This window comes from Bradyrhizobium australiense (assembly GCF_013114825.1).
GTDB lineage: Bacteria > Pseudomonadota > Alphaproteobacteria > Rhizobiales > Xanthobacteraceae > Bradyrhizobium > Bradyrhizobium australiense.
In genome coordinates, this window is sequence record NZ_JAAVLX010000003.1 from 568,213 (window position 1) to 623,538 (window position 55,326).

General features: G+C 62.9%; 54 protein-coding genes and 2 pseudogenes (2 of these 56 cut by a window edge). 23 read left to right on the forward strand and 33 right to left on the reverse strand.

Annotation, left to right across the window (positions count from 1 at the left end):
* From HCN58_RS09775 to HCN58_RS09785, 3 genes are all read right to left on the reverse strand, one after another.
* Positions 1-1,672: the 5' portion of a carbohydrate porin gene (locus HCN58_RS09775; RefSeq protein ID WP_171579538.1), read on the reverse strand. 227 nt of this gene lie to the left of the window's left edge; the window shows 1,672 of its 1,899 coding nt (coding positions 1-1,672); the start codon lies at positions 1,670-1,672; its stop codon lies beyond the left edge, outside the window.
* 620 nt (positions 1,673-2,292) lie between these two features.
* Positions 2,293-2,553, reverse strand: coding sequence for a hypothetical protein (locus HCN58_RS09780; protein WP_171579140.1), 261 nt, complete (start codon positions 2,551-2,553; stop codon positions 2,293-2,295).
* Between the two features lie 153 nt (positions 2,554-2,706).
* Positions 2,707-3,516 carry a creatininase family protein gene (locus tag HCN58_RS09785; protein WP_171579141.1) on the reverse strand — a complete coding sequence of 270 codons (810 nt, stop codon included), beginning with the start codon at positions 3,514-3,516 and terminating at the stop codon, positions 2,707-2,709.
* A gap of 143 nt (positions 3,517-3,659) precedes the next feature.
* Between HCN58_RS09785 and HCN58_RS09790 the strand changes: the two genes are divergently transcribed.
* The 5 genes from HCN58_RS09790 to HCN58_RS09810 are packed head-to-tail and all read left to right on the forward strand — an operon-like array spanning position 3,660 to position 7,970.
* Positions 3,660-4,679, forward strand: coding sequence for an ABC transporter substrate-binding protein (locus HCN58_RS09790; RefSeq protein WP_171579142.1), 1,020 nt, complete (start codon positions 3,660-3,662; stop codon positions 4,677-4,679).
* Positions 4,680-4,685: 6 nt separating this feature from the next.
* On the forward strand, positions 4,686-5,495 hold the full coding sequence (locus HCN58_RS09795; RefSeq protein WP_171579143.1) for an ABC transporter ATP-binding protein: 810 nt from the start codon (positions 4,686-4,688) through the stop codon (positions 5,493-5,495).
* Positions 5,492-6,280 carry an ABC transporter permease gene (locus HCN58_RS09800; protein WP_171579144.1) on the forward strand — a complete coding sequence of 263 codons (789 nt, stop codon included), beginning with the start codon at positions 5,492-5,494 and terminating at the stop codon, positions 6,278-6,280. The genes HCN58_RS09795 and HCN58_RS09800 overlap by 4 nt, the downstream gene beginning before the upstream one ends.
* Complete coding sequence (locus tag HCN58_RS09805) at positions 6,280-7,269, forward strand: 2-hydroxyacid dehydrogenase (protein WP_171579145.1); 990 nt, start codon at positions 6,280-6,282, stop codon at positions 7,267-7,269. The genes HCN58_RS09800 and HCN58_RS09805 overlap by 1 nt, the downstream gene beginning before the upstream one ends.
* Positions 7,269-7,970 (forward strand): AprI/Inh family metalloprotease inhibitor, encoded by a 702-nt coding sequence (locus tag HCN58_RS09810; protein WP_171579146.1) that lies wholly within the window; start codon positions 7,269-7,271, stop codon positions 7,968-7,970. Before HCN58_RS09805 ends, HCN58_RS09810 begins: the two co-directional genes overlap by 1 nt.
* Positions 7,971-7,993: 23 nt before the next feature.
* On the opposite strand, the gene HCN58_RS09815 is transcribed toward HCN58_RS09810, so the two are convergent.
* Positions 7,994-8,506 (reverse strand): GDSL-type esterase/lipase family protein, encoded by a 513-nt coding sequence (locus HCN58_RS09815; protein WP_171579147.1) that lies wholly within the window; start codon positions 8,504-8,506, stop codon positions 7,994-7,996.
* A gap of 104 nt (positions 8,507-8,610) precedes the next feature.
* Between HCN58_RS09815 and HCN58_RS09820 the strand changes: the two genes are divergently transcribed.
* Positions 8,611-9,843 carry an RNA polymerase sigma factor gene (locus HCN58_RS09820; protein WP_171579148.1) on the forward strand — a complete coding sequence of 411 codons (1,233 nt, stop codon included), beginning with the start codon at positions 8,611-8,613 and terminating at the stop codon, positions 9,841-9,843.
* Positions 9,844-9,845: 2 nt separating this feature from the next.
* On the opposite strand, the gene HCN58_RS09825 is transcribed toward HCN58_RS09820, so the two are convergent.
* Entirely contained in the window at positions 9,846-10,157 is a 312-nt protein-coding gene (locus HCN58_RS09825) for a putative quinol monooxygenase (RefSeq protein ID WP_171579149.1), read from the reverse strand.
* 175 nt (positions 10,158-10,332) lie between these two features.
* On the opposite strand from HCN58_RS09825, the gene HCN58_RS09830 reads away from it, so the two are divergent.
* Positions 10,333-10,710 carry a hypothetical protein gene (locus HCN58_RS09830; protein ID WP_171579150.1) on the forward strand — a complete coding sequence of 126 codons (378 nt, stop codon included), beginning with the start codon at positions 10,333-10,335 and terminating at the stop codon, positions 10,708-10,710.
* Between the two features lie 12 nt (positions 10,711-10,722).
* Here HCN58_RS09830 and HCN58_RS09835 read toward each other — a convergent pair whose 3' ends face one another.
* Positions 10,723-11,331 (reverse strand): TetR/AcrR family transcriptional regulator, encoded by a 609-nt coding sequence (locus HCN58_RS09835; protein WP_171579151.1) that lies wholly within the window; start codon positions 11,329-11,331, stop codon positions 10,723-10,725.
* A 132-nt stretch (positions 11,332-11,463) separates the two neighbouring features.
* On the opposite strand from HCN58_RS09835, the gene HCN58_RS09840 reads away from it, so the two are divergent.
* Both HCN58_RS09840 and HCN58_RS09845 read left to right on the forward strand, forming a co-directional pair.
* Positions 11,464-12,006 carry an ester cyclase gene (locus HCN58_RS09840; RefSeq protein WP_235983514.1) on the forward strand — a complete coding sequence of 181 codons (543 nt, stop codon included), beginning with the start codon at positions 11,464-11,466 and terminating at the stop codon, positions 12,004-12,006.
* Entirely contained in the window at positions 11,999-12,442 is a 444-nt protein-coding gene (locus HCN58_RS09845; RefSeq protein ID WP_235983515.1) for a DUF3237 domain-containing protein, read from the forward strand. The genes HCN58_RS09840 and HCN58_RS09845 overlap by 8 nt, the downstream gene beginning before the upstream one ends.
* A gap of 7 nt (positions 12,443-12,449) precedes the next feature.
* Here the strand turns inward: HCN58_RS09845 and HCN58_RS09850 are convergent, their stop codons facing one another.
* The 6 genes from HCN58_RS09850 to HCN58_RS09875 form a co-directional block, all read right to left on the reverse strand.
* The gene (locus HCN58_RS09850) at positions 12,450-13,133 is read right to left on the reverse strand and encodes a DUF6064 family protein (protein ID WP_171579154.1); all 684 of its coding nucleotides are present in this window, start codon (positions 13,131-13,133) and stop codon (positions 12,450-12,452) included.
* Positions 13,133-14,050 (reverse strand): aldo/keto reductase, encoded by a 918-nt coding sequence (locus HCN58_RS09855; protein ID WP_171579155.1) that lies wholly within the window; start codon positions 14,048-14,050, stop codon positions 13,133-13,135. The genes HCN58_RS09850 and HCN58_RS09855 overlap by 1 nt, the downstream gene beginning before the upstream one ends.
* Positions 14,051-14,204: 154 nt before the next feature.
* Entirely contained in the window at positions 14,205-14,918 is a 714-nt protein-coding gene (gene radC, locus HCN58_RS09860; protein ID WP_171579156.1) for a RadC family protein, read from the reverse strand.
* A gap of 106 nt (positions 14,919-15,024) precedes the next feature.
* On the reverse strand, positions 15,025-15,579 hold the full coding sequence (locus tag HCN58_RS09865; protein ID WP_171579157.1) for a hypothetical protein: 555 nt from the start codon (positions 15,577-15,579) through the stop codon (positions 15,025-15,027).
* Between the two features lie 268 nt (positions 15,580-15,847).
* Complete coding sequence (map, locus tag HCN58_RS09870; RefSeq protein ID WP_171579158.1) at positions 15,848-16,672, reverse strand: type I methionyl aminopeptidase; 825 nt, start codon at positions 16,670-16,672, stop codon at positions 15,848-15,850.
* 115 nt (positions 16,673-16,787) lie between these two features.
* A complete protein-coding gene (locus HCN58_RS09875) occupies positions 16,788-18,098 on the reverse strand; it encodes a mechanosensitive ion channel family protein (protein WP_171579159.1) in 1,311 nt (436 codons plus the stop codon).
* 226 nt (positions 18,099-18,324) lie between these two features.
* Between HCN58_RS09875 and HCN58_RS09880 the strand changes: the two genes are divergently transcribed.
* Positions 18,325-20,118: a potassium/proton antiporter gene (locus HCN58_RS09880; RefSeq protein WP_171579160.1), complete on the forward strand. Its 1,794-nt coding sequence runs from the start codon at positions 18,325-18,327 to the stop codon at positions 20,116-20,118.
* Positions 20,119-20,361: 243 nt separating this feature from the next.
* Here HCN58_RS09880 and HCN58_RS09885 read toward each other — a convergent pair whose 3' ends face one another.
* Entirely contained in the window at positions 20,362-20,589 is a 228-nt protein-coding gene (locus HCN58_RS09885; RefSeq protein ID WP_171579161.1) for a dodecin, read from the reverse strand.
* Positions 20,590-20,792: 203 nt separating this feature from the next.
* Complete coding sequence (locus HCN58_RS09890) at positions 20,793-21,050, reverse strand: sulfur globule protein precursor (protein ID WP_171579162.1); 258 nt, start codon at positions 21,048-21,050, stop codon at positions 20,793-20,795.
* Positions 21,051-21,328: 278 nt separating this feature from the next.
* Here HCN58_RS09890 and HCN58_RS09895 point away from each other — a divergent pair, with 278 nt between their 5' ends.
* The 3 genes and pseudogenes from HCN58_RS09895 (at position 21,329) to ilvD (ending at position 25,300) form a co-directional block, all read left to right on the forward strand.
* Positions 21,329-22,258 (forward strand): glycine reductase, encoded by a 930-nt coding sequence (locus tag HCN58_RS09895; protein ID WP_171579163.1) that lies wholly within the window; start codon positions 21,329-21,331, stop codon positions 22,256-22,258.
* Between the two features lie 62 nt (positions 22,259-22,320).
* Positions 22,321-23,514, forward strand: a complete 1,194-nt coding sequence (locus tag HCN58_RS09900; RefSeq protein WP_171579164.1) for a CaiB/BaiF CoA transferase family protein — start codon at positions 22,321-22,323, stop codon at positions 23,512-23,514.
* A gap of 134 nt (positions 23,515-23,648) precedes the next feature.
* Positions 23,649-25,300: pseudogene (gene ilvD, locus HCN58_RS09905) on the forward strand (dihydroxy-acid dehydratase).
* A gap of 181 nt (positions 25,301-25,481) precedes the next feature.
* On the opposite strand, the gene modC reads toward ilvD, so the two are convergent.
* The 6 genes from modC to HCN58_RS09935 all read right to left on the reverse strand — a co-directional run bounded on the left by modC (position 25,482) and on the right by HCN58_RS09935 (position 30,483).
* Positions 25,482-26,141: a molybdenum ABC transporter ATP-binding protein gene (gene modC, locus HCN58_RS09910; RefSeq protein WP_171579165.1), complete on the reverse strand. Its 660-nt coding sequence runs from the start codon at positions 26,139-26,141 to the stop codon at positions 25,482-25,484.
* A gap of 2 nt (positions 26,142-26,143) precedes the next feature.
* On the reverse strand, positions 26,144-26,839 hold the full coding sequence (gene modB, locus HCN58_RS09915; protein WP_171579166.1) for a molybdate ABC transporter permease subunit: 696 nt from the start codon (positions 26,837-26,839) through the stop codon (positions 26,144-26,146).
* Positions 26,839-27,624: a molybdate ABC transporter substrate-binding protein gene (modA, locus tag HCN58_RS09920; protein ID WP_171579167.1), complete on the reverse strand. Its 786-nt coding sequence runs from the start codon at positions 27,622-27,624 to the stop codon at positions 26,839-26,841. Before modA ends, modB begins: the two co-directional genes overlap by 1 nt.
* A gap of 216 nt (positions 27,625-27,840) precedes the next feature.
* Complete coding sequence (locus tag HCN58_RS09925) at positions 27,841-28,365, reverse strand: Spy/CpxP family protein refolding chaperone (protein WP_235983516.1); 525 nt, start codon at positions 28,363-28,365, stop codon at positions 27,841-27,843.
* Positions 28,365-29,342 (reverse strand): penicillin-insensitive murein endopeptidase, encoded by a 978-nt coding sequence (mepA, locus tag HCN58_RS09930; protein WP_171579169.1) that lies wholly within the window; start codon positions 29,340-29,342, stop codon positions 28,365-28,367. The genes HCN58_RS09925 and mepA overlap by 1 nt, the downstream gene beginning before the upstream one ends.
* A 139-nt stretch (positions 29,343-29,481) precedes the next feature.
* Positions 29,482-30,483, reverse strand: a complete 1,002-nt coding sequence (locus tag HCN58_RS09935) for a Bug family tripartite tricarboxylate transporter substrate binding protein (RefSeq protein ID WP_171579170.1) — start codon at positions 30,481-30,483, stop codon at positions 29,482-29,484.
* 113 nt (positions 30,484-30,596) lie between these two features.
* Here HCN58_RS09935 and HCN58_RS09940 point away from each other — a divergent pair, with 113 nt between their 5' ends.
* The 3 genes from HCN58_RS09940 (at position 30,597) to HCN58_RS35665 (ending at position 33,014) form a co-directional block, all read left to right on the forward strand.
* Positions 30,597-31,781, forward strand: coding sequence for an FAD-dependent monooxygenase (locus tag HCN58_RS09940; protein ID WP_171579171.1), 1,185 nt, complete (start codon positions 30,597-30,599; stop codon positions 31,779-31,781).
* 429 nt (positions 31,782-32,210) lie between these two features.
* Positions 32,211-32,753 carry a PAS-domain containing protein gene (locus tag HCN58_RS35660; protein ID WP_376701170.1) on the forward strand — a complete coding sequence of 181 codons (543 nt, stop codon included), beginning with the start codon at positions 32,211-32,213 and terminating at the stop codon, positions 32,751-32,753.
* 27 nt (positions 32,754-32,780) lie between these two features.
* Complete coding sequence (locus HCN58_RS35665; RefSeq protein ID WP_235983518.1) at positions 32,781-33,014, forward strand: diguanylate cyclase domain-containing protein; 234 nt, start codon at positions 32,781-32,783, stop codon at positions 33,012-33,014.
* A 337-nt stretch (positions 33,015-33,351) separates the two neighbouring features.
* Here the strand turns inward: HCN58_RS35665 and HCN58_RS09950 are convergent, their stop codons facing one another.
* Entirely contained in the window at positions 33,352-33,750 is a 399-nt protein-coding gene (locus tag HCN58_RS09950; RefSeq protein ID WP_171579172.1) for a hypothetical protein, read from the reverse strand.
* Positions 33,751-33,848: 98 nt separating this feature from the next.
* Complete coding sequence (locus HCN58_RS09955) at positions 33,849-35,021, reverse strand: acyl-CoA dehydrogenase family protein (RefSeq protein WP_171579173.1); 1,173 nt, start codon at positions 35,019-35,021, stop codon at positions 33,849-33,851.
* A 177-nt stretch (positions 35,022-35,198) separates the two neighbouring features.
* Here HCN58_RS09955 and HCN58_RS09960 point away from each other — a divergent pair, with 177 nt between their 5' ends.
* Entirely contained in the window at positions 35,199-36,110 is a 912-nt protein-coding gene (locus HCN58_RS09960; RefSeq protein ID WP_171579174.1) for a lipase family protein, read from the forward strand.
* Between the two features lie 24 nt (positions 36,111-36,134).
* Here HCN58_RS09960 and HCN58_RS09965 read toward each other — a convergent pair whose 3' ends face one another.
* Positions 36,135-37,370, reverse strand: coding sequence for an MFS transporter (locus HCN58_RS09965; RefSeq protein ID WP_171579175.1), 1,236 nt, complete (start codon positions 37,368-37,370; stop codon positions 36,135-36,137).
* A 203-nt stretch (positions 37,371-37,573) separates the two neighbouring features.
* Entirely contained in the window at positions 37,574-39,385 is a 1,812-nt protein-coding gene (gene lepA, locus HCN58_RS09970) for a translation elongation factor 4 (RefSeq protein ID WP_171579176.1), read from the reverse strand.
* Between the two features lie 114 nt (positions 39,386-39,499).
* Here lepA and HCN58_RS09975 point away from each other — a divergent pair, with 114 nt between their 5' ends.
* Together HCN58_RS09975 and HCN58_RS09980 are read left to right on the forward strand one after the other, a co-directional pair.
* A complete protein-coding gene (locus HCN58_RS09975) occupies positions 39,500-41,098 on the forward strand; it encodes a glycosyltransferase family 39 protein (protein ID WP_171579177.1) in 1,599 nt (532 codons plus the stop codon).
* Positions 41,099-41,133: 35 nt separating this feature from the next.
* Positions 41,134-41,931 carry an SDR family NAD(P)-dependent oxidoreductase gene (locus HCN58_RS09980; protein ID WP_171579178.1) on the forward strand — a complete coding sequence of 266 codons (798 nt, stop codon included), beginning with the start codon at positions 41,134-41,136 and terminating at the stop codon, positions 41,929-41,931.
* A 262-nt stretch (positions 41,932-42,193) separates the two neighbouring features.
* On the opposite strand, the gene HCN58_RS09985 is transcribed toward HCN58_RS09980, so the two are convergent.
* The 5 genes from HCN58_RS09985 to HCN58_RS10005 form a co-directional block, all read right to left on the reverse strand.
* Positions 42,194-42,520: an HPr family phosphocarrier protein gene (locus HCN58_RS09985; protein ID WP_171579179.1), complete on the reverse strand. Its 327-nt coding sequence runs from the start codon at positions 42,518-42,520 to the stop codon at positions 42,194-42,196.
* Positions 42,517-42,918, reverse strand: coding sequence for a PTS sugar transporter subunit IIA (locus HCN58_RS09990; protein ID WP_024339151.1), 402 nt, complete (start codon positions 42,916-42,918; stop codon positions 42,517-42,519). The genes HCN58_RS09985 and HCN58_RS09990 overlap by 4 nt, the downstream gene beginning before the upstream one ends.
* Positions 42,919-43,049: 131 nt before the next feature.
* The gene (locus HCN58_RS09995) at positions 43,050-43,571 is read right to left on the reverse strand and encodes an HPr kinase/phosphorylase (protein WP_171579180.1); all 522 of its coding nucleotides are present in this window, start codon (positions 43,569-43,571) and stop codon (positions 43,050-43,052) included.
* On the reverse strand, positions 43,568-45,385 hold the full coding sequence (locus HCN58_RS10000) for a sensor histidine kinase (RefSeq protein WP_171579181.1): 1,818 nt from the start codon (positions 45,383-45,385) through the stop codon (positions 43,568-43,570). The genes HCN58_RS09995 and HCN58_RS10000 overlap by 4 nt, the downstream gene beginning before the upstream one ends.
* A gap of 99 nt (positions 45,386-45,484) precedes the next feature.
* On the reverse strand, positions 45,485-46,186 hold the full coding sequence (locus tag HCN58_RS10005) for a response regulator transcription factor (protein ID WP_027541437.1): 702 nt from the start codon (positions 46,184-46,186) through the stop codon (positions 45,485-45,487).
* Positions 46,187-46,401: 215 nt separating this feature from the next.
* Here HCN58_RS10005 and HCN58_RS10010 point away from each other — a divergent pair, with 215 nt between their 5' ends.
* The 3 genes and pseudogenes from HCN58_RS10010 to HCN58_RS10020 all read left to right on the forward strand — a co-directional run bounded on the left by HCN58_RS10010 (position 46,402) and on the right by HCN58_RS10020 (position 50,056).
* Complete coding sequence (locus HCN58_RS10010; RefSeq protein WP_171579182.1) at positions 46,402-47,145, forward strand: HugZ family pyridoxamine 5'-phosphate oxidase; 744 nt, start codon at positions 46,402-46,404, stop codon at positions 47,143-47,145.
* A 293-nt stretch (positions 47,146-47,438) separates the two neighbouring features.
* Positions 47,439-48,148, forward strand: a pseudogene (locus HCN58_RS10015) (CHAT domain-containing protein); the annotation flags it as partial.
* A gap of 291 nt (positions 48,149-48,439) precedes the next feature.
* Positions 48,440-50,056: a phosphoenolpyruvate carboxykinase gene (locus HCN58_RS10020; protein WP_171579183.1), complete on the forward strand. Its 1,617-nt coding sequence runs from the start codon at positions 48,440-48,442 to the stop codon at positions 50,054-50,056.
* Positions 50,057-50,092: 36 nt separating this feature from the next.
* Here the strand turns inward: HCN58_RS10020 and rocF are convergent, their stop codons facing one another.
* The 3 genes from rocF to HCN58_RS10035 form a co-directional block, all read right to left on the reverse strand.
* Positions 50,093-51,094, reverse strand: coding sequence for an arginase (gene rocF / locus HCN58_RS10025; RefSeq protein WP_171579184.1), 1,002 nt, complete (start codon positions 51,092-51,094; stop codon positions 50,093-50,095).
* 190 nt (positions 51,095-51,284) lie between these two features.
* Complete coding sequence (locus tag HCN58_RS10030) at positions 51,285-52,103, reverse strand: acyl-CoA thioesterase (protein ID WP_171579185.1); 819 nt, start codon at positions 52,101-52,103, stop codon at positions 51,285-51,287.
* Positions 52,104-52,275: 172 nt separating this feature from the next.
* Positions 52,276-54,795 carry a glycogen/starch/alpha-glucan phosphorylase gene (locus tag HCN58_RS10035; RefSeq protein ID WP_376701165.1) on the reverse strand — a complete coding sequence of 840 codons (2,520 nt, stop codon included), beginning with the start codon at positions 54,793-54,795 and terminating at the stop codon, positions 52,276-52,278.
* 247 nt (positions 54,796-55,042) lie between these two features.
* Here HCN58_RS10035 and HCN58_RS10040 point away from each other — a divergent pair, with 247 nt between their 5' ends.
* Positions 55,043-55,273: a hypothetical protein gene (locus tag HCN58_RS10040; protein ID WP_171579187.1), complete on the forward strand. Its 231-nt coding sequence runs from the start codon at positions 55,043-55,045 to the stop codon at positions 55,271-55,273.
* 20 nt (positions 55,274-55,293) lie between these two features.
* Here the strand turns inward: HCN58_RS10040 and HCN58_RS10045 are convergent, their stop codons facing one another.
* A protein-coding gene (locus tag HCN58_RS10045; RefSeq protein ID WP_171579188.1) for a hypothetical protein crosses the window boundary here: on the reverse strand, positions 55,294-55,326 show its end. It continues 198 nt past the right edge of the window; 33 of the gene's 231 nt are visible here — the last part of the coding sequence; the start codon falls outside the window, past its right edge; the stop codon is at positions 55,294-55,296.

Sequence of the window (55,326 nt, forward strand, 5' to 3'; positions counted from 1 at the left end):
GCGCGTTGATCGCGCCGGCGATGCCGATCGTGTCGTCCGGCCTGCCCCATGTCGTGCCCTTGATCGAGGCGCCGAGCGAGAGTGAGGCGTCGACGTCGGTGAACGACATGATCTCGGTCTTGCCGTTGTTCCAGCTCCAGCGGCCGAATAGGCCGAGATCGTCCGTGACCGATTGTTCGACGTTGAAGACGTAACCGTATTTGAGGCGGCCGGTGCGGGTCAGGGAAATGTCGAGATTGAGCGCCGGATCGTTCAGCGTGTCGCGATAGCTGCCGGAATTGGCGCTGCTCACCCAGCCGATGGTGCGCAGCTTGCCGGGACGGGAGAACAGCTGATAGCGCGTCTCCAGTTCGGCCACATACTGGCCGCGGCGGAAGACCTGCGTGTCGAAATTGTTGGAGTTGGAGACTGCGCCGATCATGAAATAGCCGCCGCGCAACGCCCATTGTTTCTGGTTGAGTTCGGCGGTCACGCCGTAGGTCAATCCGAGCCTGTCGGCGGCATAGTCGAAGGCGCCGGGCGCCCAGATCGACCAGTTCATGAAATCTCGGCGGGCATCCTTGGCGTAGGAATTGCCGTCAAAGACATCGCCAACCGAGAACTTGCCGGCCTGTAGTGTCAGCCTGTTGACGTCGACCTTGCCGGCAAGCTGCTGCTGCCCGCTGGCAAGCTCCTCCTGCTCGCCGCCAAATCCGAAGGTCTGGCGCACATAAAGCCGCGAGGTGTTGTAGTGGGGGTAGGGGAAGTTCGACTTCTGCGCCTCACCGCTGGGAAATCCGGCGATGCCGACAGTATCGCTCAGGCCAAAGCCCTGCAGCAGTTCGGGATTGTAGTAGACTTCGCCGCCTTCCCAGAGCCGGGCGTTCAGATAGAGGCTGTTGCTCCAGGTGGCCTGCGCCTGTCGCGCGGGCGTCAGGCTGTTGGTGCCGGTATAGGGCGCGCGGAATGCCGGGTAGCCCTGGCCCAGATAGGTGGTCTGCCCATGAATCTCCCAGCGATCGGATTCTGGATCAGTCAGGTCGGTCTTCGGCGTCCAGCTTTTCGATCCGGGCCAGTCGACCTTGCGATTGAGGCCGATGCGAACCTGCTGGAAATCGAGAGTCGAGCTATGTTCCGCACCAGAAGGGAAGCGAACATTGGCGCGATCGAACCGGCTATAGAGATATTCGAGCCTGACGCTCCAGTGCGGCGCGAAGGCGTATTCAACACCGGCGCCTGCGGCCCAGCCGGGACGGACGTTGATGTGCTTCTGGTCGGTGCCGACATCAGGCGTATTGATGAAGCGCTCGCCGGCAAAGGCAAAACCACCCGTGGCGTAAAGCAGCCAATGGCCGCTGGCATAGCCGATGCGGCTCCTCAAGGTGCCAGCATAATCCATTTTCTCGACGACCTCGGAGCGCGCGCCCGTGAGCGTCGAAACGATCGAGTTCGAAGTGATGTAGTTCGGAAAGGTCAGGTCGGCTTCGACGCCGAGCAACAGTCCGGACGGTAATTGAACGTTGTAACCGCCCTGGACGCCGCCGCTCACGCCGCTGAAGACGCTGTTGGTCGAGACAGCCAGCGGATCGGAGAGCACAGCGGTCGAAGAGCCGCGGCCGTAGCCGGTATGCCCGCCGATGTAGAAGCCGCTCCAATCAAACGCCGGGCGAAGATGGGGCGTTTTCAGGGGCATGTCGGCCGCGATCACCGGATTGCCGAGCACTAGCGCGCCGAGCGCGGCGCCGGCCAGTGCATGTTCCAGAGATCGGCGGTTGCGGTTCACAGTGCGGACTTTCCCGGTGCGACGCGTGCGGCGCTGCCCGACATCACTGCAGATTCGAATGCCTGCCGCCACCTGACAAATGAAGTCATCAACCCCGTCGCCCCGATCGGATTCCTGGGGTTCCCTCCGGTCAGCGCCAAATCGGGTCATTCCGCCACTCACGCCCCGAGCTTTATTGCAAGTAATTCGCAATAGCAAGAAGCCGGCGAACAACTCTGCTTAATGACATCGTTGCGTGACGTAGTTGCAACATTGGCCGCCGCGCCATCGGCTGCAACTCGTTCGGCCACATCACTGACGGGTGTTCGGAGACATGGCTGACAGATCGCGGGCGGCGTCGGGCGAGGGTGGTGGCTGGGCTTGCAAAAAGTTGACCCGCCCGGGGGGACAACCGGGCGGGTCGGGTGCGGCACGGGGGTGGATGAGGCGCCCGTGCCGGACGCTGATCCACGAGAAGCGCTTTCAGGGTCTGAAGTGGTTTGCTTGGAAGGAAATCGCTTCTCGAACAGCAACCAAGTCAGCCGCAGAAATCAGTAAGCGCAGGTCCGGACGCGGCCGATGTAATTGCCGAACGCATCGAACTGGCGAACCCAGCCGCAGCGGCGATAGCCGTCATAGTAGTAGCCGTCATTGCTGGCGGCGATTGCAGTGCCGACAATCGCGGCGCCGACGAGACCGGCTCCAATGCCCCAATGCAGCGGCTTGGCTTGCGCCTGGGTGGTGGATGCGATCGTGCCGGTAACGGCAAGGGCAGCAAGAGCGAGAGCGGCGAGCTTGGTCTTGATCGACATGGAAGTCTCCATCCTGTGTTGGGCGGCCATTGTGGTCCGCATGCACAGTTGGACGGATCGCTCTAGAAAGCGGTTCGAGGCGACGGCCGGAAATATGGTTTCGTCGTTTATTTCCCCGATATTTCAGATGGTTACGAAAAATAAATCGCGATTCTATGCTTTACCAAGAAACAATTCCGGATCGAATTTGTCGACGTCATCGAGCAGTTCGCAGAACGCCCGCGCGCCGTGATCCAGTAGTTGCTCGCCTTTCTCCGCGGAGGCTTTGGTGGCGTCGCCGACGGCGCCGCTTTCGTTAAGGTCCTGCGCCTGCCACGCGAAAGGGACCGGCCGGTGCGCCGAGAGCCAACGAAATTTTTTCTCCATCGCAATGCTGGCGGGGCGAAAATCCGCGATCGCCTCTATCCGCACAGTGTGCGGATAGCGCGCCAGCATGATCGAGGTCTCGACCGCGCCGCCATGAATGCCGTGACGCAGCTCTTCGGCGGAAAACAATCCATCTGGCGCGCCGAAGCGCGACCAACTCGTGGTCACCACGAGCAGCCCGTGATGCGCGCGCAGATCCTGCGCGACCAGCGACATCGCCGCGCTATTGCCGCCATGGCTCGTCACGATCACGAGCTTGCGGATGCCCGATCGCGCCACGCTCTCGCCGATCGCCGTCCATTCCTTCAGTGCGACATCGGTCGGCAGCGTCAGCGTGCCCGCAAAATCGATGTGCTCGGTGGAAATGCCGACCGGCTGCAGCGGCAGAAAGGTGACGGGCAGCGCGACGGGTAACAGCTCGCGCACCCGCGCCAGATAGGCCTCCCCGATCAGGACGTCGGTTTCCAGCGGCAAATGCGGGCCGTGCTGCTCGGTCGCCGCCAATGGCAGCACCGCGATCCAGCACGCGACGTCGGCGCTGGCGACGCCAGGCCAGTGGATATCAGTCCAGTCGCGGGGCGGAACGGTTGAGGCCATTGAGCGAAGCGTTTCTTTGGATGAATTTGCAGGGTAGTTTGTTAGATAGTCCGGGAATTGATCCAATTCCTGGATAAGCCGTGGGACGATATCCACATCTACTGCCTCCCATCATGGGCCAGAACGATCGACGGAGTCCAACCATGAACTCGGCCTTTTTGCTGCGAGCGTTAACCGCAGGTCTTCTGGCGCTGGCCGCAGGACTGATGCCTATGCGCGCCGAAACCCTCGACAAGGTGTCGTTCGGAACCAACTGGGTCGCGGAGGCGGAGCACGGCGGCTTTTTCCAGGCGGTTGCCGACGGCACCTACAAGAAATACGGCCTCGACGTCACCATCGTTCCCGGCGGGCCCAACACCAACAACCGCATCCTTTTGACCGCGGGCAAGCTCGACTTCTTCATGAGCGCGAACACGCTGCAATCGTTCGACGCCGTCGCCAACAATGTCCCGTTGATCGCGGTCGCTGCGATCTTCCAGAAGGATCCGCAGGTATTCCTCACCCATCCGGAAACCAAGATTGCAAAACTCGAAGATCTCAAGCCGCTGACGCTCTTGGTGTCCAAGGAAGGTGTCGCGAGCTATTTCCAGTGGCTGAAGTCCGAATATGGGTTCAGCGAGAGCAAGGTAAAACCCTACACTTTCAATCCGCAGCCCTTCATCGTGAACAAGCAGAGCGCGATGCAGGGCTATGTGACCTCCGAGCCTTACGCCGTCGAGAAGGCGGCGGGCTTCAAGCCGGGCGTGATCCTGCTCGCCGATCACGGCTTCAACGCCTATTCGACGCTGATCGAGACTCGCCGCGAGATCGTCGACAAAAAACCCGACCTCGTGCAGCGCTTCGTCGATGCCTCCGTGATCGGCTGGTACAATTATCTCTACGGCGACAATTCGGCCGGGAATGCGATGATCAAGACGATGAATTCGGAAATGACCGATGAACTGCTGAACTATTCCGTCGCCAAGATGAAGGAATACGGCATCGTCGATTCCGGCGACACCTTGCGCGACGGCATCGGCGCCATGAATGACGCCCGCGTTGCGAGCTTCTTTGACAAGATGGTGCGGGCCGGCGTGGTTCGCCGCGATATCGACTACCGCCAGGCCTACACGCTGCGCTTCGTCAACAAGGCCGTCGGTCTCGATCTGCGGCCGAAGAACTGACGCGAGATGGCCGAGCCCGCTTTGTCGGAGACGGATATCGATGCGGCAGGCTTTGCAGTGCGTCTGCGCGCGGTAGGCAAGACCTATGATAACGGCGTGACCGCTCTCGGGCCGCTCGATCTCGATGTCGCGAAAGGCGAGTTCGTCTCTCTGCTCGGGCCTTCCGGCTGCGGAAAGTCGACCGCGCTGCGGTTGATTGCGGCGCTCAGCACGCCGAGTGCGGGTACGGTGAACGTTTCCCATCGCGCCAAGGCGGATGGGCGGCATCCCATCGGATTTGTGTTTCAGGAGCCGACCCTGATGCCGTGGGGGAGCGTGCGCGACAACGTTCGCCTGCCGCTGAAGCTCGCGCGCGCGCCGTCGGCCGAGGCCGACCGGCGCATCGAGGAGGCGCTGGCGCAGGTCGGGCTTGCCGAATTTGCGGATGCATATCCCCGTGAACTGTCGGGCGGCATGAAGATGCGGGTTTCGCTTGCGCGTGCGCTCGTCACCGACCCGGACATTCTGCTGCTGGACGAGCCGTTCGCGGCGCTCGACGAGATCACGCGTTTTCGGCTCAACAACGACCTGCTGGCACTATGGCGGAAGCTGCACAAGACCGTCATCTTCGTCACCCATTCGGTGTTCGAGTCGGTCTATCTTTCGCAGCGGGTGATCGTGATGACCGCGCGGCCGGGCCGCATCAGCGCCGAGTTTCGCATCGCGACAGTGGAGCCGCGCGGGGAGGAGTTTCGCACCTCGGTCGACTATGCCGGCTATTGCCGCGAGGTCTCGGGCGCCCTGGCGCCTTCCTATTCGGGACAGCGCGGCGCATGAGTTCCCTGCAGAACCTCGGCCGCATGCTGCTGCCGGTCGTCGTGCTCGCGGCGGGCCTGGCGTTGTGGGAATTCGTGGTCCGCATCAACGATATTCAGCCCTATGTGCTGCCGAGCCCGACAACCGTGTTTCAGACGCTCGTCAGCGACTGGCCGGTGCTGTCGGAATCGCTCGGCGTGACCTTGCTCACGACGCTGGAAGGTTTTATCGCCGCAGCCGTCGGCGGCGTTGCGCTGGCGCTGTTGTTCAATCAATCGAAATGGCTGGAATATTCGCTGTTTCCTTATGCCGTGATCCTGCAAGTCACGCCTGTGATCGCAATCGCGCCGTTGTTGCTGATCTATCTGCCGCAGCAGACTGCGGTCATTGTCTGCGCCTGGATCGTCGGTTTCTTTCCGGTTCTGTCCAACACCACGCTCGGGCTGAATTCGGTCGATCGCAATCTGGCCGGGCTTTTTCAGCTCTATGGCGCGTCACGGCTGCAGACGCTGCGGTACCTGAAATTGCCGGCGGCGCTGCCGTTCATCCTCGGCGGTTTGCGGATCGCGGGCGGGCTGTCGTTGATCGGCGCCGTGGTCGCCGAAATCGCGGCGGGCGCGGCAGGCGCCGGCTCCGGGCTTGCTTTCCGGATCGCCGAATCCGGTTATCGCCTCAACATTCCCCGAATGTTCGCGGCGTTGTTGTTGCTGTCGGTGGCCGGGATTGTCATCTATGGGCTGCTGGCGCTAGTTTCGCATCTGGTACTACGGCGCTGGCATGAGAGCGCGCTTGGAAAGGAAAATTGATGGCTGCCGCGAATATTTCGTCCGAGAAGATCGATCTGTTGATCTACGGACCTGTCAGGCCGATCCTGGAAAACGGCTTTTCGGATCAATTCGTCCTGCATATGGCGGAGAGCCGCGCAGACCTCGAGCGGTTGACGCCAGATGCGGTAGCCAAGATCCGCGGCATGGCGGTCACCTATCACATGGTGCCGGCCGATGCGAAGGCGCTGTCGCAATTTCCCAAGCTTGAAATCGTCGCAAGCTTCGGCGTCGGCTACGACCACGTCGACTCCGCTTATGCGCGCGAGCACAACATCGTCGTCACCAACACGCCCGATGTGCTGACCGAAGAAGTCGCCGACGTCGCGATGGGGCTTCTGATCGCGACTCTGCGCGAGTTCGTCAAGGCCGACCGTTATCTGCGCTCCGGCCTGTGGCAAACCCAGAACTATCCCTTGAGTGTCGGTTCGCTCCGCGACCGCAAGGTCGGCATCGTCGGCATGGGCCGCATCGGACAGGCGATCGGACGCCGGTTAGAAGCCTCGCGCGTGCCGGTTTCCTACCATTCGCGCAATCCGTCGTCGGCCGTGTCCTACCAGCACTATCCCGACCTGATGGAAATGGCGAAGGAGGTCGACACGCTGATCGTGATCGTGCCCGGCGGCGCCTCGACCGCCAAGATGATCAATGCCGACGTGTTGCAGGCGCTCGGGCCCCGGGGCGTTTTGATCAACGTTGCGCGTGGCTCCGTCGTCGACGAGCCGGCGCTGGTCGCGGCGCTGAAATCCGGCACCATTCTCGCCGCCGGGCTCGACGTGTTCGCCAACGAACCGAGCGTGCCGGACGAATTGAAGGCCATGCAAAATGTCGTGCTGCTGCCACATATCGGCTCAGCTTCGGTGGTAACGCGGAACGCCATGGATCAGCTCGTGGTCGATAACCTGAAAAACTGGTTTGCCGGCAAGGCGCCCTTGACGCCCGTTCCGGAAACCCCGGTGAAAGGGCGCTGATGTTGCGCAGGTGTTCGGGCATTACGGCAGCAGCGCTGACGGCGCTGCTCGCGCTTGCGCCGCACGTGGTGGCGCAAGATGCTTCGACCCTGAAGAAAGACATGATCGGGCAGTGGGAACTTGCGACCACCGAGCGCAGCAAGACTTGCGTCATCACGATGAAGGGTGATGCGACGCCACAAGGGCTCAAGCTCGAGCTTGAGCCCGGCTGCGCCAAGGCATTGCCGTTCACCAAGCACATCACCGCCTGGAATATTAAGGGGCTGGATATCGTGCGGCTGCAGGATGCGGCCGGCCAGCCGGTGATCGACTTCACCGAGGTCGAGAGCGGCATTTTCGAAGGCCTGCGGACCGGCGAGGGCGTCTATATCCTGCAGAACCTCGCCGCCGCCCGCTCGCTCGCCAAGTCGATGGACCAGATGATCGGCGACTGGTCGATGGTCCGCGGCAACGGCCAGACGGTCTGCGGCCTGACGCTGACCAACACCGAAGCGACCGGCGATAATTTCCAGGTGTTCCTGAAGCCGAAATGCGATCCGGCGGTTGCGGCCTTTGCGCCAAACCAGTGGCGGCTGGAGCGCGGGCAGATGATTTTGATGTCGGCCAGGGGCGAAACCTGGCAGTTCGAGGCCGACGACAATGCGCAGTGGCGGCGGGTGCCTGATACCGCCGATCCCCTGATCATGATCCGGGGACAGTAGCTTCCAGCTGTCGGTATCGTGAACTAGCGGCCGATCACTCCGGCAATCTGGGACGCGACCTGCTCGGCGAGCATGTGATAGCCCTCCGGGGTCAGATGCTGGCCGTCAGGCTGATGCGGCAATCCCCTGAATGCGCTGTTTGGAATCATGATCACCGGGATGCCACGGCCACTCAGCCGGCTTTGAATTTCCGATGTCCGATCGGGCGAGCCCTTGCGGCGGTCGTTGCCGCCTGGCTGCAGGATGACGGCGCTGGTCCCTTTCGGTATGGCCTGGTCCAGACGTCGCAACATGCCTTCCGTGGTGTCGCCGTTTATGCCGGCGTTCACAACACGGATGTTGGCGCCCTTGGCCCGCAATATCGCCTCGAGTTGCGCGGGGTAGGCCTGAGCGCGCGCTACCCCCTTGCCATAGGTATTACTGGCGCCAAGCGCCACGATGGTGGCGGCACTGGCCGGCGCTGTTACGAAAATGAAGCTGGCCGCCGCGATTGCCAGGGACTCCAGGACGCCAAGCCGAAATGGGCCCGATTTCATACTTGCTCCCCTGCGCATCGGTCAGGACCCAACAGGGCCAGTATCCCCCCGCGCAACATATGAGCAACCATCCTGGGGAAGCCGGACGAAATTAATTCAGGGCCATGTCGATCCGGCGCCTGATCACGGGATTGTCGCGAATGCTGCGCGACGTGCCGTTAGCGGAGGATCTGACCCAGGAAGCCTTGGTCGCGGCGCTGGAGCATTGGCCCGCCAGCGGCGTGCCGGAGAAGCCCGGGGCATGGCTGATGGCGCTGGCCAAGCGCCGTGCGCTGGATCATCTGCGCCGCCGCAGCATGCTCGCGCGCAAGCATGAAATGCTGACGCGCGATCTCGAGCAGGAGCAACAGGCGATGCCGGATCCGCACGCCGCACTCGACGACGATATCGGCGACGAATTGCTGCGGCTGATATTCACCGCCTGCCATCCGAGACTCTCGCGCGAAGCCCGCGCGGCGCTGGCCCTCCGGATGATCTGCGGGCTGACCACCGAAGAGATCGCGCGCGCCTTCCTGCAGCCGGAAGCGACCATTGCCCGGCGCATCGTGCGCGCCAAGCGGACGCTGTCGGAATCCGGGCTTGCCTATGAAACCCCGCGCGGCGAGCAGCTTTCGGAACGGCTCGCCTCGGTGCTGGAGGTCGTCTATCTCATCTTCAACGAGGGCTATACGGCCGCCCGCGGCGATGAATGGCTGCGGCCTCAGCTCTGCAACGACGCGCTGCGCATGGGCCGGGTGCTGACGCTGGTCGCGCCGAAGGAAGCCGAGGCCCACGGCCTGCTCGCGCTGATGGAGCTGAATGCCTCGCGCATCGCGGCGCGCACCGACGCAGCCGGCGATCCGATCCTCTTGATGGACCAGAACCGCGCACTGTGGGACCGTCTTCAGATCCGCCGTGGCTTGCTGGCGCTGGTCCGGGCCTGCGAACTCGGCGGCGGGCGCGGCTTCTACACGCTGCAGGCGGCGATCGTCGCCTGTCACGCCAGAGCCGCTACACCTGATGAAACCGAGTGGCCGCGTATCGCAAAACTCTACGCCAAACTTGGCGCGCTGGTGCACTCGCCGATCATCGAACTCAACCGCGCTGTGGCGATCGGTATGGCCGAGGGGCCGGCGGCCGCGCTCGCGATCGTGGACGGATTGGCTGGGGAGCCCGCGCTGAAAACCTATCACCTCTTCCCAAGCGTCCGCGGCGATCTGCTGCACAAACTCGGCCGTGTTGTAGAAGCCCGCGCTGCGTTCGAGCTCGCGTCAATGCTTGCGACCAACAAGCGCGAACGCGAGTTGTTGCGGCGGCGGGCCACTGAGATGAGCAGTGGCGCGCCCGAGCCGTCCTGATGTCAGATGAACCGGAACTGCGACCGCTCGCGCTTGGCGAGTTTCGGAATCGCCTGCCCGAGAATGATGTTCTTGAAGTGCTCCGTCTGCTGATGCTCGGCGAAGGCCGTTTCGCCTGCGAAGACCTCGTAAAAGAAGAACTCCCGCGGCTTTGCGATGTTCTGGTGAATCTGGAACTCTCTGACGCCGGACTCACGCTGCGCCTGCGGCAAGAAATCTTTCAGAAGCTCCGCGACGCTAGCTTCTTCGCCCGAATTGACTTCCCAGAACGCGGTGACGACGAGGTTCTGGTTTGCGTTGTTTGTGGTGGCCATGGTGTTCTCCTGTGAAATATCCAGCACGTGCTCGTTGAGCGGCGATGCGGCTCACAATGGCCGATCTTGCGACAATAATGGTTCGATGCAGGACGAACGATGATGTCAATCTCAAAGCCGGAACCTGTTTGACCATGCGCGCGTTTCCCGGTGATCACCTGCCTGGAGCAGCCGCATGGCCAAAAAGACCGTGCTCGCCATCGGTATCGAGCCTTCCCTGGTCGACTTCAGCGCCTTTCCGGGGCTCACGGCCGAACTGGTGACGAGCTATATTGCAGCTCAGATCGAGCAGCTTCGCGCGATGGGTTATGAGGCCGATAGCTGCCTGATCGATCTCGGCGAGACCGCCGAAGCCGTCGCGGCAGCGGCGCTGGGCGCAAAGCATTATGACTGCGTCGTGATCGGCGCCGGACTGCGGGAGCCACGAGAGCGGCTGCACTTGTTCGAGCGGATCATCAATCTGGTTCATCTCGCCGCGCCGCAAACGCGCATCTGCTTCAACACCACGCCGGCCGATACCACCGAGGCGGTGCAACGATGGGTCGCGCCGTGAGCGCGCTTGCGCTCAAGTCGTGCGGAAGGCGCCGAGCAGGCTGCCGATGATCTTTTGGCCGCGGGCGCGGAGCCTCTTCGGATTCTCTGCGCCCGGCAGCAACAGCGCCACCTCGCAGATCATGGCATCGACCATCCGGCTCAAGAGCTCGATGTCCTCGAAATCCAGTTCGCCCTGTCGCTTTAGCGCGTTGAGCGTCGCAGTGAGCAGGGCCATCGGATGGGCTTCCTCGATCTCCCGGTAGCGCGTTTGGCCGAGCACGGCCGGAGCTTCCTGGATGACGATGCGCGCATAGGCCGGTTCGAGACAGACGTCGAGATAGGCTTCGATGCCCTCGGTCAGGCGGTCCCATACCTTGCGCTGCGTCTTTGCCCGCGCCTCGATCTTTGCGGCGGCCTCGATCTGCACGGCGACGACCACGGCGTCGAACAGCGCCTTTTTGTCCTCGAAGTGGTGATAGAAGGCGCCCCGCGTCACCCGCGCGGCGCGCGAGATCGCCTCGATCCCCGCCGCCTGATAGCCCTCGCTCGCAAAAATCTCCCGGCCGGCGGCCAGCAGCGCCTGCCTCGTGGTCTCCGTGTATTCCTCGCGGCGGGTTCGTTCACGTCCAGCTTCCTGCATGCTCCGAAATACCACTTGACGCTTACGATCCTATAAACATATAACATACATACGGTATGTAAAAAACCTTTGGTATGGTTTCGGCCGTGCCGCCCATTAATTCGTTGGAGGAGGGGCATGAACGGCGATCGAATGTTCGAACTCGCGCAGGCATTGGCAGTCGCAAAGAGCCGTCAGGACGTGCCGGCGGCGTTAAAGGTTCTTCACGAAGACATGCAGCTGGAAGCGCCAGCCTTCGGCACCAGCGCCCGCGGGCTTGCCGAAAACGAGAAAGTGCTGACCCGGTTCTTCGCCTCGTTCCCCGATTACAACGTCGCCCTGGAGGGCCACGCCGCCAATGACGATACACTTGTCTGCTGGGGCCGCGTCCAGATGACCATGACCGGCGATCGTTTCGGCATGGTGCCAAACGGCAGGCGCGCTGATCTTCCCGTGTTCATCCAGTTTGCGTTCAAGGACGACCGGATCGTCCGAGAGCGATTTGTCTTCGACCTCGCCGAACTCTGCGCCCAGTCCGGCGTCTCGACGGACACGGTACGCCGCAAGATCTTTGGCATGTCGGCGTCCGGCAGCTTGCCGCCGAATGACTCTTATTGCGTTGCGAACAGGACCCCAGATGACAGTAGATCCGCGGGTGAAACCCGTCGCCGCGATCAGGACGGCACCATTGTTTGACATCGTCGTCGATCTCAATCCCAGGCTGAACATTGGCGATGGCCCGCTTGGCCGCCGCATCCTGTTCGGAGCGGCCGGTGGAACCTTCGAAGGTCCCAGGCTGCGCGGCAAGGTGGTCCCCGGCGGCGGCGACTGGGCGTTGTTTCGCGCTGATGGCGCGATGTCGCTCGACGTCCGCCTGACGTTACGCACGCATGACGGCGCGCTGGTGCACATGACCTATGGCGGTCGCTGGCTTACGCCGCCCGAATTGCGGTCAGAAATGGCTGATCCCGCGAAACGATATCAGATCGACCCGTCGCGCTATTACTTCCGGACCAATCCGCTGTTCGAAACGGGGGCCGAGCAATATGCCTGGATGAACGACATCGTCTGCGTCGGATCGGGATATCTGGTCGAGGGCGGTATCGCCTATAATATTTCCCAGATCGTCTGACGCATGTTCACGCGGCTGGAAGCGATCCGCGCTGACGGATGATCGTCCAGATCCAGGCCATAGCGGTAAGCGCCACGGCGCCATAAGGAGCCCAGGCTTGCGGCTCTCCCATCGTCGCAAGGGTCATGCCGCTCATGAGGCACCAGAGAACGGGGATTGGCAGCAACCATGGCAACAGCCTGCCGCGGGCGAGGAGCACAACGCCGAGCGTCGCAATCGCCATCGGATCCGGCGCGATGCCAAAGACCTCGGACGCGGCCCAGCCGCGTCCCTGCAGCGGCGCAAGCAAGGGCTGTCCGGCGATCGCGAAGCCAAGGATGAGATACCCGATCCAACCGGCAGGCCGGCGCCGGTCGAAAGCGAGACCATCGAGCAACGATGAGGCAAGGAGCAATGCGCCCTCAACGAAAAATCCCGGCGCGATATAGGCGGCAGCCCAGTTGATGGTCGCGTAGCGGCTCCACAGGAAGGACCACCCGACGAAGATCCAGAGGATCGCCAGGATAAGTGCGATCCAGCGCGCCCAGGTTTCCGGCCGCCACGCGATCAGCAGGATGATGAGGAGGCCGGTGGCGAGCGTCACGACGTGTAGAGGCCAGAGCGTCGCATTGTGTAATTCGAACATGCGCCAGTAGACGCGTGGCGAAAACAGCAGGAAATCCTCCGCCCGATAGGTCCACCACTCCGACATCAAAGCGCCTGCACGTGAGCCGCGATGCGCTGCCGCGTGGCCGGATCAGGCATCGTTCCGGCGGCGGCCGAGAGGTTTTCACGCACATGGTCGACGCGGGTGGTCGCCGGAATTGCGACGGTGACGGCTGGGTGAGACAGGATGAACTTCAGCATTAGCTGCGCCCAGCTCGACACCCCGAGTTCGGCCGCCCATTCTGGCAGCGGCTTGTTCTTGAGGCGCTGGGTCAGTTCGCCCTGCCGGAACGGCCGGTTGACGATCACGGCGATGCCGCGCTCTGCCGCCAGTGGCAATAGCCGCGCCTCCGCCTCGCGATCAACGACATTGTAGGAGAACTGCACGAAATCGACGGGCTCGTTCCGCATGATCTGTTCGAGAAGATCATGACGGCGGCCTTCTGACGTGGTGATTCCAACGTAACGCACCGCACCGGCCGACTTCATCGGGAAAAGCATCTGCAGATGCGGCTTCCAGGCGAGGAGGTTGTGAACCTGAACGAGGTCAAACTTCGGCACACCCCAGAAGCGGCGCGATTGCTCGATCTGGGCTGAACCCGCCGTTGCCGAGAAGGTCCATACTTTTTCGGCCGAGAATAGCGCAGGAGGTCGTCCGAGTTTTTGAAGGCCGTAGCCGACCACTGGCTGCGACGAGCCATACATGGGAGAGGAGTCGATCATGCGGCCGCCCGCCTCGAAGAAGGCGGCCATGACATCAGCGCATTCGTCCCGGAGCACCGGATCGTTGCCGACGTTGAAGGTGATCCAGGTCCCCAGCCCGACCATCGGCATCTCCTCGCCGGTTGAAGGTATTTGACGCCGGCCGGGCTGGTCTTGCTGCGCATGGAGCGAGATTGGCAAGAGCGCGGCAGCGGCCGTTGCCAACGAGGTCTGCACGAAGGTTCGGCGTGTCGTCTGCATCCGGCGCTCCATCATGGCGGCGGCAAACTGGCCGCGTAGCAAATGCGCGGAGCAACGCCCCACCAGCTTCGCAACATGAAATTGCCGATCACGGCACTGGACTAAATATGCAGGCGTGCGCCGCCCTCAATCCACGATGGACAGCCAAAAATTGCTAGATCAGCTTCAGTCCCCTCAAACTTGCGTGACCGTTCTTGCCGACGATGATGTGGTCGTGCACCGAAATGCCGAGCGGGGTGGCGATCTGGACGATCGCCTTTGTCATATGGATATCGGCCTGCGACGGCGTCGGATCGCCTGAGGGGTGATTGTGCACCAGGATCAGCGCGGTCGCCGATAGTTCGAGCGCGCGCTTGATCACCTCGCGCGGATAGACCGGCGTGTGGTCGACGGTGCCGGTCTGCTGCACCTCGTCGGCGATTAGTTGATTGCGCTTGTCGAGGAACAGCAGGCGGAACTGCTCCTTGTCGGCGAATGCCATGCCGCTCCGGCAATAGTCGACCACGTCGTTCCAGGAGGAGAGCGCAACCTTGCGCTTGATCTCGCCCCTCGCGACCCGGCTCGCGGCGGCAGCGAGCAGCTTGATCTGGTTGATCGAGGCCTCGCCAATGCCATCGACCTCGCGCAGGCGCGCGACCGGGGCGTGGATGACTTCGGCGAACGAGCCGAATTTTTTCAACAGCGCTTTCGCCAGTGGCTTGGTGTCGCGCCGGGGCAGGGCCGGAAACAGTGCCATCTCCAGCAGTTCGTAATCACTCAGCGCCTCCGGCCCGGCGCCGTAAAACCGCTCACGCAGCCGCTCGCGATGGCCGTGGTAGTGCGGCTTGTCGCTGGCCGGGCTTTCTGTGGGATCGATCTTGGCGGACATCGGCACAAATGTGCCGTGGACACGAATTTTTGCAACCGGGAAAATCGCAGTGATTGATTTCGCGACCGCTTTCGCCCAGTGGTAGGCATTCAGTTAAAACGCTGGACTACGCTATCCTCGTCGCCGTCCTCGGATGCCCGCTCCTCTTGAGGTGAAATTCGCCGGTCAGCCGCCACGTCTGCCGCTCGTCCGCCGATTCGCGGCTGATCCAGTGCAGCGAATTGGCTTCGATCTCGGTGAAGCACCACTGGCAAATGGTGCCTGAGGCGTCGCGATATTCCTGCACGATGTCGTCGCCGACCTGCCGGCCGATCATCTGGTTGTATGACTGCCTCACCGGATCGACGAAAATGATCTGCCAGTTGTCCTGCCCGGGATCGTAGATCCGTAAAGTCGTGCCGTACATCCTGTCGCTCTCTCCGGCCGCACGCCCGGTTCGCGCGGGCACGATCCAGACGTCCTGGATCGCGCGGCCCTGCAGCGCCCAGCCGAAATGCACCTCGCAACTGGAATCGAAGCGCTCGCCGTTCGCGCGGTGCACCGTCACGGTGCCGTCCCATGCGCCGACGAACCGGCCATACAGCATCATCTTGTCGGCGCGATCCGGCGCTGGACCGCTGCTGCATAGTGCCTCGGTGAATGAGAGGGCTTCACTGGCCATAATGTTCTCCCGTCGAATTCGTACTCTTTGGGGAGATTTCGCAAATGAGGATGCGTACCGCTTGGAAAAAATTGCGGTTTAGTGGGCAAGCCGGATGGGGCCAAGCGTGGCCGATCTCTGATAAAAAGGCGCCGCGGAGCGCGGCGCCTTCTGTTCCAATCAACGCGCGATCAGGCCTTCACGCCGTGAGCGCATAGCCGTTGCCGTCCTTCGAGAGCGCGCCGGAAGCCGGAGTGATAACCGGCGATTATGCCTCGCGCCGGCCCAATTATGACGTCGCCAGCGGCTTCTCGCCGTTGCGCTCTGACAACGTAAAAATTTCGACGCCGGTGGCGGTCACGCCAACCGAATGCTCGAATTGCGCCGACAGCGAGCGGTCGCGCGTCACCGCGGTCCAGCCGTCGGACAGGATCTTTACATGCGGCTTGCCGAGATTGATCATCGGCTCGATGGTGAAGAACATGCCGGGCTTGAGCATCACGCCTTCGCCGGGCCGGCCGATATGGATGATGTTGGGCTCGTCGTGGAACATGCGCCCGAGGCCATGGCCGCAGAAATCGCGCACCACGCTCATGCCCTGCGGCTCGACAAAGCTCTGGATGGCATGGCCGATGTCGCCGGTGGTGGCGCCGGGCTTCACCGCGGCGATGCCGCGCATCATCGCCTCATAGGTCACCTCGATCAGCCGCTCGGCCTTGCGCGCGATTGGAGCGATAACGTACATGCGGCTGGAATCGCCGTACCAGCCGTCGACGATCAAGGTGACGTCGATGTTGACGATGTCGCCTTCCTTCAGCGCGCGGTCACCCGGCATGCCGTGGCAGACCACATGATTGATCGAGGTGCAGGTCGAGTAGCGGTAACCGCGATACATCAGCGTCGCCGGATAGGCGCCATGGCTGAAGGCGAAGTCGCGGACGAACTCGTCGATCCGCGACGTCGGGACGCCCGCCTTGATGACGTCGGTGAGCTCGTCGAGGCATTTGGCAACCAGCGCGCCCGCCTTGCGCATGCCGGCGAAGCCGCTCGCGCCATGCAGCTTGATCTGGCCGGTTTTTCGCAAGGAGGTGTCTGACGCTTCAATATAGCTCATGGGTGGCCATGCTTCGGAGGAACGGTAATGGGCTGATTTAAGTGCCTAATTTAATGATCGGAACGGTCAGTGCAAGCCGAGGTTGGGCCATGGCGCGGCGTTAAATGGCTTGCATCTAGCCGGAAACTTCCACCACGGGCTCGACCGGCAGCGCGCCGCCGCGGACGCGGATTTCGCGGACCGGATAGGGAACGCGGATCCCCTCCCGCTTGAACGCGTCCCACAGCGCCAGCATCACGTCGCTCTTGACGTTGTCGAGGCCATCAGGATCGGGCAACCAGAAGGTCAGCGAGAACTTCATCCCGGCCTCGGCGAATTCGGTCAGGATGCAGTTTGGGGGCTTGTTCTTGATGGCGCGCGGCACGGCGCCGGCAACGTCGATGGCCAGCTTGCACACGGCCCGCGGATCGGCGTCGTAATTCGTGCTGAACAGCACCTTCACCAGCGTGTTCTTGTCGGTATAGGTCCAGTTCACGACCTTCTGCGTCACCAGATCCTCGTTCGGGATCAGGAACTCGCGGCCGTCGCCGGCGGCCACCGAGATGTAGCGCGTCTTCATCGTGCTGATGCGCCCGGTGTTGTCGCCGATGGTGACGAGGTCGCCCGGCTTCACCGACTTGTCGACCAAGAGGATGATGCCGCTGATGAAGTTGGCGACGATCTTCTGCAGGCCAAGGCCGATACCGACGCCGGCCGCGCCGGTGAACACCGCAAGGGCCGCGAGGTTGATGCCGACCGCGCTCAAGGCGACCGCAATGGCAAATACCATCAGCGTGAACCGGACGATCTTGACCAGCAGCACCTGGATCGACGGGGTCAGGTCGCCGGACCGGGTGATGCGGCCTTCCACGAAATTGCTGGCGATATTGGTCAGCCACAGCGCCACGATCAGGAGCGCACCTAGCTTGATCAGCAGCAGCGGCGTCAGCCTGAGATCGCCGAGCACGATCGAGACCGAATCGAGCGCCTCGACCACCGGCTCGAGCTGGCCCAGAGTGCTCAGGGCCACGACCAGCCAGGCCGATATCGACACCAGCCGGACCACGAAGGTATTGCGGATCACCGACGTGACGAGATTGATGACCAGCCACGCGAAGGCAAGCTTGGCGGCAACTGCGAGCAGATAGGAACGGCTCGGCCAGGTCGACGCGATCATGACCCCGCGCGCCAGCGTCATCAGAAGCGCGAACACCGCCGTCGGCGTGCTGCCGACCAGCACGCGGACGAACAGTCGGAACGGCGCCGGCCAGCCCATCGCAACAGACGAAACGTCTATCCTCGAGCGCACCGCGGCGGCGCCGGCCCAGGCGATGCCTGCGGCGGTCAGGATCAGTCCCAGTTGCAGGTAGAACCAGGGCGAGGTGACCTCCGCGCCGACCGACCGCGCGGCGTTGTGCAGGATCTCGATGATCTCTTTCCAATCCATCGGCAAAATCTCGTTCGAGGCGACCCGACCTCATCAGGCAAAGTTGATTCGCAAGGCGCAGGCAGATTCCCACAAGCGGAGTGCGGACGCCATTGATACGACGGTCGCGGGAGCAAGTAAGGCCCGTAAATCGGGCGCATTGGCGCTATCGCAGAAATGGGTTGGCGATCAAGTGTGGCAACGATAAGGATGCAATTGCAAGTATTTGCGACGATATCGGAGGTTCATGGCTTCTCTCGACTCGGTCAGCATCGCCATCTTTCTGGGCGCCATTCTGGTGATGGCGGGCATCCTGTCGAGCCTGCTTGCGCTGCGCTTCGGGGCGCCGCTGCTGCTGGTGTTCCTCCTGATCGGCATGCTGGCCGGCGATGCCGGGCCTGGCCAGCTCAGCTTCGACGACGTCCGCACTACCTATCTGGTCGGCTCGGTGGCGCTGGCGCTGATCCTGTTCGACGGCGGCCTGCGAACGAAATTTCAGAGCATTCGCACGGTGCTTGCGCCCTCCATGGTGCTGGCGACCATCGGCGTGCTGGTCACGGCGCTGGTTACCGCGCCAGCGGCCAAATACGTCCTCGATCTGAACTGGACCGAGTCGCTGCTGGTGGGAGCTGTCGTGGCATCGACGGACGCAGCGGCCGTGTTTCTGCTCGTGCATACGCAGGGCCTGCGCCTCAGGCCGCGGGTCGGAGCAACGCTGGAAGCCGAATCCGGCACCAACGATCCATTCGCGATATTTCTCACCCTGATGCTGGTCGAATTCATTTCGATTGGCGAAAGCTCGCCGGCGCACGTTGCCATCGAGCTTGCCCGGGGCGGGTTGCTCGGCGCGGTAGTCGGCGTCATTGGCGGCCGGCTGATGGTGCTGACCCTCAACCGCATGGCGCTGCCGCAGGGCCTGCATGCGCCCTTCGTTACGACCGCTGCGCTGGTGATCTTCGGCGCAGCGCAGATCTTGCAGGCCTCGGGCTTTCTTGCGGTCTATCTGGCCGGCATCATCCTCGGCAACCGGCCGACGCGCGCGCATAATTCGGTGGTGACGTTTCTCGATGCAGCGACCTGGCTGGCGCAGATCGTGATGTTCGTCCTGCTCGGCCTTCTTGCGTCGCCGCAGCGCCTGCTGGATAGCGTGGCGCCGGCCGTCGTCGTGGCACTCGTGCTGATGCTCGCGGCGCGACCGCTCGCGGTGCTCCTATGCCTGGCGCCGTTCCGGTTCAACTGGCGGGAAAAGGTTTTCATCGCCTGGACCGGCCTGCGCGGCGCGGTCGCGATCTTTCTTGCTTCGATCCCGATGCTGGTCGGGTTGTCGAAAGCCTATCTCTATTTTGATGTCGCTTTTGTCGTGGTCGTCATCTCGCTCTTGCTGCAGGGCTGGACACTGGCGCCGGCGGCGAGGTGGCTGCACGTCGCCCTGCCGCGCGCCGACCGCGGTCCGCGGCGCGTCGAACTCGATCTGCCCGGCCAGCTCGAGCAGCAACTGGTCGGTTATCCCGTACGGGCGAAGAGCTTGTATTTCCGCCGTGGCCTCACGCCATCCTGGTCAAAGCCGACGCTCGTGATACGTGACGAGCGTATTCTCTCGCCTGCCGAGGCCGATCCGATCGAAGCCGGCGACTACATCTATCTGTTGGCGCCGCCGGAAAAGGCCGAGGCGCTGGATCGCTTCTTTGTCGAGATGCCGCCGAGCACGGCGCCCGACCCGCATCTGCTCGGGGATTTCATGGTGTCGGGCGAGCACACGCTGGGTGAGCTGGCGGAGGTCTATGGCGTCGCCATCGGCGATGATCAGGCGAAGATGACGCTGTCGGATTATTTCGATATCCATCTCGACCACGCGCCGAAAGAAGGCGCGGAGCTGACGCTGGATCCCATCGTATTGGTCGCGCGCAATATCAGTGGCGGCCGCGTCAACGTGGTTGGCCTGCGGCTGCCAGAAGATGAGGAGAAGGTTATTCCTGTGACACGCTGGCAAGCCTTCAAGCGCAAGCTTGCGGAGATCTGGTCGTCGGTGGCAGGCGTTTGACCGCCACAATACTCTCGCTGGCGTCATAAGTCCCTCATGGTGAGGAGCGCGAAGTGTGTCTCGAACCATGAGGTCCGTCCGCGGCCTGCATCCTTCGAGACGCCCGCTTCTCGCGGGCTCCTTCGGAATAAGCGCAAGTGCGCTTTTTCCTGAGATGAGAGGCTTGAGCAGCTATGACGCAGTACAACTAGGGTTCCTCACAGAGCGCGACGTTTGGATTTGATGAGGGGCGTTGCGCCAGAGTTACTCTTCCAGCGTAAACCCGACGCGCAAGGTGACCTGGTAGTGGCGCACAGACCCATTTTCGATATGGCCTCTGGTTTGCACGACTTCGAACCATTTCATTTCGCGAATGGTCTTTGATGCACGGGTGATGGCGTTCTGAATGGCTTCTTCGATGCTCTTTTCGGAAGATCCAACGAGATCCAGGATCTTGTACACGTGGTCCGTCGTTCCAGCGGTATCAGGCATTGCTAACCTCCGTTGCGGCGATGGGTGCCTGTTTCCTCCTGTTCAAAGTTCTGATGCGATCAGGAGCCTGTCCATTCTGAACGAGTTTTCAAGCTCTTCAGTTCCATCGAAAGCCGACGGGTATCAGGAGGCCATTCGACAGACCGAAAAGGCCTCAGCCGGTCGGCTGAGGCCTTCCCTTCCAGCGCGCTTTTCAAGCGCGCTCAGTAGAGTGGGCCGCAGATGTAGACGGTGCGCGGACCATATTTGGTGAAGATGGTCTTGTAGCAGCTTCCGCCAACATAGAACGCCGATCCAAAGTGGTGATGGCCCCAGTGGCCGCCGTGGCCATGGCCACCGTGCATGCCGTGGCCACCATGGCCGCCATGACCGCCATGCCCGCCGCCGGCGGACGCCGGTGCAACGGCTGCCGCAGTGAGGGCGAGAGCGGCAACGGCCGCGAGGGAAATCTTGCGAAGCATTTACATTCTCCAATCCAGGCGTGATTGCCTGATCTGCCTGTGAGACGCGGCCGGCGCGGAGAAAGTTCGAGGGATTTTCATGAACCAGCGCTCACGTGTGACCTACAGCACGCAACGAGCGTTCAACGCCATGCAGCCCTGAACTCCGCGGTCAGGAAGCGCGATCCCGCGCAGGTCTGATGCAATATCCGCAGTTGAGGAATGAACGGAGTATCATTAGCCTGTGGCCGAAGGTCGCTTCACAGGCCTCACGGTGGAAACGCAGGAGAGACACAACAATGTCCGGCCCCTCTGACGACCAGCTCGACTTTGCGCCCGATTATGATTCTCCCGTTCCTTATATGCAGCGGACCCGCGAGTACTACGCGGCGATCGGCTACACCACGCCCTATCGCTGGGCGCATTACGTCGATGCGCCGTTCCAGCCGCTGAAAAAGCCGCTCGCGCAATCGCGCGTTACCATCGTCACCACGGCCGCCCAGTATGATCCCACCAAGGGCGATCAGGGACCGGGCGCGGCCTACAATGGCAGCGCCAAGTTCTACAAGGTCTATGACGACGACACCTCGAAGCAGCACGATTTGCGCATCTCGCATATCGGCTACGACCGCAAGCACACCACGGCAACTGACAGCGGCACCTGGTTTCCGCTGCCGCAGCTTCTGAAAGCCAGAGCCTCGGGGCGGATTGGCGAGGTCGCGCCCCGCTTCTTCGGCGCGCCGACCAATCGCAGCCATCGCGTCACCATCGATGTCGACGCCCCGGATATCCTCGCCCGCTGCCTCGCCGACAAAGTCGATGTTGCCGTGATCGTTCCGAATTGCCCGGTCTGCCACCAGACGTCGGCGCTGGTTGCACGTCATCTCGAAGCCAACGGCATCGGCACCGTGGTGATGGGTTGCGCCAAGGATATTGTCGAATACGCCGCCGCACCGCGCTTCCTGTTTTCGGATTTCCCGCTCGGCAATTCCGCCGGCAAGCCGCACGATCTGGAGTCGCAGGCGCTCACGCTCGAGTTGGCGCTGCGGCTACTGGAGTCTGCCCCCGGCGCGCACACGACAATGCAGTCGCCGCTGCGCTGGAGCGAGGATGCGTCCTGGAAGCTCGACTACAACAACGTCTCGCAGATGAGCCCGGAAGAGCTGGCGCGGCGCCGCGCCGAGTTCGACAAGCAGAAGGAAATCGCGCGCAGCAACCGGGCGGCCTGAACCCGCGCGGGTTCAGAACCAGAAGACGCAAAACAAGAAGAGCGATTTCGGAGGACGTCCATTTGACCCGACCGTTCGAAGGCGTGAAGATTCTCGACTTCACGCAGGTGCTGGCTGGCCCCTACGCGAGCTACCAGCTCGCGCTGCTCGGGGCCGACGTCATCAAGGTGGAGCGTCGCGAAGGCGAGGACATGCGCCGCACGCCGCTCAGCCGCGAATGGGCTGAGCGCGGCCTTGCGCCGGGCTGGCAGGCGATCAACGGCAACAAGCGCAGCCTCACCCTCGATCTCTCGAGGCCGGAGGCGATCACCATCGTCAAGCAGCTCGCCGGCCAGGCCGACGTGGTGATGGAAAATTTTCGCCCCGGCGTGATGGACAAGCTCGGCATCGGCTATGCCGCGCTCTCGGCGATCAATCCGCGTCTGATCTATTGCGCCATTTCCGGCTTCGGCCAGACCGGGCCGGAACGATTGGGCGCAGGCTATGACGGTAAGATCCAGGCGCTGTCCGGCATCATGTCGATCACCGGCCATCCTGAAACCGGACCGACGCGGGCGGGCTTTGCGGTCTGCGACGTTCTGTCCGGGGCTACCGCAGCCTTCGGCGTGTCGAGCGCGTTGTTCCAGCGCACCCATACCGGCAAAGGGCAGATGGTCGACGTCTCCATGCTCGAGGCGACGCTGGCGTTCCTGTCCGGGCAGGTCGCGGACTACTCGGTCGCCGGCCATCGCCAGCAGCTTTCCGGCAATCAGGCCGTGAGCCGAAGGCCCACTGCCAATCTGTTCAAGGCCGGCGACGGCTATCTGCTGCTCGCCGTCAACAGCGAGAAGCAATACCGTGCGCTGATGACCGCGCTCGGCCGTGCGGACGCGCTGGATGACCCGCGCTTCGTTGACTGGTTTGCCCGGCAGGAGAACGAGAAGGCTTTGCGGGCCATTATCGAGGAGGCGCTATCGAACAAGGACCCGCGCGATTGGGAGAAGATCCTGGAAGCCGCGGGCGCGCCCTGCGCCAGCATCTGGAAGATCGAGGAGGTGATCGAGCACCCGCAGATCGCCGCGCGCGGCGCCATTCAGGAGATCGATACGCCCTATGGCCGCTTGCGTTTTGCCGGTAGCGGGTTCCAGCTCGCCCATGGGGGCGGGCGGCTCGACCGCATGGCGCCGGCGCTCAGCGCCCATACCGAGGAGGTGCTGGCCTCGCTCGGCTATGACGCGCAGACGATCGCGGAACTGCGCGCGCGCGAGATCGTCTAGCGGCAGCCGGGCAAGGGCGTTTGCACCCTGTCCCGTTTTGGACTCGTCGGCGCATAACGACCCTGCACCAAGCCGCTTTAAGCGGCAGGGCTTACCGTCTAAAAGACGCCTTTCGCGATCCAAGAGGATAGATCATGCCCGCCTACCGCTCCCGAACCACGACACACGGCCGCAATATGGCGGGCGCCCGCGGCCTCTGGCGCGCCACCGGCATGAAGAACGAGGATTTTGGCAAGCCGATCATTGCCGTGGTCAATTCGTTCACCCAGTTCGTGCCCGGCCACGTGCACCTGAAGGATCTCGGCCAGCTCGTCGCCCGCGAGATCGAGAAGGCCGGCGGCGTCGCCAAGGAGTTCAACACAATCGCGGTCGACGACGGCATCGCAATGGGCCATGACGGCATGCTCTACAGCCTGCCGTCGCGCGAGATCATCGCCGACAGCGTCGAGTACATGGTCAATGCGCATTGCGCCGACGCGATGGTCTGTATCTCCAACTGCGACAAGATCACGCCCGGCATGCTGATGGCGGCATTGCGGATCAACATCCCGACCGTATTCGTCTCGGGCGGGCCGATGGAATCGGGCAAGGTCAACATCAAGGGCAAGCTCCGTGCCGTCGATCTGATCGACGCCATGGTTGCGGCTGCCGACAGCAATGTCAGCGATGCGGATGTGGAAGCGATTGAGCGCTCGGCCTGTCCGACCTGCGGCTCGTGCTCGGGCATGTTCACGGCCAATTCCATGAACTGTCTGACCGAGGCGCTGGGGCTTGCTCTGCCGGGCAACGGCTCGGTGCTGGCGACGCATGCGGACCGCAAGGGCTTGTTTGTGGAGGCCGGGCACCTGATCGTCGACCTGGCGCGGCGCTATTACGAGCAGGATGACGAAACCGCGCTGCCGCGGACGATCGCGAACTTCAAGGCGTTCGAGAACGCGATGACGCTCGACATCGCCATGGGCGGCTCGACCAACACGGTGCTGCATCTGCTGGCGGCGGCTTACGAAGGCAAGGTGCCGTTCACGATGCAAGACATCGACCGCCTGTCACGACGCGTGCCGGTGCTGTGCAAGGTCGCGCCATCGGTGGCGGACGTGCATCTGGAGGATGTTCACCGGGCCGGTGGTATCATGGCCATCCTCGGCGAACTCGACCGCGCGGGCCTGCTCAACCGCGGCCTGCCGATGGTTCACAGCAAGACGCTGGAAGATGCGCTGAGCCGCTGGGATATCAAGCAGACCAGGAGCGAAAGTGTCAGAAAGTTCTTCACGGCGGCGCCGGGCAATGTCCCGACGCAAGTCGCGTTCAGCCAGGAACGCCGGTTCGAAGAGCTCGATGCCGATCGCGCGACAGGCTGCATCCGCGATGCCGCGCATGCTTTCTCTAGGGACGGCGGTCTTCCGGCATGCAGGAGATGCTGTACCCGACGAGCTATTTGAAATCGAAGGGGCTCGGAAAGGTCTGTGCGCTGATCACCGACGGCCGGTTCTCCGGCGGCTCCTCGGGCCTGTCGATCGGACACATCTCGCCGGAATCCGCCGAGGGCGGCCTGATCGGCCTCGTGGAAGACGGCGATCTCATCAAGATCGACATCCCCGCGCGCTCGATCAGCCTCGCGGTCGATGACGTGACGTTAGCAAAACGCCGCGAAGCTATGCTGGCCCGTGGGGCCGACGCGTGGAAGCCGGCCAGGAAGCGCAGCCGCAATGTGACGACGGCGCTGAAGGCCTATGCGGCGCTCACGACGAGCGCCGCGCGCGGCGCGGTGCGGATTGTGCCGGAGTGAGCTTGCGGCTTGCTTTACCTCTCCCGCTTGCGGAGGAGGTCGGGCATCGCAAGATGCGATCCGGGTGGGGGCACTCTCTCCATAGGGGCAGTGTGACCCGCGGCGGCACCTCCACCCCGGCCCTCCCCCGCAAGCGGGAAGGGAGCTCGGTCCCGTTGCGGCCGCACTTACTCACAATACGCTACGTCAGCACCTTGACGCCGCCGAGCGCGGTGACGCGGCCGTGCTTGAGCATCACGATCTGTGTCGCGAGCTGACGCAGCTCGGCCGCGTCGTGGCTGACATAGACCATGGGGATGCCTTCGTCGCGCAGCCGCACCAGATAGGGCAGGATTTCCTCCTTGCGGCCTTCGTCGAGCGAGCCCAGCGGCTCGTCCAGCAGCAGTAAACGTGGCTTCGACAACAGTGCGCGGCCGAGCGCCACACGCTGGCGCTCGCCGCCGGAGAGCTTTCCGGGGCGGCGTTCCAAGAGGCCGCCGATGTCGAGCAGGTCGGTGATGCGTGTGAGCTGTGCGGAATCCGTCGCGAGACGGTTCATGCGTCGGCCATAGTCGAGGTTTTGCCGCACATCGAGATGCGGAAACAGCCGTGCGTCCTGAAACACGTAGCCAATCCGGCGTCGGTGCGGCCGTACGTGGACGCCCGCGGAAGTATCATCCAGTGTTTCGCCGTCAAGCGCGATGACGCCGCGATCGGGCCGCATCAGACCGGCGATCATGTTAATCAGGGATGTCTTGCCGGCGCCGGACGCCCCGAATAGCCCGGTGACGCGGCCCTGGCTTTCGAAGGAAGCCTCCAGCGAGAATTCGCCGAGTTGCTTGGTGACGTCGACGCGCAGCATGGTCAGTTCCCGTGCAGGCGTTTCGTCGCGCGCCGCGCGAACCATTCGGACGCAATCAGGGCGCCCATGGCGATCACGATGGAAATCAGCACCAGCCGTCCCGCCGCGGCATCGCCATCCGGCGCCTGGATCAGCGAATAGATCGCCGACGAAATGGTCTGGGTTTCGCCGGGGATGTTCGAGACGAAGGTGATGGTGGCGCCGAATTCGCCGATCGCCTTGGCAAAGCCGAGCACCATGCCGGCCAGCACGCCCGGCAGCGCCAGCGGCAGCGTTACCGTCGCAAACACCTGCCAGGGTGCTGCGCCGAGGGTGCTTGAGGCCTGCTCCAGCCGGCGATCGACCGCCTCGATCGACAGTCGGATCGGTCGCACCAAGAGTGGAAACGACATGATGCCGCAGGCCAGCGCTGCGCCCGTCCAGCGAAACGCGAACACGATGCCGAGGTTATCGGCGAGCCACGCGCCGACCAGGCCGCGGCGGCCGAAGGTCAGCAGCAGCAAATATCCGGTAACGACCGGTGGCAGCACCAGCGGCAAATGGACAAGGGCGTCGAGGACGGATTTGCCCCAGAACTCACGCCGCGCTAGCAGCCATGCCAGCCCGATGCCAAAGGGCGTCGCCACCAGTGTTGCCATGATGGCGACCCGCAGCGACAGCAGGATGGCGGTCCATTCGGCGGGCGAGATCTCGGACATCAGGTTGAGGGGCTGACGAGGAACTTGAAGCCGTATTTATCAAAAATAGTTTTCGCCGCCGTTGAGCGCAGAAAGGCGAGATAGTTCAAGGCTTGCGGCTTCGCGGTTGTCGTCGCCGCTACGGGATAGATGATCGCGGGATGGGAATCGGCCGGGAAGGTGCCCACAACCTTGACGCCGGGCTCGGCCTTGGCGTCGGTGGAATAGACGATGCCGAGCGCGGCCTCGCCGCGCGCTACCAGCGTCAGCGCGGCGCGAACGTCAACGGCCATCGCGAATTTCTGCTCAGCGGCCTGCCATGATCCGAGCTTTTGCAGCGCCGCCTTGGCGTATTTGCCGGCGGGCACGGATTTCACGTCGCCGGTGGCGATCCTGCCGTCGCCGGCGAGCCTTGAAAGATCGAAGCCTGGGCCGATGTTCACATTGTCGATTTTCGAATCCTTCGGCGCGATCAGCACGATGCTGTTGCCAAGCAGATTGACCCTGCTCGGTTCGTTGATGGTCTTCTTTCCGATCGCATAGTCCATCCAGTCGATGTCGGCGGAGATGAATACATCGGCGGGCGCGCCCTGCTCAATCTGTCGGGCGAGCGCAGAACTGGCGGCATAGCTGACGGTGATCTTGACCCCGTTCTTCGCGGCATAGGCGGCGTCGATCTCGTCGAGCGCATTCTTCATCGACGCCGCGGCGAAGATGGTCAGGGACTTTTCCTGCGCGGCGGCGGGCGACGGGATAGCTGCCAGTGACACGGAAAAGGCCAGGACAAGGCCGGCAAGACGATTCATCGGGCGCTCCATGCGTGATTGCGGGCTGCGGTCGCAGCACAGCAAGACAGGCGTTGGTTGGGTGAGGCGACCGTCGGAAGCGCCGTTCCGGTATTCCCCCGAAAGACTTGCGGTCGATCGGGATCATCGCCAGCCCTGACAATAGTCAGGATAGGAAAGGAGGTAAAGGCGGCTGCACCGCCTTGCAAGGTGCAGCCGGGCCAGCTTGCCGGACCGTTAATGGTGATGGTGTCGCTTGTGCCCGCTGCTGCCGTAACCCCGCAACTCCGCATATTTTGTCATCTGCGACGGGGTCAAAATGCCTCCGGTCGACAAATGATATTTCAGATGGGTCTCGCGCAACATCCCCTGCGTGGCGGCAACGGCCGCGGTGGACGCTTTCAGACTTTCCGGCGTGACAGTGCGGGTGGCAAACTGCTTGTCCAGTTCGGCTTCCTGCTCGATCAGCTTGGCGCCCAGCGGCATCGCTTCGCCTTTCATGGAATCGAACAGGCGCTGCATGCTGGCGCGTTGTGCGGCGGAGAGTTCGAGCTTGTCGGCAAGCTCGAGAACGTGCGATGGCCCCGGATAGCCGTTTAGTTCGGCCGCGAGCGCCAGGCCCATTCCGCGGCCGGCGCCGAGGTCGGCAATCTGCTGCTCGGATAGCGCCTTGATCGAGCGGGTCTGCATTGCTGCATAAGGGGTCTGTGCGTTCACGCTCGTGACGAATGCGATCGATGCAATCAGGGGCCAAACTTTCATCATCGTTCTCCGGTCGGTCTGCTTGATACTTCGTGTTTGGCATCCGGTGCCTTCAGCACCGTCTTGCAGGCGGGCGGCAGCTCCGCCATCGTCATTGGCGGCTTCGGCTTCGGGGGCACTTTCGGCGGTTTCGGATGTAGCACCGCATCGCTGAACCAGTAGGCGAGATCGCCCGCGCTGCAGCCTTCGCCTTCGTTCGGGTCGGGCTGGCTCTCGCATTCAGTTGCGCCGGGCGGGCATTTGATGCGGATGTGGAAGTGATAGTCGTGGCCGTACATCGGCCGCACCTTGTGGAGCCAGCCGCGGTCGCCCTTTGCCTCGCGGCACAGCGCCTTCTTGATCGCGGCATTGACGAAGATGCGCTGTACGGTGGGCTCCAGTGCAGCGGCGCGGATCACCGCGAGATGCCCCGGCGTGAACACTCTTGGGTCGATATCGAGCCGGTCGTCACGCACCATCATCACCGCCGACATTTCCTCGCGCTCGTTGCGCGACAATTGCCGGCTCGGCATCGGCGTTAGCCAGATGTCGGCGTCGAGCCCCACCTGATGGCTGGCGTGCCCGGTGAACATCGGCCCGCCGCGCGGCTGCGACATATCGCCGACCAGGATGCCGGGCCAGCCCGCATCCCTTCGCGCTTTTGCGGCCAGCCGCTTGACCAGTGCGACCAGATCGGGATGGCCCCAGTAGCGATTGCGCGACAGCCGCATCACCTGCCAATTATCGCCGTTGATCGGCAGCCCTTCCGCGCCTGCGATGCAGCCATGGGCGTAGAACCCGTGCACGCGCGTCGGCATCGCCGCCGGCAGCTCCTTGCGGCCGAACAGCTCCTTGGCAGCGATCTTGGGGTCGTTGGGATTGGCGAGCGGCGGCAGCGGTTTTGGATGGACCGTGCCCTTGTCCTGCGCCCATGCACTCGCGGCATTGGCGGCGGCTAGCAAGGCTATGAGGGGGATCAGAATCAGGCGGGGGTTCATCGGACCAGAGAGTTCATCGGATAACTCAATTCGCGCTAACGTAGCATGAAATCGATAAGAGAGGACAGGCGCCACAAGCGCAATTGCGTGACCCCCGCTCCAACGCACTGCCCGCATCGAGATCGACTAACGCGGGCCCTCACTGCAGTTCGATGTTGGCGGACTTGATCACCGCGGCCCACCGGTCGATTTCCTCGCGCATGTAAGCGGATGACTTGTCGACCGCACCGCCGAAAATAACGGCGGATAGCTTCTTGAGCTGCTCCTGCACGCGCGGCTGGCGCAAGGCCTCGTTCACATCGGCATTGATCTTGTCGACGATGTTTTTCGGAGTTTTGGGCGGCGCCACGATGCCGTACCAGGCGACCGCTTCGAAACCCGGCAGCGTTTCGGCGATCGTTGGTACGTCCGGCAGCGCCGGCAGCCGTTCGGACGAGGCCACGGCGAGCAATTTCAACTTGCCGGCCTGAACGAGCGCGAGCGAGACGCCGAGATTGTCGAACATGACGTCGACATCGCCGGCGACAAGCCCCTGCAGCGCGGGCGCCGAGCCGCGATAGGGAATGTGGCGCAGCTTCACCTTCGCCATCAGTTGAAACAGCTCCGATGTCAGATGCGAGGTCGTGCCGTTGCCCTGCGTGGCGCAGATCGTCTTGTCGGAATTGCCTTTCAGATATTCGATCAATTCGGGCACGCTCGATGCCTTGATGCTGTTCGGATTGATGATCAGCGCGTTCGGTACCTGGGCCATCACGATAATCGGCTCGAATTTCGTCGGATCGAAGCCGAGCCGGGGGTACAGATTGTGATTGATCACAAGCGGCGGCGGTGGTGATGAGAGCAGGGTGTAGCCGTCAGGCGCCGAATGAAAGACCTGTTCGGCGCCGATGTTTCCTGCGGCGCCCGTGCGGTTTTCGATGACCACCGGCTGGCTCCATTTGCGTGACAGCCAGTCCGCGACAATCCGCGGAATGGCATCGGCCGTTCCTCCGGCAGGGAAGGGCACGACGATCTTCACGGGACGGTCCGGATAGTCCGCGGCCGATGCATGCGCATAAAAATGCGCGGACAAGACCAGAACCATCGGCAGTAGCGCCAGTTTACGGGAGGTAGCAAGCAGAGCTAGCATGGAGCCGCGCATCGAAACTCCTCCTGCTGCCGTTCTCCGTCCGGTCTATGGTGCCGGCATTTGGTGTTTGCAGCAAAGAAGGATAGCTTGAACGAGCAAGTTTCCGAAGCCTTTTGCGTGGAACGATGACGCAGCCGCAGCTCACTGTTGTGATCATTGGGGGCGGAATCGGCGGATTGTTCGCCGCGAACGCGCTGATCGCTCACGGCTTCGACGTTTCCGTCTACGAGCAGGCACCCGCGCTCGGCGAGGTCGGGGCAGGGGTATTCCTGACGCCAAACAGCGTGCGGCAATTGCAGCGAGTAGGCCTCGGAGATCGGGTGGAACGACAGGGCGCCAAGGTCGGTACCGGCTCTCACTATTTTCGCCACGACGGCGCACCGATCGCCCCGGTTCAGGTGACGGACTCGGCGGGCTGGAATGCGACGTTCGGCATGCATCGCGCGGACCTGGTCGAGATTCTGGCCAGCGCATTGCCGCCCGCCGTGGTTCGCACGGATCATCGCGCCACAGGCTTTGAGCAGGCCGATCAGGTTCCGCGTGTGACATTCGCCAACGGAGCCGTCGCCGAGGGCGACGTCGTCATTGCTGCGGATGGCATCCATTCGGAGCTCCGGCGCTATGCGGCGCCGCCGTCGCGGCCGGTGTTTCACGGCTCCGTCGCGTATCGCGGCGTGCTGCCGCATCAGCGCATTCCGCACTGGCCGACCGATTGCTGGCAGATGTGGCTGGGTCAGGGAAAACATTTTCTCAGCTTTCCGGTCCGATCGGGCGAACTCATCAACTATGTCGGCTTCGTGCCGGCTGATGCCGAAATGAAAGAATCCTGGTCTGCGCCCGGAGATCCCGACGTGCTTCGCCGCGAGTTCGAGGGCTGGGACCCGCGCATCGACGCGTTGTTAAGCCAGGTCGACAAGACGTTCCGATGGGCGCTGTACGATCGCGAGCCGCTGCCTACCTGGACGCGCGGCCGCTTGGCGCTGCTCGGCGATGCCGCGCATCCGATGCTGCCGCATCTCGGCCAGGGCGCCAACCAGTCGATCGAGGACGGCATGGCGCTGGCAACAATTCTGGCGCGGGCGTCGCGCGCCAACGTGCCTGCCGCGCTGCTGGCTTATGAGCGGCTGAGGCGCGAACGGGTAGCGGCGGTTCAGCGCGGTGCGCGCGAGAACGGGATGCGCTATGACTCGTCCTACGCCGATCTCGGCGTTCGCGATGCCGAGATAGCAGACCATGCGGCGTTCCGCAGACGGCTTTACGATCACGATGTCGTACCGGAAGCGCAAGCCGCGGCAACTTCCCTGTGTTGAACAGGCGTTGGGCGCGGGCGCCTTAACTGTGCGATAACCCTCCCGATCATTGACGAATATTCATGCGCACGTTCGGCGTTTCGCGCATTCCTTGTGCATCCGCCGCGCGAGTAGCTGTGCCTCGGCGGCCGCGCATGGATTTTGCCATTGTATCGGCGGTCTGCACCGAGGTCAGCACACGCAAAGCGTGTGCGTGTCTTTTTGTCAGGCGGCGCATGAGCGCGCGCGCGTGAGCAGTTTCTACGAGAAGAGATACCTTTTTCAGAGACTTATCTGAAAACTTTGCAACTGTGAAGCTGCCTGCCAGCCGCCGCCCTTGCGTGAGGCGAGGTCTCGCGCACGCGCGCCGAGGTCGAAGCCGCGCTGGCGGAGACGCGCAAATCGCACGAGCGCTTGCGTGAGGCGATCGACATCCTGCCGCCGGGGATCGTGTTTCTCGACGCCGAAGGCCGTTACATTCTCTGGAACAACAAATATGCGGAGATGTATAGCCGCAGTTCGGACCTGTTCAGGCCGGGCGTGCGGCTGGAGGATACGATCCGCGTCGGTGTCGCGCTGAGCGATTATCCGGAAGGATCGGGCGCGAAGAAGAATGGATCTCAGCGAGGCTCAAGAAGCTGCAGCAATCCGGTTCCGATGATCGTCTGCGCGCGCGGTGACGAACGAATTCTCGCCGTCAATGATTCTGCGGTCCAGCATGATGGTTACACTCGCGGCGAATTCGAGAAGCTCACGATCCGCAACCTGCAGGCCTTCGACGTCGAGCCGCCATGGGCCGGCGAACACGCTGGCGACGGGGGCGCGCGCGGCCCGCGCGTGGAAGCATGTCAGGGCCGACGGCGCGCTGATCGATCTGGCGATCTATTCGCGCCAGCTTGTTTACGGCGACCAGCCTGCGGTCCTGCTCGCGCTGATGGACACCACCGAGCGCAAGCGCGCCGAGGCCCGGCTGACGTTCATGGCCAAGCATGACGGGCTGACCGGGCTGCCGAACCGCAATTGCTGCGTCAGCAGATGGATGACATCCTGCTGCGCACTCGCCGCAGCGCCGAGAAGGTGGCGGTGCTCGTGCTCGGCCTCGATCATTTCAAGGGGGTGAACGATACGCTCGGCCACGGCATAGGCGACAAGCTCCTGCGCGGCGTCGCCAAGCGATTGCAATCGATGCTGCGCGAGGAAGATGCGCTGGCGCGGCTCAACTCCGACGAATTCGCGGGCCGGCGATGGCGATGAATCCGAGAAACTGCTGAAGAACGCCGACCTCGCATTGTCCCGCGCCAAGAACGATTCCCGCGGCACGTTCTCGTTCTTCGAGGCGGGAATGGATGCGCGCGCCCAGACCCGCCGCAAGATCGAAACCGGCCTGCGCGAAGCCGTCCAGGGCGATGCGCTGCGGCCCTATTACCAGCCGCTGGTCGATCTTCGAGCAGACGCATCACCGGCTTCGAGGCGCTGGTGCGTTGGCCCGATGAAAGCCTCTGCGCAATCCGGGCACCGCCGCGGAGCCGGATTTCGCTTCGCTCCATCCGCGCTGCGCGCTAACGCACTATCCCGGAATAACGCTCATCGCCTATCTCTTGCGCGCAGTCTTCCGCGCGCCTGATCGTGACGTCTTGCGTGCGCTGGATCGTGTCGTTTTGCGGGCGCTGGACCGTGCCGCTGCGTTTCGCTTGCGCGTGGCGGCTGCCTTCTTCGCCGAGCGTGATCTCGCCGCTGCAGGTCGGCTGGCAGCGGCCTTGCCGCCGCGCGCGCCGCCGATCCGGCCGCCGCGCTTTGCGGAGACATTGGTGTCCTTGACACCGCGGCCGGAGCCGCTCTTGTTGCCGCCGCCGGTTTCCTTGTTGACGGTGGCCCAGGCGCGTCGCTCGGCCTCCTTCTTGCCGACGCCTCGATCTTCGTAACCTTCCTCGATATGCTCGGCCTTGCGTTTCTGCTTGGTCGTGTAGCTGGACTTGTCACCGCGGGGCATGTCGTATCTCCCTCGTTGTTGCGGTTACGAGGAAGCAACGCGCGCCTTACGAGGGGGTTCCTAGCCGGGTCCGTCGCGTACCAGTCGGGCCGGCCGCTTCATCGCGTCGTCGGCGGCGCGTCGAGATTGCCCGAGAGGATCGCCCGGCCGGCATCCTCGTAATGGGCGTCACGGCCCTGGATCTGCTGCGCGATGGCGTGCATGTCGCGAAAGCGGCGCTCGAACTTGTTGGCGTTGAATACGGCTGTTGCGCCCGTCATGTGATAGGCGGTGTCGACCACGGCGGCCGATTGATGGATGGTCCATGTCGAGGCGATGCGCAGCGCCACGCGGTGGGCCTCGGTGATAACAGCGCCTTGCGACAGGTCGCGCCACACATCCGCTGCAGTGGCATAGAGATAGGCGCGGGTGGCGCGCAGTTGTGCCTCGGTGCGCCCGATCAGGCCCTGTACGGCGTTGTTGTCGCGCATCGCCTTTGACGCTTGGGGCGTCTTGCCCCTGGCAAGGTCGATCGCCGCATCCAGCGTGGCGCGGGCGACGCCGAGCGAGGTCGCCGCAAAGCCCATGCCGAACACCATGTTGGTGGAGAGCTTGTACAGCGGCCCGTTCTCGCGCAGCGCCGCCGGATCGTCGCGAAGCGCTGCGAACTTTTCCGGAATGAACAAATTGTCGACCGAATAGGAATCGGTGCCGGTGCCGCGCAGCCCGATCACGTCCCAGACGTCGTACATCGTGGCGCTGGTCGCCGGAAACAGGATGGTACGAATCTCCGGCGAACCGTCCGGCCTGCGCCGCACCGTGCCGTCGGCTTCGACGACCCGGACATGGGCGCCGAGCCAGCTTGCCTGCCGCGAGCCGGAAGCAAAATCCCAGCGCGCGCTGGCCTTGTAGCCGCCGGGAACCGCCTGCACTTCGTGGTTGATCGCGCCCCAGGCTAGAATGCCGGGCGCGACGTTGAAGATTTCGTTCGCAGCATCGGGATCGAGATAGGCCGCGGTCATGGCGCAGACGCTGCACTGGCCAAGGCACCACGCGGTCGAGGCGTCGGCCTTGGCGACTTCCTCCTGCATCTGCATAAAGGTTTCGAGCGGCACCTCGGCGCCGCCAAAACTCTTCGGCAGCAGCGCGCGGTAAAGCCCGTTCTCGATGAGCGCCTGTGTCACCGCGGGCGTCAGGCACCGCGCCCGCTCGATCTCGTCGGCCTCGCGCGCGATCAGTGGCGCCAGCGCCCGCGCCCGTTCCACAAGGTCGATGCCGGGCTGTCTGTTCATGCGTTTCCTCGCACTCGCTTGTTCTTGGCGCAGCCGCGATGGTGGCCCATCCGCCGCCGTCGATCAAGGCGAAGCGGGCGCAACGCCGTGGATCGTGCAGGAGTAGTTTATGCAACCTCAGGTGCGCTCCGTCGCAAAATGCGGTATTCTCAAAGGGCGGCAGGGAGGATGCTAGTCATGGATATCGGCCTTTTTGAACCAGACGACCTCAAGAACATCCCGACGTTTCGGGCAGCTTATTCGGATCGCACAGCGCTACTGATGGCCAAGCTGGCGTATCGTGCTTACAATCTCTTCGAAGTGGACGAAAAGGCGTTCAAGGCATTTCGGACCGATTTGTGCGCGCAAGGATTTCTCGACTGCAGCAGCTTGGTTGACAATGATGTCGGCACGGCAGGTTACATGGTTGAAGGCAACGATATCATCGTTGTCGTATTTCGCGGCACCGAAGATGAACTCGACTGGAAGACCAATGTGAATGCGCGGTTCGTCGCGCTGCAGGGCGGCACGCGTGTTCACACGGGTTTTTTCCAAGCCTATTGGCCAATCCGAGACGCAATGTTCGATTTCGTCAGGCGAGCCATCCGAGCCAAGCCGCGTCCGATCTATATCACGGGCCATTCGCTTGGTGGCGCGCTGGCGTTGATGGCTACGGCAGAATTGGCCAATGACGAGGATGCGACAGTTCGCGATTGTGTCGCGGCTTGCTATACTTTTGGCTGTCCGCGAGCGGGTGACGCCTCGTTCGACATGTACGTCAAGGCTCCGCTTTACCGTATTACCAATGGTGTCGACCTCGTGCCGGCGATCCCTCCCGCGATCCTTGGCTACCGCCACGTCGGTGACACCCGGTATTTCGGAAAAATGGGTGTTGCCCCGGTGCGGCGGTCGCCTAATTGGCCGCAGAAGATCTGGCGCACGATTTGGGGAATGGTTGCCTGGGTCAGAACCGGCCAATTTCAGAACATCGCCGACCACAGCATGAAGGTCTACGTCGGAAAGCTGGATGCCTGGGCCAAGGCCAATCTCAAGCAAACTCAAGACAGGCGCGAAGTTACGGCCGACCCCGCGATCGCATCAAAGGCATAGGCAAATCGTTGCCCCTCGCGTAGTTTACGCCGTCGCCCGCCCCAGATCCTGCGACGGCTGCGGCGGCCGCTTGGCCGACGGGAAGCTCAGAGCCACGGCGACGGCGGCCATACCGATGGCGAAGGAGCCGACATAGAGCCAGTTGTACGCGTGGAAGGCGTCGAACACCCATCCGCCTGCGAGCGGGCCCAGCGCCATGCCGAGGCTGGCAAAGGCGGAGACCGCGCCGAACATGCTGCCCATGATGCGCACACCGAAATATTCGCGCACCAGCACGGCGTACAGCGGCATCACGCCGCCATAGGCCAGGCCGAAAACAACGGACAGGGCGTAAAACTCGCCGAGCTGGCCGACCGCGAGGAAGGTGGCGATCGACAAGGCCTGCACGAACAGGCCGCCGACCAGAACGTGCTTGGCGCCGAGGCGATCGGCCAGCATGCCGAGCAGCAGACGCCCGCCGAGGCCGGAGAAGCCGGCGAGGCTGTAGACGGTGACTGCGGTCAGTGGCGCGATGCCGCAGATCATGGCGTAGCTCACCAGATGGAAGATCGGCCCCGAATGCGCTGCGCAGCAGGCGAAATGCGCGCATGCCAGGATGATAAATTGCGGTGTTCGCAGCGCCTGCGTGACCGTCCACTGACCGTCAGGCGCGCCGGTACCATTGGCGGCAGCAGGCGTTGAGGGCTCCGGCGGCCGACGCACCAGCAATGAGGCCGGAATCAAAAGCGCCAACGCGACGATGCCGATCACCAGCATCGCGGTTCGCCAGTCATAGGACGTGATCAGCCAGCTTGCGAATGGGGCGACCGTCAGCGGTGAAACGCCCATGCCGGCAGAAACCAGCGCCACCGCGAGGCTGCGGCGATGCTCGATCCAGGCGCTCGCTACGGCTACCATCGGCGCATAAAAACTGCCGGCCGCGATCCCGATCAAGACGCCGAACGCTAATTGGAATTGCCACAAGCTGGTGGCCTGGCTCGCGCCGATCAGCCCGGCGCCAAGCAGTAGCGTGCCTGAAACTACCACGATGCGGGTGCCAAACCGGTCGGACAGCGTACCCCAGAAAAATGCAGCCAAGCCCATGGCGAGAAAGTCGATGGTTGCCGCCGCCGAGACGCCGCTGCGCGACCAGCCCATCGCCTCCGAAATCGGCTGCAGGAACACGGCCAGGGAGAGCATCGACCCGAACGCGACGCACGTCATCAGCGCACCGAGCCCGACCACGACCCAGCCGTAGGAAAACCCGACGGACTTGCTCATGCGTTCCCCGCTATTTTTGGCTTTAATAATCTGAGCGGGGGAGATGGTGGCTTATTCACGGCCGCCGAGCAAGCACATGGAGGCCCGTCATTCCGAAGCGCGCGAAGCACACGTTTTAGATGCGCATTTCAGATGGAGAATCTCGCTCGAAAATTTCGAGCTTCCGGATTTGTCCTTCGGACGCCCCGAATGACAGCCGGAACTCAGCTATCCACCTTCAGCGCAGCAATAAACGCTTCCTGCGGGATGTCGACTTTGCCGAACTGCCGCATCTTCTTCTTGCCTTCCTTCTGCTTCTCCAGAAGTTTTCGTTTGCGCGTAATGTCGCCGCCGTAGCATTTGGCGGTGACGTCCTTGCGCAGCGCGCGGACGGTTTCGCGGGCGATCACCTTGCCGCCGATCGCGGCCTGGATCGGGATCTGGAACATGTGCGGCGGGATCAGCTCCTTCATCTTCTCGACCATGGCGCGGCCGCGGCCCTCGGCACGAGTTCGGTGCACCAGCATCGACAGCGCATCGACCGGCTCGCCATTGACGAGGATCTGCATCTTGACGAGGTCGGCCACCTTGTAGTCGGTCAGATGGTAGTCGAACGAGGCGTAGCCTTTCGACACGGACTTTAGCCGGTCGTAAAAATCGAACACCACTTCGTTGAGCGGCAAATCGTATTTCACCATCGCGCGCGAGCCGACGTAAGTCAGCTCCTTCTGCGCACCGCGCCGGTCCTGGCAAAGTTTCAAGACGCTGCCGAGATATTCGTCCGGCGTCAGGATCGTCGCTTCGATCCACGGCTCCTCGATGTCGGCGATCTTGACGACGTCGGGCATGTCGACCGGATTGTGGATCTCGATCTCCTGGCCGTCGGTCAGGTGCATCTTGTAGATCACGCTCGGCGCCGTGGCGATCAGGTTGAGATCGAACTCGCGCGACAGCCGTTCCTGGATGATTTCGAGATGCAGAAGGCCGAGGAAGCCGCAGCGGAAACCGAAGCCCAGCGCCGCCGAGGTCTCCATTTCGTAGGAGAAGCTCGCGTCGTTGAGCCGCAGCTTGCCCATAGCCGCACGGAGCGTCTCGAAGTCGTTGGCATCGACCGGAAACAGGCCGCAGAACACGACGGGAATCGCCGGCTTGAAGCCCGGCAGCATCTCGGTGATCGGCTTGCGGTCGTCGGTAATGGTGTCGCCCACGCGGGTGTCGGCGACTTCCTTGATTGCCGCGGTGATGAAACCGATCTCACCGGGGCCGAGCTCGTCGACCTGCTCCATCTTCGGCGTGAAGAACCCGACGCGTTCGACGTCATAGGCCGCATTGGTGCCCATCATGCGGATGCGCTGGCCTTTTTTCATCGTGCCGTCAACGACGCGGATCAGCACGACGACGCCGAGGTAGACGTCGTACCAGCTATCAACCAAGAGCGCTTTCAGCGTCGCGTCGCGGTCGCCCTTCGGCGGCGGCAGGCGGGTGACGATGGCTTCCAGCACGTCGGGAACGCCGAAGCCGGTCTTGGCCGAAATCATCACAGCGTCCGAGGCATCGATCCCAATCACGTCCTCGATCTGCTGCTTGACCTTGCCCGGCTCCGCGGCAGGTAGATCGACCTTATTGAGGACCGGCACGATCTCGTGATTGTTGTCGAGCGCCTGATAGACGTTGGCGAGCGTCTGCGCTTCCACGCCCTGGCTGGCGTCGACCACCAAAAGCGATCCCTCGCAGGCCGCCAGCGACCGCGAGACTTCGTAGGCGAAGTCGACATGGCCGGGCGTGTCCATCAGGTTGAAGATGTAATCCTTGCCGTCCTTGGCGCGGTAGTTCAGCCGCACCGTCTGCGCCTTGATGGTGATGCCGCGCTCGCGCTCGATATCCATGGAATCGAGCACCTGTTCCTTGCCCGCCATTTCGCGGTCCGACAGCCCGCCCGTCATCTGGATCAGGCGGTCGGCCAGCGTCGATTTGCCATGGTCGATATGGGCGACGATGGCGAAGTTGCGGATGTTGGAAATGGGCGTGGTTGTCATGGGGCGCGGGATAGCATTCACGTCCCTGTGCGGCAACCATCTTGCTGTATTTTAAGGGGCTTTCTTCACGCCAAGCTGATTCCACTCAGGGCAAAAACACGCTAGGCAATGGCCATGTCGACTGCATCCATTTCGCCCACGGCCGCGCGCAGCAGGCGCATTCCCACGATCCGGCGCCTGGCGGCGTGGCTGGCGTCACGCGCCAGTGATCCCAAAGCCGGCCTGTGGCTGGTAACCGGCTTTGCCGTGGTCCACGCGGTGCTGTGGACGCTGATCCTAGTCAATCTGAAGACCGGGCAGGACGTCCATATGGACGTCGCAGAAGCCTTCGCCTGGGGGCAAAAGTTCCTGCTCGGCTACGGCAAGCACCCGCCACTGTCGGGATGGGTCGCCGGCGTCTGGTTCATGCTCTTTCCGGTCACCGACTGGGCAACCTATGCACTGGCAATGGCGACGCTCGGCTGCTCCCTCGTGATCTGCTGGCTATTGGCGCTGCGCGTCGTCGATCACCGCCGTGCGTTCTTCGTCGCGGTGATGCTTGCGCTCTATCCGATCTTCAACTTCAAGGGCTTCAAGTACAATCCGGACCTGTTGCAGCTCGTCACCTTGCCCCTGGTGGTGCTGGCCTATCTCGACGCGTTCGAGAAACGCAGCATCAAATCGGGCGTGTGGCTCGGGCTCGCCGGCGCGCTGGCGCTGATGACCAAATACTGGGTGCTGACCATGATCGGCGCCGTCGGCCTTGCCGCGCTGATCCATCCGCAGCGTTTGCAGTTCCTGCGTTCGCCGGCGCCATGGGTCGCAATTGCTACGCTCGTGGTGGCGATGCTCCCGCATTTGATGTGGCTGAAGCAGGTGGACTTCGTCCCGCTCACCTACGCCGGCGATACTTACTCCCTCACTGACCGCGCCATGATCGATGATCTCGCGCTGGGTTATGTCTTGCATAATCTAGCGCTGCTGGCTGCGCCGGTGGCGCTCGGCGCGATCGCGCTCATGTGGCGGCCGTTCCGCTTGATGCCGTTTCCGGCCTTGGCGCGCGGCGCCAATACCGGCGTGAACATTTCGCAGGCGATCAATGTCTGGATCATCCAGGTGGTGGTAGCTGTTGGCCCTCCACTCGGCGCCTTATTTTTCCACGTCTACATCAAGACCGACTGGGGCATCCCGCTGTTCTTCCTGGTGCCGCTCGCGCTGGTCGCGATCCCGGCAGTGCGGATCCGGAAAATCGCGCTGTTGAACCTGACGACGACCTGGCTCGTCATTTCGCTCGTCGTGCTGGCGGTATCGCCAAGGATCGCCGCCTACGAGCTGGGCGAGAAGCGCACCGCAGGCGCGACCTATCGGGCGCGTTCCGAACTCGCCCGCGAACTGACGGAAGCCTGGCACACGCGGTTTTATTCGCGCTGGCCGGTGGTCGCGGCCTATATGGATACCGGCCAGCCCATGACCTTCTATAGCCCCGATCATCCGGCGCCGCTCACGCCGAACGAGCCGTGGTCGTCGGGCCTGACGTCGCTCGAGGAGGCGAAGCGATCGGGCTTCATCGGCATCTGTGAACCCGGCCACTGGAAGTTCGAAGAATGCGAGGCGTGGATGAAGGCCCATGCCGTCAATGCCGAGCGCATGGTGATGACCACGCGGCGGTTCTTCTTAGGCCATCCCGGCCCTGCGGCGGCCTGGAACATCTACATCGTGCCGCCGGCCAAATAGAAGCGGCCACCAAAGAAAATTGAAGGGGCTAACGCATGGATCTCGACCTCACAGGCAAGACCGCGCTCGTTACCGGCTCGACACGCGGCATCGGGCTCGCCACGGCGATCGGCCTTGCACAAATGGGCGCGGAAGTGATCGTCAACGGCCGCGAGACGGCAGCGGTCGGCGAGGCCGTGGCAAAAGTTCAGGAGGCTGCGCCGTCGGCCAAGGTGCATGCCGCGGCGTTCGACCTCGGCCATGCCGCGGGCTGTGCCGCGCTGGTCGCGCAATTCCACGACGTCGACATCCTCGTCAACAATCTCGGCATCTACGAGCCAAAAGGATTTTTCGAGATCGAGGATGCCGATTGGTCGAGGATGTTCGAAGTCAACGTCATGAGCGGGGTGCGGCTGACGCGGCACTATTTGAAGCGGATGCTTGATAACAAGGACTGGGGCCGTGTCGTGTTCATCTCCAGCGAATCCGGCGTGTTCGTTCCGAAGGAGATGGTGCATTACGGCTTCTCGAAATCGGCGCAGCTCGTAATCGCGCGCGGCGCGGCGGAAACCACCAAGGGCACCAACGTGACCGTCAATTCGGTGATGCCCGGCCCGACCTGGGTCGAGTTGGCGCCGGTGCGTCTGGCCGCGCGCGCGAAAGCTGCGGGCACGACCGTCGACGACCTCGTCTCGCGCACCTTCAGCGAGCGCCGCCCGGCCTCACTGCTGCAGCGCTACGCCGCGCCGGAAGAGATCGCCAACCTGATCTGCTACGTCTGCTCAAAAGCCTCCAGCGCCACCAACGGCGCCGCGCTCCGCGCCGATGGCGGGATTGTCACGAACCCGTTTTGAGTGTCAGACCGCAGGGTGGGCAAAGCGCAGCGTGCCGACCATTGAGACGAGCGCCTGGATAGTTCTACTGAGGAGCCCGCGGAGCGGGCGTCTCGAAGGATGTAGGCCACAGACGGGACCTCATGGTTCGAGCCGCGCGGAGCTGTCATCGGGTCGCGCTACGCGCGGACCCGTTGGCGCTCCTCACCATGAGGGGCTTATGACGCGGGATAATGGTGGGCACGGCGCAAGCGCGCCCTTTGCCCACCCGAACACCGTTCGCTCACACGCCCTCTTCGTTGAACTTGTCGGCGACCAGGGCTGCGATCGCGTCGACCGCTTGCTGCGCCTCGGGGCCGGAGGCGGAGACAGTGACCGTGGTTCCAGGTCCCGCCGCCAGCATCATCAATCCCATGATCGAGGTGCCGCCGACGGTTTCGCTGCCGCGCGTCACCCAGACCTCGGCGTTGAACTTTTCGACCATCTGCACGAACTTTGCCGAGGCCCGCGCATGCAGGCCGCGCTTGTTGATGATCAGAAGTTCCCGCGAAATGGCACCTGCAGGCACGCTCGGCCCGAGTTCCTTTTCGGGCGCGGCCTCGTCGCTCATTTGCCGGCGAGCACGCGGCTGGCGATGGTGACGTATTTGCGGCCGGCTTCCTGCGCCATCGCGATAGCATCGGGAAGCGAGCGCTCTTCGCGCACCTTGGCAAGCTTAACCAGCATGGGAAGATTGATGCCTGCGAGCACTTCCACCTTTGGGCGGCTCATGCAGGAAATTGCGAGGTTGGAAGGTGTGCCGCCGAACATGTCGGTGAGGATGGCGACACCATCGCCGCTGTCGACGCGATTCACCGCTTCGATGATATCGCTTCGACACAGATCGGAGTCGTCTTCGGCTCCAATCGTGATGGCTTCAATTTGTTTTTGCGGACCCATGACATGTTCGAGCGCCGCCTTGAACTCGTCGGCAAGGCGCCCATGGGTCACAAGCACTAGACCAATCATCGGAAACTCCTCGCGGGTGCTTTTGGTGCACCGCACGAACGCGCCACTTTGACCATCCAGAGGCCCCGCGCAAGAGGGCATCTTGGCTATTGTTCCGGAATTTGCCGGTAAACAGTGAGGCCTGCGCCAGTTTATTCGGTGGCGATATTGGGGCTTATATGGTTACCAATTCCCTTCGAACAATCATCCAAAGGTTGGACGGAACCTGAACCATCGGTTGTCGTCAGGGCGGCTGCAATCAGGGGGACCGCTGCGTAACCGGTTCCGATGGGAATTCTCGGTAAAAACACACCGTTCAGGTGAATAGAGAGCGCTTCTGGCGGGGGCAGCCGCTCGGCATCGCTGGCCGCGAGGTCGGCGACGAGACCCACCACCGCCTCCCCAACAAAGTCGCAATGCCGAATGCCGAGGCCCCTGACCTCGATCAGGCCGGCCAGTTCCGCCGCCGGGCGGACCCACAATTGTCCGGCCACTGTGTCGAGATGGACACGGTCATCGCCGACCAAAATGGCCTGCGGAAGCTGTCCGGCGCGTCCGGCGAGAATCAGATCGAAGGCGAGCCGCGACTTGCCGGCGCCTGATGGCCCGCGGATCAGCACGGCGCGATCGCCCACCAGCACGGCGGAGGCGTGCACGCTCGCACCCGCCGTCATGGCGCGGGCAGCCTGACCACGAACCGCGCACCCGCCACCGTTGGCGTGCCGTCGGCGTCGGCCGGGCCATGGCGATTTTCCGCCCAGATCCGCCCATTATGCGCTTCGATGATCTGCTTGGAGATCGACAGCCCGAGGCCCGAGTTCTGGCCAAAGCCCTGATGCGGCCGGTCGGTGTAGAAGCGCTCGAAGATGCGTTCCAGCGCATCCTCGCCGATGCCCGGTCCGTCGTCATCGACGACGATTTCGATCTCCGACCGCACGCGGCGGCAGGTAACGCGCACCTTGCCGCCGGGCGTGGAGAACGATTGCGCATTGGACAACAGGTTGGAGATTACCTGCCCGAGCCGGGAATCGTGGCCCGGCACCGAGAATGTATCGGTCGCGCCGCGGCCCTCGAAGCGGGCTTCGACAGCGACGTCGTGACCAAGCCTGGTTTCGTTGGCAACCGAGGTCAGCGTCGTCAGCAGTCGGCGCAGATCGACCGGCGCCATGTCCTGGCGCTGCAATTCGGCATCGAGGCGGCTGGCGTCGGAAATATCCGAGATCAGCCGGTCGAGCCGCTTGACGTCGTGCTCGATCACCTCGAGCAGGCGCGCGCGGCTGGTGTCGTTGCGTGCCAAAGGCAGCGTTTCCACCGCCGATCGCAGTGAGGTCAGCGGGTTCTTCAATTCATGGGCGACGTCGGCGGCGAACATTTCGATCGCCTCGATGCGGCTATAGAGCGCGTTTGTCATGTCGCGCAGCGCGCCGGACAGATGGCCGATCTCGTCGCGGCGGCGGGTGAAATCGGGAATCTCGACGCGGGTCTGGATGCGCCGGCGGACGCGCTCGGCGCCGTCGGCCAGCCGCCGCACCGGACCCGCGATCGTGCTCGCGAGCAGCAGCGACAGTACGATCATCACCGCGGAAGCGACGCCGCCGACCTTCAGGATCGCGAGCCGCTCGGCAGTCACCATCTGGTCGATGTCGTCGCCCTGTGTCGAGAGCATCAGCGCACCGTGCACGGCGCGGAATCGCTGCACTGGCACCGCGACCGAGACGATCACCTCGCCGCGGTCGTTGACGCGAACCATGCTGCTTTTGACGCCGTCGAGCGCCTGCACGATCTCCTGGTAGCCCTTGCCGTTTTCCGGGCCCAGTTCGCGATAGAGCGGCAGGTCGCCGCGATTGAGCCAGGTGCGGATCGCGATCAGCGCGCGTTCGACGAAGCCCGGCTTCTCGGTGGAAGGTGGCGGCAGTTCGAATCGCAAAACGTCGCCGCGGCCATAGAGACTGCGGCTGTCGAGGATCATGCCGCCGTCGCCGCCATAGATGCGCGCACGGGTCTTGGTCGGCGATATCAGGCGCCGCAGCACCGGCGCGACCCGCTCCGGATTGATCGGAAAATCGAGGCCTGAGGATTCGTCCGGCGCGCCGTAGCTTTCGCCGGGCTTCAGATCAAGCAGTCGGTCCGGATCGATGGTGATGGTGTTGGTTTCGACGGTGGCGGAGGCGGCAATCGCGCCGGCGATGATTTCGGCCTGCACCAGAAGGCTCTGCGCTCGTGCATCGATCAGGCCGGCACGGAATTGCGAGAGATAGAGAATGCTCGCCACCAGCGCGACGAGGCCCGCCAGATTGAGCGAGACGATCCGGCGCGTGAGGCTGGAAAAGGAGAGCGCGAAGAAGAATTGCCCGGCCCGGCGCAGCCAGCCGAGCGGCCGCCGCCAGCCCTTCTCGCCCGCATTATCCTCGGCAACACGATCCCGATCGAGGAGCTCCAAAGCATCCTCGTGGTTCAGGCTGGGATCGGGCTGCGTTCGATCTAGCAATGGCTGAACTGCCGGTTGTGATGCGCCGATTTCTAGTTCTACGCTTCTACGCCGAACGGGCGGATGTGTCAGTTAACACTTCCGCCCGGAAAACGCAGATCAGGCTTCCTTGAAGCGATAGCCGACGCCGTACAGCGTCTCGATCATCTCGAAATCGTCATCGACCACCTTGAACTTCTTGCGCAACCGCTTGATGTGGCTGTCGATGGTGCGGTCGTCGACATAGACCTGATCGTCATAGGCCGCGTCCATCAGCGCGTTGCGGCTCTTCACCACACCAGGCCGCGTGGCCAGCGCCTGCAGGATCAAGAATTCCGTCACCGTCAGCGTCACCGGCTCGTTCTTCCAGGTGCAGGTGTGACGCTCCGGGTCCATCCGTAACAGGCCGCGGTCCAGTGCGCGCGCATCCGGCTCCTTTGGCACCGCGGTCGGATCTTTGGGCTGGCCGCGGCGAAGCACCGCCTTGACGCGCTCGACCAAGAGACGCTGCGAGAACGGCTTGCGGATGAAATCATCGGCGCCCATCTTGAGGCCGAACAATTCGTCGATCTCTTCATCCTTGGAGGTCAAGAAGATCACCGGCAGATCGGACTTCTGCCGCAGCCGGCGCAGCGTTTCCATGCCGTCCATGCGCGGCATCTTGATGTCGAGGATCGCGAGGTCCGGCGGCGAAGTGCGGAAGCCGTCCAGCGCCGAGGCACCATCCGTATAAGTCATGATGCGATAGCCTTCGGCTTCGAGCGCGATCGATACGGAAGTAAGAATGTTGCGGTCATCATCGACCAGGGCGATTGTGGGCATGAGCCTGCTTTCGAATAAGAGAGTGGCTTAAACGGCGGGCACTTCAGCCAGACGCCGCATAAATGGGCTTTGTACACGGTCAACGAGCAATGCAAGCTGGGCTGAAGTGTGACCGAGTTCCGCAAAACGCTCCCAAGGAGACGCGCCGTCCCCATATAGCACCCTGAACAGATGAGAAAAGGCCCTTTTTGCAACAAGATGGCCGGGAAGGAACCATGCAGCCGACCGCAGATTTTGATGCTTTCAAATTGGCCCGATCGCTGCTGCGGCGCTGTAGGCAAGGCGCGCTCGCCACGCTTATGCCCGAAAACGGCGATCCCTATTGCTCGCTGGTGAACGTCGCCAGCCATGCCGACGCATCCCCGATTCTGCTTCTTTCGCGGCTGGCGCTGCATACCAAGAACATTCTCGCCGACAGCAGGGTATCGCTGATGCTGGACGAGCGTGCCGCCGGCGATCCGTTGGAAGGCGCGCGGATCATGCTGGCGGGCCGGGCCGAGGAGGCCCAAGGGGAAGCTACTAAAATCCTGCGCCGGCGCTACCTCAACGCTCATCCATCGGCGGAAGCGTTTGTGGATTTCAAGGATTTCTCGTTCTTCCGGATCGTCCCGTCAGGCCTGCATCTGGTCGCCGGTTTTGGCCGCATCATCGATCTCAAGCCCGAGCAATTTCTGACCGAGATCGGCGATGCCGCCGATTTGCTGGACGCCGAGCAGGGCGCCGTCGAGCACATGAACGAGGATCACCGCGACGCGATGAACCTCTACGCTACCAAACTGCTGGGCGCCGAGTCTGACAACTGGCGCTGCACCGGTTGCGACCCCGACGGCATGGACATGCAGTCGGGCTCCGCGACGCTGCGGCTGGATTTCCCGGAACGGGTCACCAGCGCCATGGCGTTGCGCAAGATGCTGGTGCGGCTGGCGGGCGAGGCGCGGGCCGAGGGCAACAACGGTTAAGGCTTGCCGTCATCGAGCGCGGATTTGAACGGCACAGATGTTTCTGCGAGCTAATCGAAGCTCGTGCGCAAAGTGACCAGCGAAAGCCCGCATGATATTCCGCAATCGATTGGTAGTTTCAGTGTGTCTCGCGCTGTTGTCGGGCACATGTCTCTGCGCCATCGCTGGCGCAAAAAGGCGACATCGCCGCGCTCAGCGTCAAAATTAACGAGCTTCGCCACGCCGGAAATATGCCGAACCCGTCGCGCTGGCGCAGAGGCAGGTGGAAGTCTGAAAAAAATTCGGTCCCGCGCACCGTGAAAGCGCTGCGGGTGCTTGCGCGCAAAGGACAATGCACAAGGCCGATGACGGGCTTTGGCGGTCCCATTTTGAATCCTGCTGTGAAGCCCGCTGATGGCAATCGTCCCAGCAGCACCGCTGCGCGCAGCCTTGCGACCGGCGCCTACACCGATTTCTGACAGGGCGCCGGCGTCGATCGCGCGCGCCTTGGCGGACGCTTTGCCGCAACTCCCCGATACCGCGGACGAGTTCAACACGATTGCGAAAAACCTCGGCGTCGCGGCTGCCGACATTCATCTCGGCGAAGAGGCCAGCGAAACCCGCGCTCAAGCGCACGCCGCTCGCCGAGTATGGCATTGTCTATTTCGCGACCCTGCTCACCGCCAGCGAAGTCGCGCAGTTGAAGCTCAACGCCGATTGGGCGGTGCAATCAGCCTGCAATATGATCGCCGGCAGAAAACTGGCGCCGAAGCGCTCTCGGGCCTTGCGCGATCGTACTTCTATGCCGGAGCACGGGCGCTCTTGGTGTCGCATTGGGCCGTCAACTCGGAAGCTGCCACGCGACTTTCGATATCGACCTTCGACCACATGAAGGCCGATTACAGAATCGGCCGCGCGGAAGCGCTGTGCCAGGCCATGCTTGCCTATCTCAACGACACATCCTGGCCGCGCAACGCCTATCCGGGCGCCCTTTGCGCTGATCGGCGAGGGCGCCGCGCGCTGAAACCTTTTGATTGTGCGGCGCAACAATTTTGGGCCAAGCTAGCCAGCGGCGGATGGTCGCGCAACCAACTGGGCAAACCAGCGAAAAGCAGTGCAGCAAGCGATTGATGCAAATCAACCTTCCGCACTGGAATAAACCAAATCGCGTGGATCGGCTTGGCAAGCACGGAGTTCATCAGTATTAGGTCGCCGGACCGAGGCCGGAAGGCTATATTCAGGGGTCACCGCGACAGAGCGCGTCAAGCGACATGCGCGCGATTCGAGTAACGCGGGTTCGAGGAGGATTTTCTTCGTGCAAGAAACGGGTCTACGCAACGGTGCCTTCGGTGCCGATAAATTCGGCTTAAAAAATCTCAAGAGGGTGCACTGGAATCTCGGCGCGCCGCAGCTTTATCAATATTCACTCACGGCCGGCGAGGCCGTGTTGTCCGCCGACGGCGCGCTTTGCGCTGATACAGGCGAATTCACTGGCCGCAGCCCCAAGGACAAGTTCACGGTCCGTGATGCGACCACCGACAAGAACATGTGGTGGGCCGGCAACCAGTCGATCACCTCGGATCAGTTCGCCGCACTCTATGCCGACTTCCTCAAGCACGCCGAAGGCATGACGCTGTATGCGCAGGACCTCCATGGCGGCGCGGATCCGAATTTCCAGATCAAGACGCGCGTCTTCACCGAACTGGCCTGGCACTCGCTGTTCATCCGCACGCTCTTGATCCGCCCCGAGGCGTCGGCGCTCCGCGATTTCGTGCCCGAACTCACCATCATCGACCTGCCGAGCTTCCGCGCCGATCCGAAACGTCACGGCGTGCGCTCGGAGAACGTCGTCGCGATCGACTTCGCCCGCAAGATCGTCCTGATCGGCGGGTCTTATTACGCCGGCGAGATGAAGAAATCGGTCTTCACCACGCTGAACTATTATCTGCCCGCCAAGGGCGTGCTGCCCATGCACTGCTCGGCCAATGTCGGCCCCAAGGGCGACACCGCGATCTTCTTTGGCCTGTCAGGTACCGGAAAAACCACGCTGTCGGCCGATCCCAACCGCACGCTGATCGGCGACGACGAGCATGGCTGGGGCAACGACGGCGTCTTCAACTTCGAGGGCGGCTGCTACGCCAAGTGCATCAAGCTGTCGAAGGAAGCCGAGCCGCAGATCTTCGCCGCCAGCAGCCGCTTCGGCGCCGTGCTCGAGAACGTCGTGCTCGGCGAAGATACCCGCGTGCCCGATTTCGACGACGGCTCGAAGACCGAAAACACCCGCTCGGCCTATCCGCTCGACTTCATCCCGAACGCCTCGCGCACCGGCCGCGCCGGCCAGCCGAAGAACGTCGTGATGCTGGCGGCCGACGCGTTCGGCGTGTTGCCGCCGATCGCAAAACTCTCGCCGGCGCAGGCGATGTATCATTTCCTCTCCGGCTACACCGCCAAGGTCGCCGGCACCGAGCGCGGTCTCGGCAACGAGCCGCAGCCCGAATTCTCCACCTGCTTCGGCTCGCCATTCCTGCCGCTCGATCCGTCCGTTTACGGCAACATGCTGCGCGAGCTGATCGCCAGGCACAATGTCGATTGCTGGCTGGTCAACACCGGCTGGACCGGCGGCAAATACGGCACCGGCAGCCGGATGCCGATCAAGGTGACGCGCGCGCTTCTGACGGCGGCGCTCGATGGCAGCCTGCGCAATGTCGAATTCCGCACCGACAAGTATTTCGGCTTTGCGGTGCCGACCGCGCTGCCGGGTGTGCCGAGCGAGATCCTCAATCCCGTCAACACCTGGAAGGACAAGGCCGAGTTCGACAAGACCGCGCGCGCGCTGGTCGGCATGTTCCAAAAGAACTTTGCCAAGTTCGAAGCCCAGGTCGACGCCGAAGTCCGCGCCGCCGCGCCGGACCTGAAGCTCGCGGCGGAGTAAACGCTCAAACGCAGTCAATTGTCCCAAAGGGCGGCTTCAGGAGCCGCCCTTTTTGCTTTTCCGACGAATTTGGCTGTTGTCCGGAAAGACCGCATTGCTGGGCGTGTGGCGATCAGTGATCTGCAGGCCGAACAGGCTGCCGATCAGCTCGACGGCGACGCGCGCGGTGCGGCCGCGTTCGTCGAGAAACGGGTTGAGCTCGACCACGTCGACCGAGCGCACCAGGTCGGAATCGTGTAATAGCTCCATGATGAGATGCGCCTCGCGATAGGTCGCGCCGCCCGGCACCGTGGTGCCGACGCCGGGGGCGACGGTCGGATCGAGAAAATCGACATCGAAAGAAACATGCAGTACGCCGTTCCGCGCCCGCACGCGCTCGATCACCTTGCGGATCAGGACGCCGACGCCGAACTCGTCGATCGCGCGCATGTCGGCGATCGCGACGCAGCGTTCGAACACCAGTTTCTTCTCCAGCGGATCGATCGAGCGGATGCCGAACAGGTCGAGCTGGTCGGAGCCGATCGAGGCGCGGGGTGCGCCGCCAAGCAGATCGTCGAGGCCGGGCTCGCCGCACAGGAAAGCGGCCGACATGCCGTGCATGTTGCCGGTTTCCGTCGTCTGCGGCGTGTTGTAGTCGGCATGGGCATCGACCCAGAGCACGAACAGCGGCCGACCCTGTTCCTGCCAGTAGCGCGCGACGCCGTTCACCGATCCCATCGACAGTGAATGATCGCCGCCCATGAAGATCGGCACGGCGCCCGAACGCGCCAGCGCATAGGAACGCTCGCTGAGCGCTCGAATCCAGGTTTTGATCGCGTCGTAATATTTGGCGTTCGCCGGCGGCGGGCTTTCGGCGGGAGCTGCTGCAGGCCTCGCCATGTTGCCGTGGTCTTCGACGTTAAAGCCGAGCTGGTCGAGGATACGGCCGATTCCCGCGGTGCGTAGCGCGTCCGGCCCCATCAAGGTGCCGAGTTGCGAGGCCCCGATCTCGATGGGGACGCCGAGCAGGGCGATGCGGGGAGCGTTGGCGTCGGACATGCGGACCGCCTTTCGATGAATCGCAGGGTAGGCAAAGCGCGAGCCGCGACTGCCTCCCCCTTCTGTCAGACCTCATCCCTGAGGAGCCGCGCGGCGGCGTCTCGAAGAATGAATGGCACCAGCGGGGCCTCGTGGTTCGAGACGGTGGTAAAGCGCCTCCTCACCATGAGGGTTTAAAGAGATCCGGTGCTCAAGCCTTGAAATAGGCAATTTGCGTCGTGGTCGCCAGCAGACGCCCCGACGGCGACCATAATTCGCCGTGCTGGTCGCCGTAACTCCTGTGGAAAATTCTGGCGTCGGCCACCGCCAGCACCCGTGTGATGTCCTCGGCCGCGAGATCGTCCGAGGAGGCGTGAAAGTAAGTCGTCAGTGACACCGTGCCGAATGGAACCAGTTCGCGGCGCGCCAGGAAAATCCGCCCGAAGAAGGCATCCGACATCGACATCAGCGACAGCATGTCGATCTTTCGCGGCGTGCGGTCGCCGATCCACTGTTTTGAAAACGCGTCGAGCGGCGGCGACGCCGGCGTGCCGTAGAAGCTCGGCTCACCCTCGACGAAGCGAAAATCATATTGATGCGTCCAGGTCATCGGCGTGTTCGGAAACGAGCGCGCCTGCTCGAACGGCGCGGCGCCCGGAAACTGCGCCTGCTGGTGCGACCAGGACGGACGGCGCTCTGCGAACACGACCGTCGCCAGCGTCGCGACGTCGCCGCCGCCCTGCGTCATCTCCACGCACCAATGCTGGCTCGAGCGGTTGGCCTTGACCAGGCGAACGTCGAGATCGAACGCGCCTTCCGCGACCGGTGCGCAGAAGTTTACCGTGAGCGACAGCGGATCGCCCGCACGCTGCGGATGGTCGATCAGCGCGCGCAGGATGGTAGCCGCCGTGCAGCCGCCGAACGGGCCCACAAAAGCCCAGTAGTCCGGGCTGGTCCTGCCTTGCCAGCAACTATCCCCGGCGGTGACCCGCGTGGCATCGTCGAACAGGTGTGGGGCTTTGGTGCGCATTTTCATATTTCCCGTCATTGCGAGCGAAGCGAAGCAATCCATCCTTCCCTTGCGTGGCGAGATGGATTGCTTCGCTTCGCTCGCAATGACGTCGTGAACGTCGAATGCAGTATCGCTGCTATTCAGCCGAATTCAATGATGTCAGAGGTGATGGTGTCCCGCCCGCCGGGACTTACCGCGTCGCCCCGCGCTGGCCTGCCACCGGCATCGCCGCCGCCGCCCGCACCGGCACGTTCCAGATATCCTCGGCGTACTCGCGGATGGTTCGGTCGGAGGAGAACCACGGCATCCGCGCGACGTTGAGGATCGAGGCGCGAGTCCAGGCCGGCACCACCTGCCACCGTGCGTCGACGCCGCGCTGCGCCTCATAATAGGAATCGAAATCGGCCGAGACCATGTAGTGGTCGAGATAGCGCAGCGCGTGGCCGATGGAAGCAAAGCGGGCGGGATCGTCGGGCGAGAACGCGCCGCTCTCGATTGCGGTAATGGCCCGCGCCAGCCGCGGCGAGCGGCTGATCACGTCGGTCGCATCCAGGCCCTGCTTGCGCCGGACCATGACGTCGCCGGCCTCCATGCCGAAGATCGCGATGTTTTCCGCGCCGACATGGTCGCGGATTTCGATGTTGGCGCCGTCGAGCGTGCCGATGGTCAAGGCACCGTTGAGCGCCAGTTTCATGTTGCCGGTGCCGGAGGCTTCCATGCCGGCGGTCGAAATCTGTTCGGACAGATCGGCGGCCGGAATAATCACTTCGGCGAGGCTGACATTGTAGTCGGCGAGAAAGACGACCTTCAGCCGCCCTGCGACATCGGGGTCGTTGTTGACGACTTCGGCGACATCGTTGATCAGCTTGATGATCAGCTTGGCGTAGCGATAGCTCGCTGCCGCCTTGCCTGCGAAGATTTTTACCCGCGGCACCCAGTCGCGCTGCGGCTGGTCCTTGATCGCCTGGTATAGCGCAATGGTCTCGACGACATTGAGTAATTGCCGCTTGTACTCGTGGATGCGCTTGATCTGGATGTCGAACAGTGCCGACGGATCGATCTTGACGCTAAGGCGCTCGTTGATGAGCCGCGCCAGTGCCAGCTTGTTGTGGTGCTTGACCTCGCGAAAACGCTGCTGGAACGCGTTGTCGCTGGCGTGGGCCTCGAGGCGCTCGAACAGCGAGAAATCGTCGAGAACGGCTTCGCCACAGACCTCGCGCATAAGCCCGGTGAGCTTTGGATTGGCCAGCATTAGCCAGCGGCGGAAGGTGATGCCGTTGGTCTTGTTGGTGATGCGGCCCGGATAGAGATGATTGAGATCGTGGAACACGGTCGCTTTCATCAGGTCGGAGTGCATTGCCGAGACGCCGTTGATGCGGTGCGACCCGACAAAGGCGAGTTGCCCCATCCGCACGCGACGTCCGGATTTCTCGTCGATCAGCGACACCGACGCCCGATATTCAATGTCGCCGGGGCAGCGCTGATCGGCCAACGTCAGGTGCGCGGCATTGATGCGGTAGATGATTTCGAGATGCCGCGGCAACAGCCGCTCGAACAGTTCGACCGGCCAGGTCTCCAGCGCTTCCGGTAGCAGCGTGTGATTGGTGTAGGACAGTGTCGCCACCGTGATCTTCCACGCCTCGTCCCAGCGGAAATTATGCAGGTCGACGAGGATGCGCATCAGTTCGGTGACGGCAAGGCTCGGATGGGTGTCGTTGAGCTGCACCGCGACCTTCGACGCGAGGCCGCGCAACTGCCCGTCGGAGGCCAGATGACGCTTGACCAGATCCTGCAGGGAAGCCGAGACGAAGAAATATTCCTGCCGCAGCCGCAGTTCACGCCCGGCGGGGCTCTCGTCGTTCGGGTAGAGAAACTTGCAGATCGATTCCGCGCGCGCCTCCTCGGCAACCGCGCCGAGATAGTCGCCGGTGTTGAAGACGTCGAGCCGCAGCGGGTCGGGCGCGCGCGCCGACCACAGCCGCAGCGCGTTCACGTGCTGGCCGCGCCAGCCGACGATCGGGGTGTCATACGCAACCGCCTGCACGGTTTCCGATGGGCGCCATGTCGCGCGGTCGCGTCCATGGTCGTCGACATGGTCGACATGGCCGCCGAAATGAACGTGATAGACCACCTCCGCCCGCTGGAATTCCCAGGGGTTGCCAAAACTCAGCCATTCGTCCGGATATTCCTGCTGCCAGCCGTGCGAAATGATCTGGCGGAACAGGCCGAAATCGTAGCGGATGCCGTAGCCGATGGCGGGAACGGCCAGCGTCGCCATGCTCTCCATGAAGCATGCCGCGAGCCGCCCGAGACCGCCATTGCCGAGCGCTGCGTCCGGCTCGCATTTGCGCAAATCATCCAGGCCGACCCCGAGATCGCCGAGCGCCGCCTCGAACACCGGCAGGAGGCCCATATTGTTCAGCGCGTCGGTGAACAGACGGCCGATCAGGAATTCGAGCGAAAGATAATAGACCCGCTTGCTGCCCGCATCGTAACTCTCTTTCTCGGCCGTCAGCCAGCGGTGCACGATGCGGTCGCGCAGCGCCAGCGCCGCGGCTTTGTACCAGTCGCGCCTTGTCGCCATGCCGGCATCCTTGCCGATCGCCAACCGGAGCTTGGCGAGGATCGCGCTCTTGATTTCGGCAAGCGCGAGCTCGTCGATCGGCTGGCCAAGTGCCGGATAGTTCCCTGCGATTTGTTCCTGCAACACGTCAATCCCTGCGTTAAGACTCACAACAAGATACGCGTCTTGTCCGGCAATCGAAACGCCGGAGAACGCCGGGTATGCTGTGCACTGCGCTGGTATGAATTTATGCAAGGACCGGGCCGATTTCGCGGCACCGGCGGCCGTGTTTTGGTGATATAATCGCCGTGCGAAAGCCGATATCGCTGGGGTTTGGTAACCGGGTGCTAGTGCGCGCGAACGGAACGCGTGCGGTCAGAACGGGAGGCCTGCCATGAGATTGACGATCGAGATCGTCGCCGCCGCGCTGCTCGTGGTCTGCATCAGCGCGACCAGTGCCGCCTTTGCCGCGGGCAAGGCCGGCAAGAGCGCCGACGGCGTGAGCTGCTCCTTCAGCGTCGCGCAGGGCGCTTCGCCCGCTGCGCGCTGTGCGGCGATCAAGCGGCAGTGCGGCAGAAAGTTCTACGCCAATTACTGCGGCGACAAGCTGCTGTCGGCGATGTGAAGGATTGAGCTCCGGACGGTTCATACCATTGTGCCGTCCCAAGCTTCGCATTC

Excerpts from the sequence above, each read along its gene's own strand:
- HCN58_RS09780 (WP_171579140.1), bottom strand. The coding sequence starts at position 2,553 with ATGTCGATCAAGACCAAGCTCGCCGCTCTCGCTCTTGCTGCCCTTGCC.
- HCN58_RS09785 (WP_171579141.1), bottom strand. The coding sequence starts at position 3,516 with ATGGCCTCAACCGTTCCGCCCCGCGACTGGACTGATATCCACTGGCCT.
- HCN58_RS09790 (WP_171579142.1), top strand. The coding sequence starts at position 3,660 with ATGAACTCGGCCTTTTTGCTGCGAGCGTTAACCGCAGGTCTTCTGGCG.
- HCN58_RS09795 (WP_171579143.1), top strand. The coding sequence starts at position 4,686 with ATGGCCGAGCCCGCTTTGTCGGAGACGGATATCGATGCGGCAGGCTTT.
- HCN58_RS09800 (WP_171579144.1), top strand. The coding sequence starts at position 5,492 with ATGAGTTCCCTGCAGAACCTCGGCCGCATGCTGCTGCCGGTCGTCGTG.
- HCN58_RS09805 (WP_171579145.1), top strand. The coding sequence starts at position 6,280 with ATGGCTGCCGCGAATATTTCGTCCGAGAAGATCGATCTGTTGATCTAC.
- HCN58_RS09810 (WP_171579146.1), top strand. The coding sequence starts at position 7,269 with ATGTTGCGCAGGTGTTCGGGCATTACGGCAGCAGCGCTGACGGCGCTG.
- HCN58_RS09815 (WP_171579147.1), bottom strand. The coding sequence starts at position 8,506 with ATGAAATCGGGCCCATTTCGGCTTGGCGTCCTGGAGTCCCTGGCAATC.
- HCN58_RS09820 (WP_171579148.1), top strand. The coding sequence starts at position 8,611 with ATGTCGATCCGGCGCCTGATCACGGGATTGTCGCGAATGCTGCGCGAC.
- HCN58_RS09825 (WP_171579149.1), bottom strand. The coding sequence starts at position 10,157 with ATGGCCACCACAAACAACGCAAACCAGAACCTCGTCGTCACCGCGTTC.
- HCN58_RS09830 (WP_171579150.1), top strand. The coding sequence starts at position 10,333 with ATGGCCAAAAAGACCGTGCTCGCCATCGGTATCGAGCCTTCCCTGGTC.
- HCN58_RS09835 (WP_171579151.1), bottom strand. The coding sequence starts at position 11,331 with ATGCAGGAAGCTGGACGTGAACGAACCCGCCGCGAGGAATACACGGAG.
- HCN58_RS09840 (WP_235983514.1), top strand. The coding sequence starts at position 11,464 with ATGTTCGAACTCGCGCAGGCATTGGCAGTCGCAAAGAGCCGTCAGGAC.
- HCN58_RS09850 (WP_171579154.1), bottom strand. The coding sequence starts at position 13,133 with ATGTCGGAGTGGTGGACCTATCGGGCGGAGGATTTCCTGCTGTTTTCG.
- HCN58_RS09855 (WP_171579155.1), bottom strand. The coding sequence starts at position 14,050 with ATGCAGACGACACGCCGAACCTTCGTGCAGACCTCGTTGGCAACGGCC.
- radC (WP_171579156.1), bottom strand. The coding sequence starts at position 14,918 with ATGTCCGCCAAGATCGATCCCACAGAAAGCCCGGCCAGCGACAAGCCG.
- HCN58_RS09865 (WP_171579157.1), bottom strand. The coding sequence starts at position 15,579 with ATGGCCAGTGAAGCCCTCTCATTCACCGAGGCACTATGCAGCAGCGGT.
- map (WP_171579158.1), bottom strand. The coding sequence starts at position 16,672 with ATGAGCTATATTGAAGCGTCAGACACCTCCTTGCGAAAAACCGGCCAG.
- HCN58_RS09875 (WP_171579159.1), bottom strand. The coding sequence starts at position 18,098 with ATGGATTGGAAAGAGATCATCGAGATCCTGCACAACGCCGCGCGGTCG.
- HCN58_RS09880 (WP_171579160.1), top strand. The coding sequence starts at position 18,325 with ATGGCTTCTCTCGACTCGGTCAGCATCGCCATCTTTCTGGGCGCCATT.
- HCN58_RS09885 (WP_171579161.1), bottom strand. The coding sequence starts at position 20,589 with ATGCCTGATACCGCTGGAACGACGGACCACGTGTACAAGATCCTGGAT.
- HCN58_RS09890 (WP_171579162.1), bottom strand. The coding sequence starts at position 21,050 with ATGCTTCGCAAGATTTCCCTCGCGGCCGTTGCCGCTCTCGCCCTCACT.
- HCN58_RS09895 (WP_171579163.1), top strand. The coding sequence starts at position 21,329 with ATGTCCGGCCCCTCTGACGACCAGCTCGACTTTGCGCCCGATTATGAT.
- modC (WP_171579165.1), bottom strand. The coding sequence starts at position 26,141 with ATGCTGCGCGTCGACGTCACCAAGCAACTCGGCGAATTCTCGCTGGAG.
- modB (WP_171579166.1), bottom strand. The coding sequence starts at position 26,839 with ATGTCCGAGATCTCGCCCGCCGAATGGACCGCCATCCTGCTGTCGCTG.
- modA (WP_171579167.1), bottom strand. The coding sequence starts at position 27,624 with ATGAATCGTCTTGCCGGCCTTGTCCTGGCCTTTTCCGTGTCACTGGCA.
- HCN58_RS09925 (WP_235983516.1), bottom strand. The coding sequence starts at position 28,365 with ATGAAAGTTTGGCCCCTGATTGCATCGATCGCATTCGTCACGAGCGTG.
- mepA (WP_171579169.1), bottom strand. The coding sequence starts at position 29,342 with ATGAACCCCCGCCTGATTCTGATCCCCCTCATAGCCTTGCTAGCCGCC.
- HCN58_RS09935 (WP_171579170.1), bottom strand. The coding sequence starts at position 30,483 with ATGCGCGGCTCCATGCTAGCTCTGCTTGCTACCTCCCGTAAACTGGCG.
- HCN58_RS09940 (WP_171579171.1), top strand. The coding sequence starts at position 30,597 with ATGACGCAGCCGCAGCTCACTGTTGTGATCATTGGGGGCGGAATCGGC.
- HCN58_RS09950 (WP_171579172.1), bottom strand. The coding sequence starts at position 33,750 with ATGCCCCGCGGTGACAAGTCCAGCTACACGACCAAGCAGAAACGCAAG.
- HCN58_RS09955 (WP_171579173.1), bottom strand. The coding sequence starts at position 35,021 with ATGAACAGACAGCCCGGCATCGACCTTGTGGAACGGGCGCGGGCGCTG.
- HCN58_RS09960 (WP_171579174.1), top strand. The coding sequence starts at position 35,199 with ATGGATATCGGCCTTTTTGAACCAGACGACCTCAAGAACATCCCGACG.
- HCN58_RS09965 (WP_171579175.1), bottom strand. The coding sequence starts at position 37,370 with ATGAGCAAGTCCGTCGGGTTTTCCTACGGCTGGGTCGTGGTCGGGCTC.
- lepA (WP_171579176.1), bottom strand. The coding sequence starts at position 39,385 with ATGACAACCACGCCCATTTCCAACATCCGCAACTTCGCCATCGTCGCC.
- HCN58_RS09975 (WP_171579177.1), top strand. The coding sequence starts at position 39,500 with ATGTCGACTGCATCCATTTCGCCCACGGCCGCGCGCAGCAGGCGCATT.
- HCN58_RS09980 (WP_171579178.1), top strand. The coding sequence starts at position 41,134 with ATGGATCTCGACCTCACAGGCAAGACCGCGCTCGTTACCGGCTCGACA.
- HCN58_RS09985 (WP_171579179.1), bottom strand. The coding sequence starts at position 42,520 with ATGAGCGACGAGGCCGCGCCCGAAAAGGAACTCGGGCCGAGCGTGCCT.
- HCN58_RS09990 (WP_024339151.1), bottom strand. The coding sequence starts at position 42,918 with ATGATTGGTCTAGTGCTTGTGACCCATGGGCGCCTTGCCGACGAGTTC.
- HCN58_RS09995 (WP_171579180.1), bottom strand. The coding sequence starts at position 43,571 with ATGACGGCGGGTGCGAGCGTGCACGCCTCCGCCGTGCTGGTGGGCGAT.
- HCN58_RS10005 (WP_027541437.1), bottom strand. The coding sequence starts at position 46,186 with ATGCCCACAATCGCCCTGGTCGATGATGACCGCAACATTCTTACTTCC.
- HCN58_RS10010 (WP_171579182.1), top strand. The coding sequence starts at position 46,402 with ATGCAGCCGACCGCAGATTTTGATGCTTTCAAATTGGCCCGATCGCTG.
- rocF (WP_171579184.1), bottom strand. The coding sequence starts at position 51,094 with ATGTCCGACGCCAACGCTCCCCGCATCGCCCTGCTCGGCGTCCCCATC.
- HCN58_RS10030 (WP_171579185.1), bottom strand. The coding sequence starts at position 52,103 with ATGCGCACCAAAGCCCCACACCTGTTCGACGATGCCACGCGGGTCACC.
- HCN58_RS10040 (WP_171579187.1), top strand. The coding sequence starts at position 55,043 with ATGAGATTGACGATCGAGATCGTCGCCGCCGCGCTGCTCGTGGTCTGC.